This is a genomic window from Nostoc sp. DedQUE02 (genome assembly GCF_034531035.1).
Lineage (GTDB): Bacteria > Cyanobacteriota > Cyanobacteriia > Cyanobacteriales > Nostocaceae > Nostoc.
Genome location: NZ_JAVRBY020000050.1, coordinates 1 through 54,783, shown reverse-complemented (window position 1 = coordinate 54,783; position 54,783 = coordinate 1). Strand labels below are relative to the sequence as shown.

The window sequence follows — 54,783 nt, the reverse complement described above, 5'->3', positions numbered from 1 at the left end:
GAAGGTCGTGTAATCAGCACTTGGGCTGATGTAATCAACCGCGCTAACCTGGGTATGGAAGTAATGCACGAGCGTAACGCTCACAACTTCCCTCTCGATTTGGCTGCTGGCGATTCTGCTCCTGTAGCTCTAACCGCTCCTGCTATCAACGGTTAATTCTGAAGTTTAGCTAAATAAGAAAGCGCCCTCCCGAACAGGAGGGCGCTTTCTTATTTGTATAGGTAAAGGCTATACGTCAAACATTGCGAGTGCCAAAGCATAAAAATTAACTTTTGCACAAACTCTAGGTAAAATACATAAGCCTCATACTTTTTCTTTAAGATCATGGGCAACACTTTTGGTCATCTATTTCGTATAACTACTTTTGGTGAATCTCACGGCGGCGGTGTGGGGGTTGTGATTGATGGTTGTCCTCCACAACTAGAAATTTCGGCAGAAGAAATTCAAGTGGAATTAGATAGAAGGCGTCCGGGACAAAGTAAAATTACGACACCTCGCAAAGAAGCCGATACTTGCGAGATTTTATCAGGTGTGTTTGAAGGCAAAACACTAGGAACGCCTATAGGAATTTTGGTACGGAACAAAGACACTCGATCGCAAGACTACGACGAGATGGCCGAGAAGTATCGCCCTTCTCATGCGGATGCTACTTATGATGCAAAATATGGCATTCGCAATTGGCAAGGCGGGGGTAGGTCGTCAGCGCGTGAGACAATTGGCAGAGTAGCAGCTGGTGCGATCGCAAAAAAAATTCTCCGTCAAGTTGCCAATGTTGAAGTTATTGGTTATGTCAAGCGCATCAAAGACTTGGAAGGTGTAGTCGATCCAAATACTGTCACCTTAGAACAAGTGGAAAGCAACATCGTGCGCTGTCCCGATGCCGAATGTAGCGATCGCATGATTGAATTAATTGAACAAGTTGGAAGACTTGGTGATTCTATCGGCGGTGTTGTAGAATGTGTAGCTCGTAACGTGCCGAAAGGTTTAGGCGAACCAGTATTTGATAAATTGGAAGCTGATATCGCTAAAGGTGTGATGTCTCTCCCGGCTAGCAAAGGCTTTGAAATCGGTTCCGGTTTTGGCGGAACGCTGTTAACGGGAATTGAGCATAACGACGAATATTATATTGATGAAAATGGTGAAATTCGCACTGTAACTAACCGTTCTGGTGGTATTCAGGGGGGAATTTCCAATGGGGAAAATATCATTTTACGAGTTGCATTTAAGCCGACGGCGACAATTAGAAAAGAGCAAAAAACAGTAACTCGTGAAGGTGAAGAAACGCTATTGGCTGCGAAAGGACGACACGATCCTTGTGTATTACCGCGTGCAGTTCCAATGGTTGAGGCGATGGTGGCACTAGTGTTGTGTGACCATTTATTACGGCATCATGGGCAGTGTAAGGTCTTGTAATTAATAGAGCGATCGCTTTTAAAAGATAGTCTCATATTCCTTACTTTTTAAATAAGTCAGGAATATTGTTATTACTAGCTGTAGCGATCGCACAACAATCGCCGAACGGTGTAAGATGTTTAGTACAGCGTTGCATTAAGCAGAGAAGGGCGATCGTTGATGAGTAAGGCAACGAGCTACGACCAAGACTTTCTGTTGTGGACACAACAACAAGCCGAGTATTTGAAGAAAGGACATTGGGCTGAGTTGGACGTTGAACACTTGGTAGAGGAACTAGAGGCTTTGGGTCGCAGTGAACAGAGAGAACTCGGTAGCTATTTGCAGGTGCTGTTAATGCACTTGCTTAAATGCCAGTATCAGCCTGAGCGAAGAACCAAAAGCTGGGATAATACACTGTCAAACTGCCGAGATCAAATTCAAGATTGTTTGGAGGATACTCCCAGTTTGCAGCGTTTTCTTCAAGACCCAGTGTGGATACAAAAATATTATCGACGTGCTTGTAGAGATGCAGCTAAAGAAACTCAAAAATCTGTTGAAAATTTTCCTGCTGAATGTCCATTTATAATTGAGCAGATTCTTAATCCAAGCTTCTTAGCTTGAAATACATTTGAAAATTTGATTTTTCAGGCATCCTATTACAAATTTTTATCCTGTCCTATTTGGCGGCACCAATCTCTATAAGAAATGAACACTCTTTGAAAATCATCTTTAGATGGTAAAATTCCATGATGAGCGACAATATTTCGCAAATCTTCTAATTGTGCAAATCTATTATCAATAAAATGAATATCTCCAATGTAAGATAAGAATAACTTTTCGTTGGGTCTAATCAATTTTGCCAAATCACCCCAATCAATACAATAAAGAGGTGAACTACCTCCTCTTGGAGAAACCCATTTATTTTTATTTCTTTGTTTTTGACTATTTTTACTTTCTTTAACATATCTGTATTTGCAACTTGTTCCCAGCAATTCTCTCCAAATTCCTTTGAGAATATTTTTTCAATAAAGCAACGAACTGAATTTTCGTAACAGTGGAGAATTACATATAAATTAGACATTCTATCGGCACTTAATACATCTTCATGATTAAGATAGGGTGTATTATATATTTCAGTAGTTTCTAGTTTATTAAGAATTCCTATAAGCGTAGCTTTCGCGATTGACATGGCTACCCATAAAGAGCCATCATTTGAATAAATTGTACCGTTTAGTGCTTTGTTCCAACTATTTAATTCATCATTCATGTCAGCACTAGCAAGTATTTGTCTAACACTGTCTATCCAGTTTGAAAAGTGCCGATAAATAACATCTGGAAAGTCATAAAACTCTTCCATGCTAGATCAACCAGACAACAATGCTTCTATAATTTCTCGTTTATGTTTTATCAGTCTTAGAGGTTGTTTGAAAAGTGGTTGACTGTGATTTTAGGCACTTATTGATCCCCCCAACCCCCCGATAAATTGGGGGGCAAAACCTTTCAAAGTCCCCCAATATATCGGGGGATTTAGGGGGATCTAGAACCTTTTGCTACCAAGAAGAGGACTTTTCAAACATCCTCTTAAGCAAATAGGTAATTAATATAATATTACGTATATTATTAATATGTGATTATTTTAACTAATTTAAACAATGTGATGAAGAAAGAAGAAAATTAACATTTTTAATTACTAGAGAATTAAAGTTTCTACCAACCACTATTCACCCGACTTAAATATTTGTTTATTTGTGAAATTTGATTATCTTGATATTTTGGTGATTTATTCATTTAAATAAGTAATTTTCAAGACTCAGATAGAATTTTTATATATTATGGTATTGCAACTTAATATAAATAATTAAACATGGATTTTATAACAATTTTAGGATTATCTGCCGCCACAATAACCACAATCTCTTTTTTGCCACAGATGTTTAAAACATGGCAAACAAAATCAGCCAAAGATGTTTCTTTGGTGACGCTGATTACATTCATAAGTGGTGTTTTTTTGTGGCTAATCTATGGAGTTTATTTACAATCCTTGCCAATTATTCTTGCTAACGCCATAACATTGGTTTTTAACTTAATTATTCTATGGCTTAAAATTAAATATAGATAAACTTGTCTCTAACAAACACCTGTGACATCATCTGTATTTGACTCTGAACGCCTTCTCTTTACCCCTACTACCCCAGACACCAACGCTATCCCCCTAATCTTTGCCTTTCCCAACGAGTACAGCGTAGGTATCACTAGCCTTGGCTATCAGGTGGTGTGGGCAACTTTGGCAATGCGTAATGATGTGCAGGTGAGTCGCCTGTTTACCGATACTCACGAACAACTCCCCAGAACGCCGGAAATTGTGGGATTTTCTATTTCGTGGGAACTGGATTATGTGAATATTTTAAATTTGCTGGAATCTTTAGAAATTCCGATTCGAGGAACCTCTCGTGATGATTCTCATCCGATAATTTTTGGTGGTGGCCCAGTTCTCACTGCTAACCCCGAACCTTTTGCAGATTTTTTTGATGTCGTTTTACTGGGGGATGGCGAAACCCTGTTAGGGAATTTTGTTGAAGCTTACAAAGAAGTCAGAAATGCCTCAAGACAAACTCAACTAAAAAGACTTGCACAAATACCAGGAATTTATGTACCTAGTTTGTATGAGGTGGAATATCACACAAGAGATGGTGAAGTAAAGTCAATTAAACCAATTTCTCCCGAAATTCCCGCAATAGTGCAAAAGCAAACTTATCGGGGAAATACTCTATCGGCTTCTACTGTAGTCACCGAAAAAGCCGCATGGGAAAATATTTACATGGTGGAAGTGGTGAGAAGCTGTCCAGAAATGTGCCGCTTTTGTTTGGCGAGTTATCTCACACTGCCTTTTAGAACAGCCAGTCTAGAAGATTCATTAATTCCAGCGATCGCCAAAGGTTTAGAAGTCACAAATCGGTTAGGATTATTAGGGGCTTCAGTCACTCAACATCCAGAATTTGAGGCTTTGTTAGATTATATTAGTCAGCCAAAGTATGATGATGTCCGTCTCAGTATTGCCTCAGTCAGAACTAATACTGTTACAGTCCAGTTAGCAGAAACTTTGACAAAACGAGACACGCGATCGCTTACTATTGCTGTAGAAAGTGGTTCTGAGAAAATCCGCCAAATCGTCAACAAAAAGCTGCATAACGATGAAATTATTCAAGCAGCCATAAATGCCAAAGCTGGCGGCTTAAAAAGCTTGAAACTCTACGGAATGGCAGGAATTCCTGGTGAAGAAACAGAAGATTTAGAGCAAACCGTGGCGATGATGCGTAATATCAAAAAAGCTGCGCCGGGATTGCGCTTAACATACGGTTGCAGCACCTTTGTACCTAAAGCACACACACCGTTTCAATGGTTTGGAGTGAATCGCCAAGCAGAAAAGCGGTTGCAGTTTTTGCAAAAACAGCTAAAACCACAGGGGATAGAATTTCGCCCAGAAAGCTATAATTGGTCGATTATACAGGCTTTGTTATCGAGAGGCGATCGCAGAGTGTCCCAACTTCTCGAACTTACTCGTGACTTTGGCGATTCCTTGGGTAGCTACAAACGTGCTTTCAAGCAACTCAAAGGACAAATCCCCGATTTAGATTTCTACGTCCACGCCGAATGGTCAACAAAACAAGTATTACCTTGGAGCCACTTGCAAGGGCCTTTGCCACAGTCTACACTACTAAAGCATTTGGCTGATGCTAAAAGTTATATCAATCCATCCCCCAAAGAACTACAGCCAGTACTGGGGACTAGGAACTAGGAACTAGGAACTAGGGACTGGGGACTGGGGACTGGGGATTGGAAATCAAAAGATAATATTCAATATTCAATGCCCAATACTTCGACTAAGCGGTAGTTGAATCTCGACTTCGCTCGATTACCGCCAAGCGATGCACTGAGCGCAGTCGTTGTGTCGAAACTCAGTACAAGTGCCCCATGCCCAATACCATTGAATTTATAGCTGAAAACTTGATGCAAAACACAGCTGAGTATTACTGCGCCTATTGCGGCGAACCGAACTTAACTTTTATTGATTTGAGTGCTGGAGGACAGCAATCTTACGTTGAAGATTGTCAAGTTTGTTGTAACCCAAATATTTTGTATGTGCGGGTTGATGAAGATACCCTAGATATCGAAATTGATACTGAATCCGAAAGTTGAATTTTAGGTTTTTCTTTCCATGCTGCACTTTAAACATTCCTCAATCATTAATGTCCCACCAGAAGTAGTTTGGAAATTTCACGAAAGGGCAGATATTTTGCAACTGCTAAATCCGCCTTGGCAGCCAGTCCAAGTGGTTCGTCGTGAGGGTGGGTTGAAGGTGGGCGCTATTACAGAATTTCGCCTGTTTCTCGGCCCATTACCCTTAACTTGGTTAGCGCGTCATACTGAATGTGAAAGATATCGCCTGTTTACCGACGAACAGATATCTGGTCCCTTTGAATCTTGGGTACATCGACATGAATTTGAACCGGAAGCTGGCAAAACTAGGCTGACTGATGCTATTTCCTTCTCTATGCCTGGTGGAGGTACAGTTGAATTTGTTAGTGGTTGGTTAGTACAAGTGCAACTAGAAGCTATGTTTCGCTATCGCCACTATATAACGAAACGAGAATGTGAGTCACAATAGCAGAATTTGCTGGTAGCAAAAATTAATTATCCTGATTCTTCAACCCTTGCTCCGAAAGCCACTTTATCAAACCACGAAACAAGCGATACAAAGCTTGCGATAAATTCGCCAAAGCAACTATCGCTCCTGTAATCATTACCCTAGAAGTTATACTTTAGAGTTAAAAAGCCTATTTACTGTTTATTAGTTTGGTTAATCACACTCTATAAAGCTTCTAACTTTCGTTAGATTTTGTATCATATCCAAAATAGTTTCTTAATTAAATTACAAGTTTTCATTAGCAGTTGTTTGGTAAAATACCTCTGCTTCATAGACTAATAGAAGCTATTATTGAACTTTTGTTAGATAAATATTTCCCTAAACTCCTTGAAATCTCATTCTTTAGAGTTGCTTCTACTTTGAAACTAGAGACAGATAGCGTCAGATAGAGAAGTTAAGTAATATAAATAATGTAATTAGCTTCTTAAGTTAACTTAATAATGGCACTTTATCTTAGTGATAAAACTGAAATAGCATACAATGGCAAAAACCGCAATGCTGCTGAACTCGTGGTGACTCCTCAGCCTGAACTTTAGAGCGATCGCTTGGCTATAATTGGTTTTCTAGCTTACCTACTTTGGGATCTTAATGGTTATAACATCGGGAATTTAAAGTTATAGTATATACTCACTCATGCTAAGTGTATTTACTAGCCATTAAACCTTCTAACCAAAAACAGTTTTTAGAATAGTAGTTGCTTGTGTAATACTATTTAAAGTATCTTAATATTTATACATATTTTTGGGCATTGGCATTGTCCAGGGTAAAAGATTGCTCACTAACAGATTTTATTGGTTAGTTTTTTTTGTCATAACTATATTTTTGGAATCTTCATCTGAATGCTAGGCGGAGTAAAAGCGTGATCCAGTTAGAACAACCACCCAGTCATCAAACAAAACCGACTCCAGCAGTGAGAAGTAAATCTCAGTTTAAGGGACTTTTGATTGCTATTGTCATTGTTAGCCTATGGGTGATTAGCGTGAGTTTATTACTTTCTCTTGATATCTCCAAGCTAAAATTTGGGATATTATTGCCTCTTATATTATGGCAAACATTTTTATATACGGGATTATTTATTACATCTCATGATGCTATGCATGGGGTAGTATTTCCCCAGAACCCCAAGATTAATCATTTAATTGGAACATTGACCCTATCCCTTTATGGTCTTTTACCCTATCAAAAATTATTGCAAAAACATTGGGTACATCACCACAATCCAGCAAGTCAAATAGACCCAGATTTTCATAATGGTAAACACAAAAATTTCTTTGGTTGGTATTTTCATTTTATGAAGGGTTACTGGAGTTGGGGACAAGTTATTGCTCTAACTTTTATATATCACTTTGCTAATCACATTTTTCATATACCCCATGCTAATCTAATAATCTTTTGGGTGATTCCCTCGCTTTTAAGTTCATTCCAATTATTTTATTTTGGTACTTTTCTACCCCATAGCGAACCCATAGGAGGTTATATTCAGCCTCATTGTTCCCAAACAATTAGCCGTCCAGTTTGGTGGTCATTTATCACGTGTTATCATTTTGGCTATCACGAGGAACATCACGAGTATCCTCATGTTGCTTGGTGGCAGTTACCAGAAATTTACAAAGCAAAATAGTTCTTGTTTATTTACAGCAGAATTCAGAATGGGCTAAACCTTAGCTATCCGCTAACAGGAGTCAGAATTCAGAAGTAAAACAGGCTTTATATCTGCCTTTGGGACTTAGTTTGTGTACTTCACTAACTTGAAATCTGCTGTAAATATTATGGCAACAAAAGTCACACGGTAATGTATATAGTTTGAGCAAGGCATTTTTTTAGATGATCCTGCTTATGCCAATTAATGATTCTCATCTTGTCACCTATAGCCCTGCTTATACAATAGTTCCCACTTACGAGTGCTTTAATCGGTGTAGTTACTGCAACTTTCGCAGTGAACCGGGTAAAAGCCCCTGGATGAGTCTTTCAGATGCAGCCAGTATTTTAAAACCACTTCAAAGCAAAAAAGTCTGTGAAATCCTTATACTTAGCGGTGAAGTACATCCCCATTCGCCAAAGCGTCAGGCATGGTTTAGGCGGATTTATGATTTGTGTGAATTAGCGCTTTCAATGGGATTTTTACCACACACAAACGCGGGGCCGCTAAGTTTTGAGGAAATGCAAAAGCTCAAGTGTGTGAATGTTTCAATGGGGCTAATGTTGGAACAGTTAACGCCAAAATTATTAAATAGTGTACATCGGCACGCACCAAGTAAATTACCAGAAGTTCGTTTACAACAATTGCAATGGGCGGGAGAGTTGCAGATTCCCTTTACAACTGGGTTGCTGTTGGGAATTGGGGAAACTATAGATGATTGGTGGGAAACGTTAACAGCCATATCTCAACTACATCAACGTTATCACCATATTCAAGAAGTTATCCTCCAACCTCATAGTCCTGGACATCAGCAAACTTTTGATGCACCACCTTTTGACCCTCATCATTTACCAGAAGTAATTGCTAAAGCACGTCAGATTTTACCGCCAGATATTACGATTCAAATTCCGCCGAATTTAGTTAAAGATGACCAATGGTTACTCGCTTGTATCGAAGCTGGTGCGAGAGACTTGGGGGGAATTGGGCCAAAAGATGAAGTGAATCCCGATTATCCTCATGTTCAGGAACAGACATTAAGAGAAATTTTACAGCCTGCGGGGTGGGAATTGATGCCGCGATCGCCAGTTTATCCGCAATTTGATAGCTGGTTGTCGACAGAATTGCAAAAACTGGTGAAACGCTGGCGCAAGGCTCTAACCCCAATTTCTCTTTTGTAAGAACAGGGAAGTAAAGCTTTTCTCATCTCGTAGTATTTTTTTTGGCTGATAAGTATTGAGCAGTAAACCAAAACAGGACTTACGCAAAATACCTCTCAAACTCTTATTCCTCCGTGTTCTCTGTGCCTCTGTGGTTCGATTTTCCGTTACCTGTGCGTAAGTCCTACAAAAAAGTTTTTCTCGAAGAGCGATTGGCAATCCGATCAATCAGAATAACTGTGTAGCAGGTTGACAAAGAGCAACAAGGGTATCATCCTAGAGTGTTGAGAAGGTAAACCAGATGAATAACTACATTAAGAGTCTATGCTAACAGCACAACCTATCACTATTGATTTGTTTGCTGGGGCTGGCGGCTTTGGTTTAGGTTTCGAGATGGCAGGTTTCTCTGTTCCTTTATCCGTTGAGATTGATGCCTGGGCTTGTGATACACTGCGCCATAACCGCCCTAAGATGACAGTTATTCAACAGGATATCCGTGATTTAAACACTGCAAGTAGCGTTAAGGATATCTGTCACTTCAAGCCGGATATTGTTATTGGTGGGCCTCCATGTCAAGGTTTTAGTATTGCCGGGCCAGCACAAAAAGACCCTAAAGACCCTAGAAATAGTCTATTCATTAGCTTTGCTCAGTGGATATGTTTTATCGAACCTCAAGCTTTTGTAATGGAGAATGTTAAAGGTTTACTTTCGCGCCAAAATATTGAAGGTAGAAAAGTAACAGATATTATTAAAGAAACTTTTGAAAATCTAGGATATTTTGTAGAAATGTGGTCATTAAATGCTGCTGAATATGGTGTACCACAAATTAGGGAACGTATTTTTATTGTTGGAAATAAAACAGGCAAAGAATTAGGTATTCCTCCAAAAACACACTCCTTAGATTTATTGCATATCAATAGCTCTCAATTATCAATACTTGCCTGTATGGATTTACTTCCTGCCATAAGCTTGTGGGATGCTATATCAGACTTACCACCACTGAATGCACGTGAAGGTGAAGAGGAACAACCCTATATTTCAGAACCTCTCAATAACTATCAAAGCTGGATTAGGAATGGTAGTCAAACACTTTACAATCATGTTGCAATGGATCATTCCCAGAGACTTATAGAACGCTTCAAACATATTAAATGGGGTGAATCAAGTTCAGACGCACCAAAGGAACATGGGGCTAGACGGCGTAGTGGAAATGGTGAGTTATCTCAGATAAGTTATGACCAAAATAACCGACGTTTAAATCCATATAAACCATCACATACAATAGCCGCTTCATTTTACGCTAATTTTCTTCATCCTTTCCAGCATCGCAATTTGACAGCCCGTGAAGGCGCACGTGTTCAATCTTTTCCTGACACTTATCGTTTTTTAGGGAAAAAGACTGTTGTATCTCACAAGTTATTACATCGAGAAGAGAGATTCGACGAGAAATTTCTTTGCCAGTACAATCAGGTAGGTAATGCTGTACCACCTATTCTAGCTAAAGCGATCGCACTTCATCTTCAAGAGAAATTAGAGCTATGCCCAAAAGCGATAGGAACCCTTTAGTTCACGGCTCTAATCTTGAACAAAAGGAGAATCACCGCACAAAATATAGAGATGTTAATAGTAAAAAATATCTCACTGAAATTAGAACTGAGTATGATAAGTGGCGTTCTGCTAATCTCGAATTAGTTGGGCCGACATCAACACCTACTGCTCAAGATGACGCAATTATTGCTACTAGGGTAGAACTTCTATCAAAATATAAGGATTTTTTAGATCAGCAGCACTATGCTGAAAAGTTTGATTCTCGATCGAACCTTCACTCTAGCGTGTTAGAGGAATTTCTCTATTATCTGTTTAAAGATTTAGTAAGAGACTTTGGAGAAAATGCTCTCATCGGCAAATCACATACGTTCAAAGATATTTTCTTTGTGCCGCCAAAATACTCTCAGATGCTTAAGCGACGTATGCACGTATTGAAAAGAAAGATCATGACTTTGTAATTGGAGCCACTATTCAAGTATCATTTGAAGCAGCAATCCCACCGGAGAAAGATGAAAATCCTGGTGAAATACTTCCACTTATTAAAGAGGAACCGGAAAACTACTCTGAAGTTACAGTTACAGGAAACACAGAAACGCACATTTTCGATATTCCAGTTGTTGTAATTGAATGTAAAACATATCTCGATAAAACTATGCTCGAAGGTTCATCACGAGCAGCACAGGACTTAAAGGCGAGAAATCCGAATAGTTTATATGTTGTACTTATGGAGTGGATCAAGCTGACCAGCGATGTCAATCTTCGCAAGTACAAGGTTGACCAAATTTACGTACTACGTCAGCAAAAAAACACTGACCGAGAGTTTCGGTATGAAGAAAAATATGTTAAAAATTCAATTAATCCAGTTGTAGTTCAACATCTAGTCTATAAAGTCCGGAAGCATCTGAAAATGGATTGGACTGGCGGAATTGAACACGGCATAGAGCGTGGGTGGCTAATTGACGAAGAGTAGCTACCGACCTTAGTATCTGAAAAAACTGTATTTAGACCCCGCCAAAAGCCTTGATACTTTTACTAGCTATCTTGAATTAAACCCACAGAATTAGTTAAAAAATTAAAAATTATGCCTAAATCCGTGGCCATCTAAATGTCTATGAAAATATACTTTTTTTGAATTCAAAAGCTGCTTGAAAGTTAGGAATTTCCCTAGCTAAGAGTTCAATAAATTGCTCAGGTGAAATATAAGGATTTTGAGCTAATATTTCTTCTATAATCAGATTTGCCATTGGGCCAATATGGTAAGCTAACTCTTGCTGACAATGTTTGATAAATGCTGGTTGGAGTGAAGATTGTTGTTGTTCACTTCGTCCAGTATGTGGAGTAGTAGGTGAACTAAAAATTGGTTCTTCAGGTTGGTTATATGACTGCGATATGGCCGACATAGCCTGAAATTCAGGGTTAAATAGCGTGGCAGGCAAATCATCAAGCATGATTGCAGGAGAAATTGCCACTTCTGGTTCTTCAATACGCTGTAAATCTGTAAGAACTTCTCTAGCTGTTTGATATCGCTTATTAGGTCTATCTGCCAACATACAATCAAGTACTTGAGCGAACTCATCACTAACATAAGTGTAATGATGCCAGTTCCATTCTAAGGAGTATTGATCCATCAGTAAGGATGGATCTCTACCTGTGAGTAGTACAATAGCGGTTACACCTAATGCATAAAGGTCACTAGAGGGGGAACATAAACCCAAGCTAATCTGTTCGCGGGGAGCATATCCCACTTTGCCTACTAGGGACATTTTGCCAACAAATGTTACCTGCTGGTTTGAACTTCTCCCTTCATTCATATCAGCAATTTGCTTGCCCACACCGAAATCAATCAGCACTGGCAAATCCTTGCCATCAGGTAACATGATGTTGTCAGGAGAAATATCTCGATGAATAATATTGTGCTGGTGGACATATTCCAAAACAGGCAGCAGATTCTTTAGCCACTGTATAACTTCGTCTTCAGAGAAATTTCTTCCTTGACGTTGAAGTTCTCCTAGTAGTCTAGAATATGTTTTACCGTCAACATACTCTTGTACTAGGAATAGCCGACCATCTCCTTCAAAGCAAGCCAAAAACTTGGGAATTTGAGGATGTTGCAATTGATGAAGAATTTTTGCCTCTCTTTTAAACAAGTTGCGATATTGTTCCAGTCCACTTTCCCCTGTGCCAATGGGTGCAAATTCTTTGAGAACACAAGCTTCATTAAACCGGCGAGTGTCAAAGGCCAAGTAAGTGCGTCCCAATCCTCCTTGTCCTAGAAGTTTTTGGATAATATAGCGGTTATCGATTAGAGTTCCAGCAGCTATTTCTGGCCTTGTCATAGGGGACTGTGACATCATCATCGCACTCCTCGCGATTTTATTGTTGATAAATTATCTAGTTTGCTGAAAGTCAGAAACTCTAGCAGATAAAGGCTGATAACATCCTTCAGATTGAGGTTAGCACCACTGTCGAGCCAAGGAAATACACTTTTCTACAATTTTCTAATGGTCTTACGTTACCAAATAGACAATTTTTAGCTGGGTAGTTTGATCATACTACTCATACTTAAGTATTTTAGCCGCCGCAACATAATCAGTGTCTGCGGTGATATCTGCGAATATCGCTTTTTGGATTCGCTACTGAACTTTATCTTACCCCTAATAACCCAACTGGCACTGAGCTTGGCAACAGTAAGGATATAGCGTGACATCATGGTTTTCAGAAAAAATGAAGTTGCTATAGACTTGCTGAAAAAAATATTATATGTATTTCAAGTGCTAAATATGCGATCGCTCTCAAAAATTAATCTTTTTGAGAGCTAACTGAGAGCTAACTGAGAGCTAATATCATTATCAGATAGCTGCTTCGGCATCGGCTATCAAAATTTTTAGCGGAGGTAATTTCTTAAAAGCATAAAATTATACTGTGTATCAGAAAAGACTAGTGAAACTACAATAATTCATCTAGTTCATCAGGATTCACGCCCAACTGACGCAAACGTTCTGCTAATTGTTCTGCTTTTCGTTTAGCTTGAGCAGTTTCTTGTTTAGCTTGAGCAGCTTCTTGTTCAGCAATCATAGCTCGTTCAGTTGCAGCAGCAGCTTCCTCTGTGGGTGCGGGAATTAATTCTCCCGCCAAAGTGAACCACCTTAACCACAATTTTTCAATATCTCGAAATGAACCTTGCCATAAGCCTAAACTTAAATCTATCTCTGGCATTAATAAGTATCCATTAGTCAAGTTCATCGGTTCATAATGACCACCAACTAAGTGAAAAGCCTGTAGTTCATTAGTGTAGCGACTAAAAACAACATAGTAAGGAATCCGTAAAATTCGCTCATAAACTTCCCACTTGCTAGGAGGTTTATCTGCTGCACTTTCCTTTCTGCCTAAATCTTCGTCTTCCGTACCTGGAGATAATAACTCAACAACCACGAAGGGATTTGCTGGTTCTTGCCAAGTTACATAACTTAACCGTAAATCTTGCCCTTTGTATAACTTTTCTACACCTACTACACCAAACCAATCTGGGCGCTTATACCACAAAGGATGCTGTAAATCATAGTAGAGATTAAGGTCAGCCGCACTGTAAACTAATTCTGAATTCCAGTTAATGGGCTGAAAAGTTAAGTATAAAAGTAAGGGTTGTAAAAAGTGAAAATCGTCTGGCAAGCCTGGTTCCTCTGGGTTATCACTTGGTAAATCATACATCGTTGGTAGCGTTTCCCAAGGAGGAAGCGGCGGGTCAGATTGAGGGATGTAATGGGGAGAAGAAGTCATATTAACAATTCAAAATTCAAAATTCAAAATTCAAAATTAAAGGCTAAATATTACAGCTTCCAAAAGGGAATAGGGAATAGGTAACAAAAGCGAATAGATGTGTACTGAGTTTTTTCACGCAATCAAATAGGATTCCTATAGAAGTAGTAATGTTATTCCACAACTAGCTGCAAAGTGTTCGCACACCGCTTTGCTAACGCCAAATTTTGAGATTACCTTTGCTACTATTATCTCTAAATGTTCGGCTTCCTTGGGTCAAATGCCACTGGACTCTAATCGTGAAATTTGCTCAAGGTTGGTAATTAGCGAGACAATACTTGTCGGTTAAGGGGGAAAGGGAAAGGGGAAAAGGGAAATAAAAAACCTTTAACCCAAACCCAGTAACCTTTTCCCCAAACCAAATTCTGAGTTGAAAATGCAAAACCCGAGTAGTATTGATTAGCGAGATATCACTTATTGAAAGGTATAAAAATTTTTTCTTAATTGCTTATAAATAACTATTACTGCCTAAAGAACTTGGGGAATACTGAAATTTAGTACCATTAAAGGTGTATGAAAAATGGCAGATAATAAAGTCAGTGCAAAACTTTCCTCCGCAGACAGGGAAGCCGTGATGCAAGCTATTACTACTATCCGCGAAAAGTTACCGTTCTTGATTGATTTGACAACCGAGGAACGTAAAGCTTTACCCAAGTTGGGGGATAAGAGTCGGGCGTTTGTGAGTAAGGCGTTGGAAATCGGCACACAAAACCCTGACTTCTTACCTCGTTCTTTTGACTTGAATGAAATGCGCCAGGATATCGAATTATTTGAAGCCCTGTATCCCATTTTGCTGTCGTTGACGCAACTGCAAGGACTGGTGGATGATACATCTGTGGCTGTTGGTAGCGAAGCTTATGCGGCGGGTTTGATGGTATATAACTATGCCAAAGTTAGTGGTAAAGGCGCGGGTTTAGAGTCAATGGTTGATGATTTAGGGCGGAGATTTGCCCGGAAAGCTAAAAAAGTGCAACCACAAAGTTGATAAGTCGAGAAATTAACTCGACGCTTCTAGATAAAAACATAAAACTTTTTGCTCTGAGCTTGGGTGTTTTTGTTTAAAGTGAGACACTCCGAGTTCAGAGCATTAATATTTTAGTTTGAAGTGAGAACGTTTTCGTTGGAAACGAGAACATTGTGGTTTGAAGTGAGAATGTTTTGGGTTGAAACGAGAACATTGTGGTTTGAAGTGAGAAAGTTCTGGTTTAAAAGGAGAACATTTCGGTTTGAAGTGAGAAGATTTTCGTTTGAAGTTAAAATTTTTGCGTTTAGAACTAAACAGTAGTAGATTCAAGAGCAATACGCTTTAGTTAAAGAGAATTATAGCGACTAGCTTTTTTGGGGATCATCACTAGGAGGATGCAGCCCGGCTTGAAACCAAAAAGCCCGCGCACTCCGAATTGAGTCATCTTCTGGATAGCGTTCATCGTTAATATCAAGTCGCTTGCAGGTTGCTCTACCAGTGGGTGTAATTCCGATAATTGTCCCACCATCTGCTGACCAGAGAAAATGCTCTGACCAAATTTGTTGACGAGGATTAAAGAGGGGTACTATTACTTGAGTTTCTGAGTCATATCCGGCGACAAAGTTGTAGCGGCGTTCGTTACAACGACGACAAGCCAAGGCTAAATTATTAATTTCATCACCACCACCAATAGATTTTGGTATCAAATGGTCTACTGTAAATCTGGTTGTAGAAATGCGTTCTGGAGAATGGCAATACTCGCACAAATAATTTGCGCGTTTTCGGACAATTTCTTTAGTAGCATCATCAATCATCTTTTTGAGCTACTAACATTGCATTGATATGGGTGAAAATTCTATCTAGTTCGCCAATTTCTTCAAGTTCGATAACTTCTTCTGGAGTTAGTAAATCAGCTTTTTTGCGTTCTAACAGTTCTTCCATACGTGCTTGCAGTTCATCATTAAATTTGAATAGGTGAAACCGCTCCAACTTTTCTATTCTGATACTGCCAATCAAGGATGAAGGTCTAGCAATTACGGTTGTCATAGTTAGAGCGATATAATTTACAGATATGTGCTTTTATTTTAGTGGTTTAATAGCTTGCTTCGTAGGAAGTTAGGCTACGATGTCCTAACTGGCGCAGTTCTCTGACTATATCCATTGGAAAATTCTCATTAGAGTAAAGCTTAACCATCATCATTACCAGTGAACGTGATGATTGCTCGGTCTAATTGTTCGCGGTGCTGTTCATAATAAATCCAGGCAGCTTTTAGATCGTCATGGGTTAGGGTAGGGTAGTTTCGCAGTAACTCTTCCTCATTTGCTCCCTGTTGGCGAAAAGCCACCAGCGTCCACACAGGGATGCGCGTGTTGCGAATGCGTGGCTGTCCCCCACATACACCGACTGTCACTTGAATTGGTTGGCTGGTTAGTCGCTGTTGCAAAAAAATGCGTTCTTCTGGGGTGAGGGATTCAATTATCTGTACAAGTTAATCGACCAATCGCGTGTTCATGGACTACTTTATTTCCGCCGATAACCCAAGGATATCAAAGCTAATTGAGTAGCGATCGCATCGCACCCAAGCTGGTAATTACTGAAGTATCACTTAATTGATGGTGGTTGGCAGTTGAGATTTTCAGAGTAAAACCCAACAAAACCCACGACTAGCTACGTCGCCAAATCTTGATATTTCCCCTATCATCTCCCGCAGCCAGCCAATTTCCATCGGGGCTAAAGGCGATGGAATGAACCTGGGCAAAATGACTGAGGGTGCAAATTTCTTTTCCTGTTGCGACCTCCCACAATTTGATAGTTTTGTCATAACTACCACTAGCTAGCATTCGACCATCATTACTAAAAGCTACGGAATTAACAATAAACTTTATCTGTTTAAAATTACAGATGAAATGTCAGATCGGATGCAAGAACTTGTCGATCAAAAAACTGCTGATTCTCAAACACCAGAAGAAGCGGCTGAACTGGAAGCAATTGGAGAATTAGCGATAATTGTTAGCTACATCAATGGCATGATTGCTAATGAAGCACAAAAATCTAACGAAACAGGGAACCAGGAAGAAGGATTGGACAGGAACTAATCAGAATTCAGAATTCAGAATTCAGAAAATGTAGAGACGTTGCAATGCAACGTCTCTACATTTGGGTTATTGGATCAGAATTTGCCGGATTAAAATACTCATTACTTCATGTGGGTTGCCAGTTGGTACTAGCGGACTCCAATCTCCTACGCTGGCGTAGCCAATTACCTGCAAATGATGAATGGTACTGGTAACGGTTTCAAGAGAACCTATCAATATATGCTTGATAGGTTTTCTTTTGGGAAGTGGGCTTTGAGTAGATTTTTTGACAGTAGGTGTATCTAAATATTCACCTAAGAACTGCTCTAACTTTGACTGGGCGGAATCTTTTTCTTGTGCCATGATTGTATTTATCTCCTGATAAGGGCGATCGCATTCATCTTTTGCGGGATTGGGCGATCGCCTTTATCATGGCTTTAGTTTAATGTATAAAATTATACTTGTTAACCACGAATTCAAAAATTTCTATCAATAATTCCGAAATTTTAATGTCAATAAATTAGGTCTAATTCGAGTTATTTAAGATTTTATTGCTATAAAAAAATGCTAGATTTAGCAAATTTTTAACTAAACCTAGCAATCCTAAATTATTTACAAGAAGTCTAATCTTCTGGTTTAATTCCTGCCGCTCGCAATTGTGCTGCTAGTCGTTCGGCGCGTTGTCGTTCTTGTTCGGCGCGTTGGCGTTCCTGTTGGGCTAACTCAGAACCCCAAGGTAAAAGGTTTCCTTGTTCATCCCACCACCGTAACCAATTTCCTGGGCGATTTTCACGAGTACCTTGCCACACCCCAAGGTAAAGATTCATTTCTGCTATCCAGTAGCGTTGATTTTCATCAGGCTCTTGCAAAATGTATTGTTCTGCGTTCTGCAAGCGATACATCTCAAAACTGCCGCTGTCTGGCTCAAAAATAATGTAGTTTGGTACTTTTAAGATGCGCTCGTAGAAAAACCATTTTCCTGGGGGATATGTCGCTTTGATAGAATATTCTGTTTCCTGTGTATCGGAAACAAATTCCATCACAATTACGGGAATGTCACCCTGTAATTGAGGTGTGTAACTGCGTATTACTTCTTCTCTACTAACACTAATTTTGGCAATGAAAGCCCAATCAGGAGCTTTAATGACCATTTTGTTGTTTAGAGTGGCACAAATGCCGTAATTAGTTGTTGTTAGGGCGTTAGCTGAAATTTTTCCGGCTAATTGTAGGCTTTCTGTAAGTGCAGCAGCTAAGGCTGGTTGGTTGATGTTATCCACTGGATCGTCGGGGAGTTTGTAATCATCGGGTAGTTTTTCCCAAGTGATTTGGTAGTCTTGAGTGAGGGTTGTCATGGTGGATTGTCCTTTAGAATTGGGCATTGGGCATGGGGCATGGGGCATGGGGCATTGGGCATTTGTCATTTGTCATTTGTCATTGGAAAAGAGGAGGGAGGAGGCAGAAGTTCTAAAATGTTTGAATTTTGAATTTTGAATTTTGAATTTTGAATTTTGAATTGATTTCTCCCCTGCTCCCTGCTCCCTCATCTCCCCAGTCCCCAGTCCCCAGTACCCAGTAGTTACTCATCTTCATCGGGTTCTAAATCGTCGGCTGTCAATTCTTGATGCGGGATGGCGGCGATAATCGCATCTATTACTTTGGCAACGGGTAAAATCTCGATATCAAGATCGGGGAATTTTTGTCCTTTAGGGACGATCGCTCTTTTAAATCCCAACTTAGCAGCTTCTTTTAACCGTAGTTCCATTTGGGAAACCGATCGCACTTGTCCACCTAGCCCAACTTCACCGATTAATACTGTGCCGGGATCGACGATGCGATCGCGGAAACTAGCTACAATTGCGATCGCAATTCCTAAATCTACTGCTGGTTCTTCCACATTCAACCCACCCGCAGAAGCAACGTAAGAATCTAACTTTGACATGGGAATTCCCACCCGTTTTTCTAAGACGGCAAGAATTTGCACCAAGCGGTTGTAGTCTACGCCAGTTCCAGCACGACGGGGTGAGGGATAGCTGGTGGGACTCACCAAAGCTTGCAATTCCACAACAATCGGGCGAGTGCCTTCGCAAGCAACGACAATGGCTGTACCTGGTGCGGGATCATCACGGTTGCCTAAAAATAGCTCTGAGGGATTGGAGACTTCTCGCAATCCATCTGTCACCATTTCAAAGATGCCGATTTCGTGAGTTGCGCCGAAGCGGTTTTTGACTGTCCGTAATAACCGATGAGAAGCAAAGCGATCGCCTTCAAAATACAACACCGTATCGACTAAATGCTCTAAAACTTTTGGCCCGGCGATCGCTCCTTCTTTGGTAACGTGTCCCACAATCAGCATGGTGACATCTTCGTGCTTCGCCACCTTCATTAAGGCTGCGGTACATTCCCGTACCTGAGCTACCGAACCAGGGGCAGAAGTCAGCGCTGGAAAAAACACCGTTTGGATACTATCAATCACCGCCACATTTGGCTTGAGAGAGTCTATTTCTCGTAAAATTTCTTCTAAATCTGTTTCTGGCAGTACATATAAATCTGCACCTATACTGTCAGGGTCTATGGGTAGTGTAGGATCTAACACTACTTCAATATTCTCTTCATTGACCACACTGAGGGGTTTTGATACTCCCAAACGGGAAGCTCGTAATTTTACCTGCTGTCCCGATTCTTCACCCGTTACGTAAAGGATGCGATATTTCTGTGCTAATTGATTTGATACTTGCAACAATAAAGTCGATTTACCAATACCTGGATCGCCACCAATCAGCACCATAGAACCAGGAACAACCCCGCCCCCAAGCACCCGATCTAATTCTCCATAACCAGACTCCCAACGGGCGATTTGGCGATCGGTAATTTGGTTAAATGTTAAGGAAGCTCGCGCTTTAGCTGGTTTAGCGTGAGATTTGCCATTAGTTTGAGTTGATTGCCAACCACTCACTCCTCCCCGACTGGGTACATCTACTGAGGATTGAATCGAAATTTGTTCTTCTAGAGAGTTGTAAGTGCCGCAAGCTGGACACTTACCAAACCATTGGGGCGATTCTGCTCCACATTCATTACAAACAAAAAAGGTTTTTGGCTTTGCCATTCTTAAATCTTATTAAATAATCTTAATATTTACTTAATTCTTGAAAAAACTAAAAACTAATAATAGTGGTATTTAGAGCTTTTTCCAAATCAATTCATGGAATGATATCTTAATATTATGGTATTAAAAATTAATCATGTAAATTTTTAGTCAAGGAGCCTAGAGAAACTTGGAAAGCCATAAAGAAAAAATCTTGGTGGTAGACGACGAAGCCAGCATTCGCCGGATTTTGGAAACACGCCTTTCCATGATTGGCTACGATGTAGTGACGGCTGGCGACGGCGAAGAAGCTTTGGAAACTTTTCGCAAAACTGAGCCTGACCTGGTAGTTTTAGATGTAATGATGCCAAAGCTAGATGGCTATGGTGTATGTCAAGAATTACGAAAAGAATCAGATGTCCCCATTATTATGCTAACAGCCTTGGGTGATGTTGCTGATCGCATCACCGGATTAGAACTGGGTGCTGATGACTATGTAGTTAAACCATTTTCTCCCAAGGAGCTAGAAGCGCGGATTCGCTCGGTGCTACGGCGGGTAGATAAAAACGGTGCTTCTGGCATTCCCAGTTCTGGGGTAATCCATGTCGCTAATATTAAAATCGATACGAATAAGCGACAAGTCTACAAAGGCGATGAGCGCATTCGATTGACAGGTATGGAGTTCAGCTTGTTAGAGTTGCTAGTCAGTCGCTCTGGAGAAGCTTTTTCTCGTTCGGAAATTTTGCAGGAAGTTTGGGGTTATACACCAGAACGTCATGTAGATACCCGCGTAGTAGATGTGCATATATCACGTTTGCGGGCAAAATTAGAAGATGATCCTAGCAACCCAGAATTGATTCTCACCGCGCGAGGTACTGGTTATCTTTTCCAACGGATTATTGAACCAGGGGAAGAGTGAGGAGATGAGGCAGGGGAGTAGGGGAGCAGCACTTCGGCTACGCTCAGTGACCGAGGGGCAGGGGGGCAGGGAGCAGGGGGCAGGTAGCAGAGGAAGAAGAACTATTAATTATTATCTAATGCCCAATTCTCACTTGCCCTGAGCGTATCGCTAAAGCGAAAGCTCCCCTAACGCGTAGCGTCTTCAAGAGTTGCCGTACCCCTCAGGGGAAGCAAGCTACGCGTAGGTCTCGCAGAGAAGGCATGCCCAATGCCCAATTCCCAATTCCCAATTCCTATGACTAAACCTGATCCTAATCGAGTTTTGCGGCGTCTACCCATTGTCGTGGGTGGGGTAGGCGCTGTGCTTTTACTGATTAACCGTTTATTGACACCGGAGTTAACCCAGTCTCAATCGCGTGGTGATGTGGTGGGCGTAATTTTGAGCGCGGTGTTAATTTTGACGGGTTTAATTTGGCAGCAAGTTCAACCGCGATCGCCTGATACTGTAGAACTAATTGGAGAAGAAGGTTTTGTACTCGCCTCAGATTTACCTGAAACCGTAAAAACAGAGCTAGCCTGGGCATCTCATTTATTGTTGACTAACACAGTAACGCGATCGCTTGTAGTTTTTTATGAAGGTAAAGTTTTGTTGCGTCGCGGTATTCTGGGTACTAAATCTGAAGTTGTACCAGGAGTAATCTTAAAACAGGTACTTGAAAAACAAAAACCGATTTATCTAGTTGCTCTCAAAATATATCCAGGTAGGCTTGAATTTGATTATTTACCCGAAAATACTCAAGGTGTAATTTGTCAACCTATTGGCAATCAAGGCGCGTTAATTTTGGGAGCGAATGCTCCTCGCAGTTACACCAAACAAGATGAAAACTGGATTGCAGGAATTGCTGATAAATTAGCCGTTACTCTTGGCTCGATTTGATCCAATCAAGTAACCTAACCTAGAATTGAGCTGATCGTCTGTCAGAATAACTCGTAATTTGTAATTATTAACTCAAATTAACTTACTCCTATCTATAGTTAATTACGAATTACGAATTATTAACTTACCAAGAAGTCAAAAAATTCCACCCTTCTTTTTCCTCTGATGTCTTTTCTTCTTTTTCTTCTGCTTCTTCCGGTGTCTTTAAATTTGTCTGTTGAATTAAATTATCATAAGCTCCTGAATCAACCCATTTTAATAGCTCTCCAGCCCGCATAACTACCCAAGAAAGCCCGGACTCTGTATAGCTTAATATTTTGGTGACTTTATCCACACTATCAAAGTTATTGGATGCAAACTCACGAGCTTGGACTAGGAAATCTTCAATTACAGCAGTAGTCAAATATTCATCTGGTAAACCCGCGAGTTTCATCAGTGTAGTAGTTGCGACATCAATATCCTGACAAGCCAGTAAACCAGCCCGATCGGCAGTGAACCTAGCCATCATTCGCCAATTATACAAACCTAGTTCCATTCCACCAGCTACCAAGCCACCGACTCCTAATGTAGTACTGCTCAACAAATTTTTCAAAGTTGGCATAACAATTGCCATTTGGTGATACACCATGTGCTGACTCTTGATGCGAGCGACTTCGTGTCCGAAAATGTAAAGCAACTCATCTGCGTCAAGCCACTCCATTGCATCTAAATTGATACTGACAAGGGGTTTTTCCACGCCAACAATATAGGTTTGAATGTGACCTGTGCCTCGAAATAGATACAATTCAGGAAGTGGAGCAACATCAAGAATTTGGCAGGTTTCTACAAATGCTTGATGTAATTCGGGAAAATTACGGGGCGAAATTCTGATTTCACTACCAAGGCTTTGCAGTCTGAGTAAGCGATCAATGCCGTATTCGTTAACTTTTTTGAGTAGCAAGGAGACACCGGGCATATTTTGCAAAGAAGCCAAGGCTTTGCGATCAAAGGGGTGTTCGTAAGCTTCAGAGCTTAGTCCAGTTAATATTTTTCTCGTCATCGGTTTTGAGCTTTTAAATAGCAGTTTAGAAACATTAGGCAAACTTACACCACAGTGTACTAGGTACTTTTCGCTATTTTACCCAGATAGAATATACAGTAGGGGCGCACAGATGTGCGTCCTTATGAGAAAATTTGGAAATTTACAATTAATCTATGCAAATTATTTATTGGCTATTAGTTGCCGTAATGGTTGTGGGTATTATTGGTGCTGTAGTTCCAGCCATTCCTGGTAGCAGCTTAATTTTAATTGCAATTATCGTTTGGGGAATCGTTAGTAGTTCCTTTGCAGCTATCAAGATTCCCTTAATTGTGACAATTATAGTTTTACTGCTCAGTGTCGGAGTAGATTTTTTAGCTAGCTATGTGGGAGCAAAACAAGCAGGAGCTAGCAAGTGGGGACAAATTGGTGCAATTGTCGGCTTGGTGGTGGGATTTTTGGGATTATTGCCAACGTTACCTTTTGGGGGGCCACTATTAGGAATTTTGCTAGGCCCGCTTTTGGGAGCAATTATTGGTGAATACCTTTACCGACGTGAATTTGGGTTGGCGGTTAAAGCAGGTATAGGAATTGTAGTCGGATCTTTGGTTGGAAATTTGATTCAAGGGTTGTTAGCGATCGCAGCAGTTGTAGTTTTCGTTGTGACAACTTGGCCACAGGTATTTGGTAGTTAATATTTGAAAAGTTTGACAGATTTTAGAACTCCTCTCATAACTAGCATTTAGCTATACAAGTGTTCAATTTGATCGCAAAAACTATCCGTAGGAAATAAATACAACGGTTAATACTTTTCGGATAAGCCTAACAATCTCTCTTTTGGTCTGGGTAAAGGTTAAAGGGTAAGGGGGAAAGGTGAATTAAAACCTTTCCCTTTCCCCTTTCCCCCAAAACCCGAAAAGTATTGATACAACGGTTTCCTCCATTTACTCTACGAGAGGAACCGTTTTAATCAAAATTAGTAACTAGAGAGATGATAGATACACTGCATACTCCATTTTTCTAAAAAATGGCTGAGTAATATTAAGTATTAACAGCTACTTTTATATTTATCATACCTAACTACCCTTTTTTACAGTCAGAGCTATTGCGAACAATTTAAACTTTATGCAATGAAAGATATACAAAGCGCAGATATGTAAGTAATAAAAATTTCATGAAGGATAGTAATGGATTGAAGATGTGATGAAGACCACTCAGTAATTATTGCAGGCTCTAAATCTATGTGATTTTATGGAGATAAGAAATATATCACGCAAATTTCGCTTTCACTGACAGTATTTTCCCCAAATTACTGAAATTAAAAGTAAAGCAGTTGCTCTGATTTAAAGTTATTATTAGGAGCCTCAAACGATAATGATTGGTTTTAAATGTAGATTACTAAATGCAACTTTAGCTTTTACTGCTGCAATCCCTTTAGCTACTGCTGGGTTGTTTACTTCTGCTGGATCTGCACAAGCTGCTGCACTTAGTGGTGAAATTCAATTTAACGGTGGCTTTACTGTTCCCTCTGGTAGTAGCCAAATCACATTTTCTCAAGATGCATTAACTTTTACTCCTCAGCCAATCACTCCAATTGCAATTGTTTCTTCAACAGGAACCTTTTCAGCGTTTAACTCAGGCAACATAGGTAACATCATCTCCTTTTCATCAAAAGTTGCAGAAAATCCCTTTATTGACTTTGGCTCTCTTACTTATCCTGGTTTTATTTTGCCTGGAGAAAATACTACTTCTCTAACAGATAAATTGAATACTTTTACTTTGACATCTTCTAGCTACAAGCTAAATCAAGACGGTCTTAACGTTGGTATAGGTGTTGCACTTTTTGGATATTTTACCAGTGCCACTGGAGAAATATCTAATGGAGGAGGAAACTTAACATTCCAAGTTAACAATGCGAGTGTTGCTAGCGTCAATTCAATTCTTTCTAAGGGTGGTTCAATTAGTAATTTAAGCTTTTCTGGTGGTACATTCGCCACTGTTCCCGAACCAGCTACTTTACTAGGCTTAGGAATAGTTGGTGCAGGAATGGCTATGTCTCGCCGCCGTAAAACTGTAGCTTAGTCAACCTTTCTTTAAGAGAAAGAATTGACTTTGAAGAACTGGAAATAATATTATGTCTGTTCAAAGAACTGTCATTGCAATCGTAGCAAACCAATCGCAAGCTCGTTGGGATTGAATCATTTCACTGTACATCATAGTAACTTAATTGTGTCTTCAACCTGTCTGGAATATAAAATTTTTCCAGGCAGGTTGAATTTTGTTTTTAATTAATTATCTGTCACATCCCAAATTTAGGCTGATTGCAAAAATTGTTTCGCTTCATTGGCGATCGCATCGACTTCATCATTAGCCAGAGTTTCTAATAGGGATTTGGCTTCTGGATTACTCAAACGAGCCAAGGCTTGTACAAGTCTGTAACGAATTTGCCAATCTGGATTACTAGCATAGGGAGCCAACAGAGGAACTGCTTGTACATCTCCCAAATCACCCAAAGAACTAATAGCAGCAGTTTGGACTAACTCGTTTTCTGATGAAAGTGCCTCTTTGAGTAGTTCAAAGGCTCGTGGATCGCCTAACTCTCCTAATGTCGCAATAATACTGAATTGGATTAACCATTCACCGGTTGTATGATAAAGTTGCTGCAAATCTTCAAAAGCTTCACGTAACTTCAGAGCGCCCAAACAGTCTGCTGCTGCTGCTTGTACATCTACTTCGGAGTCATGAAGCAAGCGATCGCGCAAAATATCCAAGGATAACTGTAAATCTTGCGTTCCAAGCGTATCCATTTGACTCACGGCTGAGTAACGGACACGAGAATTGCGATCGCCAATAGCACTTTGAATTAATTCAAAGCCAATCGTAGGTTCCAATTCGCGGATTTGATTTACTGCACGTAAGCGATCGCCTAAATCCTCAGAACTAAGCAACTGCTTAACAGACTCCGGAGTAATACTCATTTAGTTATCCTTGATTTTCAAATGTATAAAAAAGACAGACGCGATTAATCGCGTCTCTACTTTTGACTAATCTTGACTAGCAGCCATAGCCCGAATAATATCACCACGAGTGAGAATACCAATTACTTGACCCGTGCTATCAAGTACTGGTAGGCGGTGAACGCTGCGATCGTGCATGATTGTAGCTGCTTCTTTTAAAGTTTTATCAGGAGAAATCGCGATCGGGTTTTTACTCATCACCTCCCCAACGGTTTGCCCTAGAGCCTTGTGCAAATCACGTTCATAAGTAGCAGGATTTTTTAAATAGATAACACTATCAAGAAACATGATGTACGCAGGTGGAGTAACACCAGTTTCTTGCCACATCAAATCGGTTTCCGAGATAATGCCCACCAATTTACCGAGATCATCCACAACAGGTAGTCCACTGATGTGGCGTTCTGCGAGAATTTGGATAGCTTCGTTGAGTGGAGTTTCCTCCCGAACGACAATAGGATCGCGGCTCATCACATCGGCAACGGTTTTAGGCATTTATTTGCTGACACCTTAAATCAAAGTCCCTGCGCCTATTGTAGAAAATTGCGGGACTCAACCTAATGCAATTAATAGATTGTTACGGGTTTAGTCATTTGTCATTTGTCATTTGTCATTCGGCGTTAGGAGTGCTGAGTGCTGTTAGCGTCAGCGGGGCGTTGAGCCAGTGCTGAGTACTGAGTTAGGAGTTAAGAGTTAGGAGTTTTGTTTATCTCTTTGTCCCCTTGTCCCTTCATCTCTCTCATCTCCCCTGCCCCCTTGCCCCTCTGCTCCCCTGCTCCCCTGCTCCCTCTGCTTCTTTTCTAGCCCTCACTCCCTTTTAATGCACCAATAATTTGATTATTAGCTTTCGGAAAATTAAACTGCTCCAGTTCTGCCAAAGTTACCCAGCGAATTTCATCAGATTCCAAAGGTTGGGGAACACCTGTAAGATGGCGGCAGTGATGTACTATGAGGGTAACGCGCAAGTTTATATAGCTGTGGTCAATAGTAATAAGATGCTCTCCCACTTCAATCACTATTCCCAGTTCTTCGGAAATTTCCCGTCTAATACACTCTTGGATAGTTTCACCAGGCTCAATTTTACCACCAGGAAATTCCCATAAGCCACCCATCGCTCCTTCTGGACGACGGCGATCGATTAAAATTTGCTTTTGTTCATTCCAAATTACTGCAACACCAATGATTTTATGGGGTGGGAAAGAACTGGTTTCACTCATGGTTAATTGGGAAGATACTCTAAAACTGTTAACACTGGATGACGAGGAAACTAACTTCTAATAACAAAACTCGGCAGACTAGTTTTAACTCTGCCGAGTTTAGATTTATTGCAAAGATCGTCTACCGCTATTACTTTATTCACAAATGTGTATTAATCATTTAGCAATACGCCTCTAGTTGAACTAATTACCAAATTACAGGAGGTTTACAGATAAGCAAATCCAAAAACTTTGCGCTACTCTGCGCCAACCTCCGCGTTCCTTTGCGTTTAAATTTCAACCTTCAAATTTAAACCTTAATTCATCACTACTTTGGATATTTTAAAAAAACTTAGCTGATGCATGATTAAGAATTAGCGGCGAAGATTTCGCACAGACTTATTTTGAGTTAGTATCATCGTGACTGTGACTAGCTATCAGCCCAACAATATCGAATTTCCTACCTAAATTTTACATTTCTAGTCAATTTCGCTGTTGTTGGTTTCAGATCCTTGTAATGCAATTTCAAAATTCATTCTCTGTTCAGCGTTACGCAAGAAATAACCACTAATCATCGCAGAAGCCAGAAGCCGACCCAGATTTTCTCGATTTGTGGTTACAGTAACACCAAAGTGTTCTGAAGGTAAATTACCTAATAATCCTGTAATATTCCGTTCCATCACCTGAAAGACTTCGGCAGACGTGGGTTTGGATAGCTGGGTAACTGTCTCTGGACTCAAGGATTTAACGTACTGCCATAGTAAATCGCTAGTTTCTGATTCGCTATTAAAAAATTCTGAGACGCGATTGGATGGGTTACTCATTTTTTAGCTCCTTAACTACCACTATTGGCTGCGGTGCTTGTGATTTGAATATTAAATGCCTGTTTTGGATTTGACTTAGTTATTTTGTCTTCCTGTCAACTAATGTAACAGCCTATGTTAAGAGTGGAAGTAGGTGTAACCGTACAAAAGTCAGCGTATTTTCTCACCCTAATAAATAAAGTGAGGAGTGATGAGCTTTTAATTAACTCATCACTCCTAACTCTTAACTCCTAGCTTTCCCCTAACTTGCCAAATATTCATCCATATTGGCTTTAGACTTGCGAAGTTTAGTCAAAGCTTCCCGCTCAATTTGCCGAACTCGTTCTCGGCTGATGTTCAGTATTTCGCCAATTCTAGCTAGAGTCAGCGCTTGCCCATCAGTTAACCCAAAGCGCAGTGTAATCACTTCCCTCTGTTGTGGCGTGAGATCACCCATTAGGCGATCTAAGTCATAAGATAGGGAAGATTGCATGACAAACTCTTCAGGAGATGCTCCTGGATCTTCCAGCATTTCTCCAAGTTCAGTGTCGTAATTATCACCCAATCGCAAATCTAAGGAAAGAGGCAAACGCGCCTTTTCTAGATACTCTCGTACTTGTTTGGGTGTTAATTCTAATTCTTGAGCTAGCTCACCAGCTGTCGGAGCGCGTCCCAATTTTTGAGACAATTGACGCTGTGCTTTTTTAATCTTATTTAATTTTTCGGTTATATGAATAGGCAGCCGAATGGTGCGAGCTTTTTCGGCTATAGCACGAGTAATCGCTTGCCGAATCCACCAATAAGCATAAGTAGAAAATCTGTAACCTTTGGTGGGGTCAAACTTTTCTACGCCCCGTTGCATACCAATACTACCTTCTTGGATCAAATCCAGTAAATCGACGTTGCGCTTGATGTATTTTTTGGCAACGGACACTACCAGCCGCAAATTGGCTTCTACCATCTTGCGCTTGGCAATTTCGCCATCTGCGATCGCTTCGTTCAATTCTGCTGGTTCTAGGTTTGTCGTTTTGGCCCACTCTTCTAAAGTTGGTTGACGACCTAACTGGGTGGTAAGATTTTCTCTTGATTCGTGCAAAGCGCAGGAACGTTGCACCTGTTTACCATAGAAAATCTCTTCCTCGTGGGTTAAGAGTGGCACACGGCCAATCTCACGCAGGTAAGTCCGCACGAGGTCTGTGGCTGTCTGAGCGGTCTTCATGGCGCTACTCTTTGGTAATGATGGGGTTGGCGGTAGGGTCATTAAGGGATAGATGCTTTATTTATTAGGGTGCTACCCAGTCAGACTGGGAACCCATGCTATGGTTTGCAACTTACGCGCCCGATCAACTCGGCTGCTCATAATAATCAAATTTAGGCTTCTTAACTGCTAAAACTACAGTTATTTCCTACTTTGCACAAGTATCTACAGTTAGATAAAAGGTCGCTTTTTAAACATTTTTTTATGGGATTCTTATTAATAATTGTAACATTTATGAGAATGTTTTGGCTAGATGGCGACATTAAATTTCCTGGTTATTCCAGTTCATCCAATGTCGCCTTTACTTTCCAGGCTGGCTAGAAGTCAATTTAAGAAATTATCTGGTTCAAACAATTTTCCTCATATTTGTTAAAGTATCTCAATGAGAACTATATTCATTCTCTTATAACAATTACTTAATTTTCTTCATTGGGGATTGGGGAAGGTGGGCCCCAAGAAGGGGATAAGGGGTAATGGGGATTGGACAATAATTAGTAGTTCTTCTCCCCCTGCTTCCCCTGCTCCCCCTGCCTCCCTTAGTTTCTAAACCCTCACACAGTACTCTTGAATGGTTTTTACGTCCAAAGTCGTATTTTGTAAAGAACGGATAGCGGCGACGGTAGCTTTTGCACCGGCAATGGTAGTTATGATGGGAATTTTGTAAGCTAAGGCTGTGCGGCGGATTAACCTTGCGTCAGTCTGGGCTTCTTCCCCTGAAGGTGTGTTGATGATAAGTTGGATTTTCTGGTTTTTGATCGCATCTAGGACGTGAGGACGACCTTCATGGAGTTTTAACACTAATTCAATATTTAACCCCTGTTCAATAAGAACTCGGCGTGTACCAAGGGTAGCCATCACTCTAAAGCCCAAATCGATAAATTCCTTCACCACACCACTTGCAGCAGCTTTATCGCGATCGCTCATTGATACAAATACAGTTCCACTTAGCGGTAAACGCTCCCCAGCACCCATTTCCGCTTTGGCAAAGGCACGGCCAAAGTCGCTGTCAATCCCCATCACCTCACCAGTGGATCTCATTTCTGGGCCCAATATTGTATCAGTTCCTGGGAATTTATTAAAGGGTAATACTGCTTCTTTTACAGCAATATGTGTGGGAATGACTTCCTCGGTGAAGCCTAGCTCTTCTAAGGTTTTGCCTGACATAATTAGGGATGCTAATTTCGCTAACTGTATGCCTGTTGCTTTAGATACAAATGGCACTGTACGCGAAGCGCGGGGGTTGGCTTCCAGAATGTAGACTTGGGGAGAATAACTGCTTGCACCGACAACAGCAAATTGAATATTCATCAATCCCACGACTGATAGCGCTTGCGCTAGCTGCACCGTCCAAGTGCGAATTTGATTGAGAACTGCTGGTGATAAGGAAATGGAGGGCAAGGAACAAGCGGAATCTCCTGAGTGAATCCCCGCTTGTTCGATGTGTTCCATAATACCACCAATCACCACCCGTCCGGTATGATCGGCGATCGCATCGACATCGACTTCAATCGCGTTTTCTAAAAACTTATCAATCAAAATCGGATGTTCTGGTTCCACTAGTACCGCAAAGGTCATGTAGCGTTCCAACTCCGCATCGGAATAAACGATTTCCATTGCCCGTCCCCCCAATACATAGCTGGGACGCACCACCACCGGATAGCCTATGCGTTTGGCGACAATCAGCGCATCTTCGTAACTACGGGCAATACCATTAGGTGGTTGGGCAATATTCAACTGTTGGAGAATCTTTTCAAACCGTTCCCGGTTTTCTGCCATGTCGATGGAATCTGGCGATGTACCCCAAATTTTAGTGAGGAGTCCAGAAGTGTTATTGTTTAGAAACTCTTGTAATGGGATAGCTAACTTCAATGGTGTTTGTCCGCCAAATTGAATTATCACCCCAACTGGATTTTCAGTCTCGATGATGTTAAGAACATCTTCTTTTGTTAAAGGCTCAAAGTAAAGGCGATCGCTGGTATCGTAATCTGTCGAAACTGTCTCTGGATTAGAGTTGACCATAATCGTCTCATATCCCGCTTTCTTCAAAGCATAAGCGGCGTGACAACAACAATAATCGAACTCAATTCCCTGTCCAATGCGGTTGGGGCCACCACCCAAAATCAACACTTTTGGTTTGGTTGTAGGCAAAACCTCTGTTTCTTCTTCGTAGGTAGAATAGTAGTAAGGGGTAAAGGCTTCAAACTCAGCAGCGCAGGTATCTACGGTTTTATAAACTGGGATAATTCCTAATGACTTGCGGTAAGCACGAACTTCATCTTCGGTGGTTTTGGTGGCATAAGCAATCTGGCGATCACTATATCCGTCCCGCTTCACTTCATAAAGTTGCTCTTTTGTCAATTGCTGCAAAGGTGTCCGCTTCAGGAATTTTTCGATATCTAGCAGTTGCTGAAATTTATCTAGGAACCACGGGTCAATACCAGTCAGTTCGTAGATTTCCTCAGCACTAATTCCTAGTTGCAAGGCATGGCGCACAGAGAAAATGCGATCGGGGTTAGGTGTCCGTAGTTGGGCGCGAATTTGTTCGCCACTGGGTAATTTTTCGGCTTTGTCGCAACCCCAACCAGCGCGTCCAGTTTCGAGCGATCGCAGCGCCTTTTGGAAGGATTCGTTAAACGTCCGCCCAATTGCCATTGCTTCCCCGACAGATTTCATTTGGGTTGTCAGCACTGGATCGGAACCGGGGAACTTTTCAAAGGCGAAGCGGGGGATTTTTGTCACCACATAGTCAATTGTCGGCTCAAAGGACGCGGGAGTTTTCTTGGTGATGTCATTTTTTATTTCATCCAAGGTGTAGCCTACAGCCAATTTTGCAGCCATTTTGGCGATGGGGAAACCCGTGGCTTTGGAAGATAAAGCCGAACTGCGGGAAACACGCGGGTTCATCTCAATTACAACCACATCTCCTGTAACTGGATTGACGGCAAACTGGATATTAGAACCGCCAGTTTCCACACCGATCTCGCGGATGATTTTAATTGCCATATCCCGCAGCCTTTGATATTCTTTATCAGTGAGGGTTTGCGCGGGAGCGACGGTAATTGAGTCTCCAGTGTGGATGCCCATCGGGTCAAGGTTTTCGATGGAACAGATAATCACCACGTTATCTGCCAAATCACGCATCACTTCGAGTTCATATTCTTTCCAGCCGAGTAAAGACTGGTCAATGAGAATTTGCGAAACGGGGCTGGCATCTATACCTACCTGTGCCATTTCTTCAAATTCTTCCTGGTTGTAAGCAATACCACCGCCACTTCCACCCATTGTGAAGGCAGGACGAATAATCAGGGGATAAGTACCAATTTGGCGGGCAACAGCTTTGGCTTCTTCCAAAGATTCGGCTGTATCGCTGGGACACACGGCTACCCCAATCCTTGCCATTGCCTCACCAAAAAGTTTTCGATCTTCGGCTTTTTCGATCGCTGGGAGTTTAGCGCCAATTAATTCAACGCCGTACTTTTCCAACACCCCATTTTTGGCTAAAGCAACCGCGAGGTTGAGGGCAGTTTGTCCTCCCATTGTTGGTAGGAGAGCATCGGGGCGTTCTTTTTCAATGACTTTTTCGACCAATTCTGGTGTCAACGGCTCAATGTAAGTGCGATCGGCCGTTTCCGGGTCGGTCATAATCGTTGCAGGGTTGGAGTTGACCAAAACCACTTCATAGCCTTCTTCTCGCAGCGCTTTGCAGGCTTGAGTGCCAGAGTAGTCAAACTCACAGGCTTGTCCAATCACAATTGGGCCAGAGCCTAACAGTAGAATCTTCCGGAGGTCGTCACGGCGGGGCATAGTAGTTGCCTTGGAATACGAGAATACAAATCCTGATCATTTTAAGGGTCTTTACCCCCTGTCGTGCTTTTTATTATTAACTTTTCTAAATTTGATGACAGAGAGGGGACAAGAGGACAAGGAGATTAACCATGCTCAATGCCCACTTGCCCTGAGCGGTATCGCTAAAGCGAAAGCTCCGCTAACGCGTAGCGTCTCGCAGAGAAGGGATGCCCAACAATTATTTTGTATTTCTAATTTTATTTAATTGCGATGCTCAAATTTCTAAAGTTTTTGCGAATCTTTATTATTTAATTGGATGACAGTTCACAACAAACGATCATTTACATTGGCATATATGTGTCTGCTTTTTTAGCACAAGTAAATTGCTTAGATAAAAATTTATCTTAATTAACTAATTGCTAAATATTTTCAACGTTAAATGTTATGTCAATATATTTATTTTGATTAAAAATGGCAGAGAGATGAGGATGCCATCTTCTGCCATTTTTTATAATATTTTAAGAGTTACTGCCGCTAACTTTTCTTCCAGTCTAGTAGACAAATCTAGATGATGAGAGTTTTAGCTTTGAGCAGCTTGGACAAACCCTAAAGTTAAGCTGTCTTTGGCGAGGAAGTGAGACAAATGATATGCACGTTCCTCAGTTTTCAACAAAATCTTTTCGTATAGATAGCGTGTACCGCGATCGCCTAAACTCTCTGCCTGAGCAGCTTGGCGGCGAATTACGCCAATGATTGCTTGTTCGGCAGCTAGATCATTTTCTACCATTTGGCGAGAAGAATATACGCCTTCAGATTCTTGCTCAAAACAAGTTAATTCTGCTAATTTGCTGAAGGTCGCTACTGGCACACCACCTAGCCCATCCAAGCGTTCTCCAATTTCATGGATGTGGTCTTGTACCTGGTTGTAGCTTTCGTTAAAAAACTCATGCAGAGAATAAAATTCTGAGCCTTCAACTACAAAATGATGCTTTTGGTACTGCAAGTATAATGCCTGGAAACTAGCTAATACAACATTAAATCCTTCTGTAACTGGAGCAGTTACGCTGTGATCCAGCAACACAGGATTGTCATATACATGACCAAAATTTCGTAACAAAGTTTGCGTTTCAGACATTGTTCTCCTCCCTATTTAGCAATTATATATTTTAACTGCTTATTCTTTACATATTAACATTTTACCAATAATTGCAAACCAATTCGCCATCACAAGATTTTGTATTTTTGCTTACTAAAAGTCTCAAGTTTATTATTTGCTGAATGCATGGTATGCCCATCAAGTTGCGTGTATTTATCATTATTATTGACATTAAAATTTAAGTGTGCATACCTTTCCAATGGAAGGGGGGACGGAAAGATGGGGGATACAGGGAAGAGAGGGGGAAGAGTAAATACATCCTCATCCCCCTTAAGGAAGGACTGCAAGAATTTTATTTTTTTTCCAAAATTAATGAGAATTGTTTGCACTTAAGGTATGCTGGTTTTAACACACTAAATTCCTAAGACTTTCAAAAAGTCGGGAGTTAAATCGCGGTAGTTACTGCAAGTTTGTTGCACTTTGAGGGCAATTCTCTTGAAATCGTTTAGTTCAGAAATAGAAATAAAGCACCTTGTAGAGGTGAATTGGGCAGATCGCTGGCAAGTCTATCAACGCCTAAAGGAGTTAGACATTCCCTGTAGTTGTACGACTAACCAGCCATTGAAAGTTGAAATTGGCAATCCTACTACGGCTATTCAACTTTGGAGTGTGATACGGCGATTTACCGCTTCCCGTCAAGACCAGATTTGGACTCTTGAGTGCTGCTGGCAGAGTCCCTACCAACAGTTCTAATCTGCTGAAAATATCTCACTTGATAGTTTGTACTAGTTAAAAATAGGTGAAAAAAAATGAGTGCATCCCAGGCTATAGAAGTATCAGAATTTTGTCTTGAAGGCAGGTTTATAAATTTTGTTATTAAAGATGGCTATAAGCTTAAAGGTTTACTGCTGGCGACTCCTGAGGGTGAGTCTTACATTAAACTAGCTAAACATTTACGGACTGCTTTTGATTTGCGCTTACCGCCAGGGACTTGGCTGCAAGTTGTTGGTTACAAAAAACATGATTTGAAGAACGGCACAGTTACTCTGAAGGCTGAACGTGTAATGGCAGCGCGTTCTGATATAGGGAGAGGGGAAACGATCGCTCCTGTACAAGAACCGCCCTCTGTTGATAATGTCAAGGTAAAACCAGCTAAGACTAAGACCACGATTTTGGTGTGTCAAAAGTCTGATTGTATGAAACGCGGTGGTAAAGCAGTTTGTCAGGCGTTGGAGGCGGCTTTAAGCGATCGCGGTTTAGAAGACCAAGTTACAATCAAGGGCACTGGTTGCATGAAAAATTGTAAAGCTGGGCCAAACTTAGTTATGCCCGACAAAACACGCCATAGCCGAATTCAAGCTGCACAGGTTCCCGCATTGATGAATCAGCATTTTGGTGACAAGAGTTTGTCAGTACAGCCTGAGAATTTAAGGGAAGCGGCGATATCTAATGGTAAATTTTACGGAAATTAGTAGATAAATCTTGACATTTTAATGAGAAAGATTAATAATATCTTCTCAAGTGTGTTCCGTTAATACTCGGCCGTAAGCTTTGCTAAAAGTTAGCAATAAAATCAAAAAACTGGCTTTAACTAAGGCCAGTTTTTTGAATGCATAGGGTTTCTATTGAACAATTTTTAATCGGTATTTTCCGATCATTTGGAAAAATTCAAGAGAATGTAGTTGATTGGTGAGTGTGTAGACGCACAGAGGCTTGTCATTAGACTTCTTGCAGAAGTCGGGAAAAGGGAAAAGGGGAAAGGGAAAGATTCTGTATTTTGCCTTTCCCCCGGTTGGTGAGCTTGCCGAACCATAACCTTTACCCTTTTCCCACCTCTTGCAAAAAGCACTTTTGCAAGAGGTCTATTAGACATCGCTTACAGTAGAAGCGTCAATCATCAATGACTTAAAAACAAATGCCACATACGCCTCAGTGGATATACACCATTTTTTTTCCACTTTCCACGATAGTCATGATTTTTTTATTGCGTCATGACTGGAATCGCCTTGCTAAACTCTACCGCACTCAAGAAGCGCCGCCACAAAACTTTTCGCGAATGAACAGTGGTTCTGTGGGTTTAGTGTACTACAAAGGAACTTTAAATGTTGGTATAACTCCTCAAGGGATTTATCTGAGTATTTTCCCCTTGTTTAGCTTGGGACTTATGCCGTTGTTGATTCCCTGGACTGCCATTAAGAAAATTGAACCTGCAAACCAACTATTTATTAAGCGTTTTCGTTTGTATCTTAGTTCCCCAGAAGTCACGCTAGTTTTAAGCAAAGATATTTTGGAACCAGCTAAAGAATTTTTAGCTACACAGGGATTTGAGTGGATTTAGACCTTAACAAATTGGTTAACCAAAGGGTGAATTTGTGACAGTGTGTAGATACTCCGCTACGCTGCCTATTTGTTAAGAGTTGTTTGAGTTGTGGTAGTTGTAGTGTATATAAGCGCAAAATAAAATTATGTTATCAAGTTATCTAAAAGTATAACTTGCAAAACTCCTGATATAAGCTAGTTTCAGCCACAAGCTAAGTGTGTCTCCTCAAAGTGAAACGTTCCCTAAAAAGCTCATTTATGGGCAAGTGTAAAGAAATATTGGGTTGAAAGCTTGCTTTTTGTGTAAAAATTTTGAGTTTTAAAACACCATTCTTGGTGAAGTTAGTAAATCAAGAAAGCATTCTCTGCAATATTTCTTGACAACATATCCCTGCTGATATCTCGGCGAACACCCTTCTTCACAAGTTCCTGATATTTATACCATATAAAATCAAGTTTCAAGGGTGCATAAAGTTAAAAAAAGCCTCTAATTAGCATTTCGACTCAATGGCTAATTCAGAAAATTCAAAAGTTGACTCATGAGAGCGTCTTAACTACAGAGCTGGCTTGAAAAGCTCAAATGTTAAAGGAATAGTTGTGAAAAAACTTAAATAACTGCTACTAGTAAGCCGATTCACGGACAATACTGCTCGGGTTTTGGATTTTAAACTGGAATTTGGTTTTGGGAAAAGGTTAAAGGTTTTTTCTTTCCCCTTTCCCATTCCCCTTTTTCCGTTAACCGACAAGTATTGGATTCATAGAGTCATTTTTCATGAATAACTAGTGCTGCATCAGAGCGACATAAAATATGCCGATAGTGTCAACTTTCGGTGAATTATTAGTGCGTCATAACAGCACTAAATGCCAATTAAAAACTTAACAAGTGTAGAAAATATTGCTTGAAAGGAGTCAAAATTTATGGCACTTATCAATGGTACAAATCAAAATGATTATCTTTACGGTACTGATAATAATGATGTTATCAAAGGGCTGGCGGGAGACGACAACCTTTATGGATACTCAGGTGATGACAACCTCTATGGTGGTGAAGGTAATGACAAGCTCTATGGAGGTAAAGGCAATGACAACCTTTATGGAGATTTGGGTGATGACTATTTAAACGGAGAAGAGGGTAATAATAATTTATACGGAGGAGCAGGTAATGATTCCTTCTATGCTGCCAACTCTTCGGGAAACAACCTTTTAGATGGAGGCGATGGAAATGATGAGCTTTACGTTTATAGTTCGACTGGAAATAATACTCTCAAGGGTGGAAGTGGAAACGATATTTTAGATATTCGCTATTCTTATGGAAAGAATATTTTAGATGGTGGTTCTGGGGATGATAAACTTTATGCTCGCTACTCTGTAGGAAACAATACCCTTCAGGGTGGATATGGAAATGATTATCTAGGAGTTGATTTGTCTGCTGGTAATAATGTCCTGAATGGGGGTGATGGAAATGACACCCTGGATGTTAGTTATCAATGGAAAGGCAAGAATATAGTTTCAGGTGGAAACGGGGGAGACATTTTTGATGCTCGTGGAGTTCAGGGTACTAACACTCTCAATGGTGATAGTGGTGACGACTCTTTTTATATCAGTAGCCCAAGTGCAGATACTGTAGTGCATCCTTTAGTAACTCAAACAGTTGATGGAGGGGCAGATAATGATTACTTGTTAGTTGACTATAGTACTGCGATCGCAGGCATCACTTCAAGTTTCAACACTAGTACTAACGAAGGTTTAATTACTGCCGACACAAATCAAGTTAGTTACAAGAATATCGAACGGTTGGAGATCAAAGGTACGGGCTATAACGACAATATTGTAGGGGGCAATGGTAACAATAAACTCTATGGTGGTGCAGGTAATGATACCTTAACTCTTAACCGTTACGCATCTGGTAATAACATCCTCAATGGTGGCGCGGGTGACGATTTTGTGTCTGTAGATTACAACTATGGCACTAACCTATTAGAAGGTGGCGATGGTAATGATTATCTATCTGCTGTTTTGAACTATTCTTACGCCTACGGCGGAAGTAACACCCTGAATGGTGGTGCAGGTAACGACATTTTGGATGTTAGAAATTCCTATGGTAATAACATCCTGAATGGTGGCACAGGTAACGATACCTTATACGCAGATAGTACATCTGGTAGAAACATACTAGACGGTGGCGATGGTGATGATTATCTATCCGCTACTGGCTCTAACTTCTACGCCGAAAGCAGCATTCATATTCTGAATGGCGGTGCAGGTAACGATACCTTAGATGCTAGTGGTGGACGTGGTAAAAATACCCTCATCGGTGGCACAGGTAATGATGCCCTGACTGGTGGTTCAAATGAAGATACCTTTGTTTTCAATAATTATCATGAAGGGCTTGATAGTATCTACAATTTCGGTAATATTGACCGCATTCAAATATCTGCTGTAGGTTTTGGTGGCGGTTTATCACCAGGTTTGCTCTCTGTTAGTCAGTTTGTTTTGGGCACAACTGCAACAACAAGTACTCAACGATTTATTTACGACACAAGCACAGGGGGGCTTTACTTCGACCAAGATGGTAGCAATGGCGGATTTGGTCAGGTAAAATTTGCACAATTCGCACAACTAGATGGTATATCTTCACTTAGCGCCAGCAACTTTATAGTGGTTTAATCATTGTATAAATTGCGAATTGGGCATGGGTAATCGATCAATTTTCACGCCGTGTGCAATTTTCTCTCAAATCTAACCCCTTACCTACAAGGCTACGGTGTACATACAAGTCTGAAATAGCTGAAAAACCCAAGGTTTTACCCCACCCTAACCCTCCCCGTATGTATTGGGGAGGGAACTAGATTTCTTGTTTTCCCCCAATATATCCTACGGTGTACACACATCTTTGTACAAACCCAAAATCGTTGGAGATCCCCCTAAATCCCCCTTAAAAAGGGGGACTTTAAGAGACTTTTGCCCCCCTTTTTAAGGGGGGTTGGGGGGATCAAAAGGCTCTGGAGAAACTCTAGAAGACTTGTGTGTACACCGTAGCCAATATATTGGGGGGATTAAGAGGAGTAATTCGACTTGGGTGTACACCGTAACTTTATAAGCAAGAAACAAGGGGGAGAACCGGAATCTTAGAATACAGCTTAACAAGGCGGTGCAAGGGTCTTCACTTTCTTTTACTAGGGGTAATAATACTATTTGTTGTTTACTCTCTTACGGTGGTTACTTGATGGACTTGTGTTAACTTTCATCTTTATAAATATAGACTGTCACGCTCAGGCTCATGGTGCAAGTTTACTCAAATAGACTTGCGCTATGAGAAAGAGAATTGATTAGCAGTTTGTTGTTGGGACTTGTGGGTTTGACTTTGTTAGAGAAGACTGCAACAACTGTCGGATGAATGTAGCTTGCACATGATTAGGCAAGACAGTTAAAAAGTCATTTAGATGTTGGATAGCTTCACTAATAGATTCTAAGGAAGCACCCTTTAATAAGGCATAGCGATATAAGTGGTCTGCTTGTTGAGTATATTGAGCAGCCAAGTAGTAAAGAGCTAAATTAAAGGTATTATGCCAGTCTTGAGCATCTTTTTGACAATGCTCTGTGGCAAGCTTGATGGCAGGCACTAGGCAAGTTCGTGCTTTGTCTGGTTGTTTAAGAGCTAAGTAGATTAAAGCGCGATTATACACAGCATCTTCATAGCGTTTTTCCTCATAGGCTTTTAACACATTTGCTAATTGCTTACCCCAATACTTAACTTCCGCAGAATCCACATCTTTACCAGCCTGAAGCATTGTTTTTGCATATTGCTGGGCAAAAGTGGGTTGATTTTTGAGTAGAGCAAGAAATTCATTCAGAGTTGTAAACAAATTTCTTTGGGGTGACTGACATAATTTATGGTACAAAACGTTTAATGTGTGACTTTGCCAGCTAGGATCGCGCTGTTTGTTATCTTCCTCTAATTGCAAATCGTTCCGTAGGCTGTCATAATATTCTGCCAACTTTCCATGTATATCAGCCCAACCTTGGGGCGATGAATGGCGTTTGTGGCATAACATTTGGGTTTTGACGACATCATGATAAACCCAGCCGTTGCTATGTTCTTTGAGAAAAGATGTTTCTTTTAGCCAAGTAAATAGCTCATCAGCTTCTTCTTCCGATCTTAACTTGGCTATAACATCCCGGTTCAAACACCGAGGAATGGCAGCATCAAGCGCCACTTGTCGCCGTTTGGGGTCATCAATCCATTTTAAAAAGCGTTCTACAGCATTGCTGCTAGGCTCAATTACCTGGTTAGGGTCATTAGGATGAGTATCTGCTAGCATTTCCATTAGCAGAGGTAAGTTTCCAGAAAGGTTTACAATCACTTCAATAATGCGATTGTCCGTGATGCCTTTGTGGATTAGATATTGTCTAGCTTCTTCTTCTGTAAACGGTTCTAGAGGCAAACGAGCTATTAATCCTTCGTAGGATGCCCAGTTATTTTTATCTAATTCTTGCCTACTGGCAACGATCATTAATATATTGGCAGATACTTTACCGTGCTGGTTCTCAAAAATTTCCCGTAGCCAGTTTTCTAGGAATTCTCCGGTGCGTTCTGAGGTATCGAAAAACAGGATAACGGGAGTTTTATCAGCAATTTTAGAAATATCTTGCAAAAATAACGGGGTCAGAACTTCTTTAGGTTCTTTAACTAAATGTACCTCATCTTTATTTGTGATTTTCTTAGCAACATAAGATGCCCATTCGCCGGCTTGGGTAGCCAAAGCATCCTCATCTACAAAGTCAAATACAGCACCGCCAACGGGAACTCGACGCGCCAGATGCACACCAGTTTTTACCATAGTTTTCCCGACAAAAGCGGAAAAACCTTGAGGAGCATCTGGATCTGTTTCTAATTCTTGGCACTTTTGGCAGTAAGCTTTATAGCGATCGCTAAACTGCGTTAGTTTGTAACCTTGCTGTTCTAACTCCTCAGCTATACGACCCATGACCTCTGGTATAGTTTTTTCAACTTCATCAATGTAAGCCGAAATCATTTTTGCTTCGTCAGCAATTTTCCGAAACTGCCGCAGCAAGGTAGTTTTACCAACTCCGCCTTGACCAGAAACGTTAAACAGAAAACAATGGCGATTATCTTCTACTGGTAATGCTAAATTTTGGCGAAATCGGTTTATTTGGTCTTCACGACCGATAAAATTTGATTGTTGACGTTGCTTAACAATATCTTGTAAACTCTTGGGCTTGTCTTGGATATTCATAACAAGATTTAATTTTGAGGCGTTAATGTCTATAAACAGAACTACCAAATATACAAAATGTATTTCGGAATTTACTAAACTTTTTCGAGATAGTTTTTATGCGTTGACCTTCTGAGGCTCAACGTTGACCTTCTGAGGTTCAACGTTGACCTTCTGAGGCTCGATGTTGACCTTCTGAGGCTCGATGTTGACCTTCTGAGGCTCAACTTTGACCTTTTGAGGCTCAACTTTGACCTTTTGAGGCTCAACTTTGACCTTCTAAGGCTCAACTTTGACCTTCTGAGGTTCAAAAATGCCCTGGCGACTTAGCGCTTATCGGTGGAGTCTAATATAGACCTAACCCCCAGCCCCTTCCCTACTAGCGTTGGGGAGTAAAATTCAAAGCCTCTCCCCTTGTAGGCTACGGTGTACACACATCTTTCTAGAAAACCAAAATCATCGTAGATCCCCCTAAATCCCCCTTTTTAAGGGGGACTTTGAGAGCTTTTTGCCCCCCAATTTATCGGGGGGTTGGGGGGATCAAAAGGCTGTGGCGCAACTCTAGAAGACTTGTGTGTACACCGTAGCCCCTTGTAGGGGAGAGGTTTGGAGAGAGGTTAAAGTGTATTTGAGATTAACGAGATGCACTATAGAAATCGCGGCTACACAGACGAAACCCGCACTTCGGCACCTTTCGGCTTCTCTACGAGACGCTACGCGATCGCTCAAGGCAAGAAGCTCAGTGACCACCTGCACGGGTTTCAAGAATCTTTGGATACAAAATGCAAAAACATACTAATGCTCTTGATTTTAAAAGCATTGAGCAGTTTGGGATAACAATATTGACACCTGCGGAGTTTTTGCAATCTATTGGAGCATTGTCATGAGCAACCTCAGCGTCCAACTTCCTGATTCTTTGTACAAAAGTTTGCAGGAACTTGCCAAACAAGACGGCATTTCTATCGATCAGTTTGTGGCGACAGCAGTTGCAGAGAAAGTCGCTGCACTAACAACTGAAATTTATCTAGGGGAGTTAGCAAAGCGAGGCAGTCGAGAAAAATACGACGCAGTTTTAGCGAAAGTACCAGATATTGAACCGGAATCTTATGATCGCTTACCTACAGGCTAACAATGCAATGCAGGGGATGTGTAGAGTACTCAACCTCAGTGTTAAGTTCATTTGATTATTCAGGTTTAATCAAAGTCAGAAAATCTCTAGCACTAACAATTGCAATACCTTGATAACTGCCCAGAGGTAACAAATGCCGCTTGTCGCCCGTAACAATATGAGTTGCATTCCCAACAACAGCGCATTCTAGTACCATGTTATCGTTTGGGTCAGTAGTGAGAAAATTTAAAGTGTTGGCAATTGTGATTAATCGTAGAAAAGTAAGCAAATCAGCTATTGTCTCAATTACTTGAATAGGCGTAAATTTCAACTTCTGTTCTAACTTTTCGGTTAGTTCATCAAGTATTTCTGGACAAATTAAACCTTTTACCCGGCCTTGGCGTGCCAAATCAATACAGTGATAAGGACTACCTTTCCAGCCAATAGCAGATAGCAAAACATTTGTATCAAACACTACTATTGGTCGCACTCTCTGTCCTCATGCACTAAGTCATCTATAAATGACTCACGTTGATCTTCTGACATACTATCCCAATCTAAACCACGTTCAGCACACAAGTTCCGTAATTGGGTTTGGGCATACTCCATACGAGAATTTCGCTCTTGCTCACTTTCCTGTGCTAGGGCTAATAATACTACTCGTTTACTTTCTGGAGGTAGCTGCTTGAATAATTCAATTACTTGTTCATCGCTCAGTGTCAGCTTTGGCATGGTTGTTACCGGAAAACTGGATTAGTTTTTCTCAATTCTTATTTCAGCGTATCAAGAGATTTGACTTGCGATCGCCTATAGTTTCTCATGAGAAGATCAAAGTAGTGAAAGCGATCGCTTAATATTTGTGTGCAATTGAGTTGAGAGATCGCAATACACTTTGTCATGAGAAGGCAAAATCTCTATTTGTTGCAATTGAGTTGAGGGCTGCTTTAGTAAGGTGCGTTAGCAGCAGCGTAACGCATCCAAAGTATTTAGAATGATGCATTAAGAAGAATATAATCAACTCTAAAAATTCTTAATGTTTGTAAGTCAGTCATTAGAATCTGAACCCTAATTCAAATCTGCTACATTTTCACTCTCAAAATTTGTCCGTTTAAGTCTTGGCCATTCAAGATTTGCCCCTACAAGATTTGCCCCTACAAGATTCGCGCCTTCAAGATTCGACCCTACAAGATTCACGCCTTCAAGATTTGCGCCTACAAGATTTGCGCCTACAAGATTTGCGCCTACAAGATTTGCGCCTTCAAGATTCGCCCTTTCAAGATTTGCGCCTACAAGATTTGCACCTTCAAGATTCGCCCTTTCAAGATTTGCGCCTACAAGATTTGCACCTTCAAGATTCGCCCTTTCAAGATTCGCTACTACAAGCCATGCTGCTTGAATATTTACACCTTTCAAGTTAGCTGCAAAGAAATGAGCAAAAGCAAGACGTGTATTAGACAAATTTGCTCCTTCAAGATTGGCATTATGAAAGTCTCTGTGATGCAGAATACATTCTGATACATTCAACAAGCTAAGACACTCCGATGCAAGTACATTATTACCGTCTTTTCTTTGTCCTTGAATTTTTGAAATCCATGTACCGAAAGCTTCAGGAGTATGCCATTGAATGTTTGAAACTATCTTTGTCACTCTAGCGCAAGCATTTAACACAGCCAACAACGCTTCTTCTGCATTTCGTGCTTGTCTATTTTCTTCTTGAAAATCAGGTCTGGGAGTCAAGCGATCCATCGGCATACCATGACGCGACATAAAACCAATCAGATGGCATAATGTCTGCTGCCAATTGCTAACATCTGATGCATTCTGTAAACGCATTTCATCCGCAACAAACTTAAAAAGGTATTCATCCATCGGGGATGCACCGCAGAGAATTGCCCATCTTTTTAAAGCCTCGCGCTCATCCCATCCTTCATCTGGATCATCCAGGCGATCCTTTAACTTTTTATGAATGAGTTTAACTTCTCTTACAATGCGTTTTGCTGTTAAATATTCACCAAAACTTTTGTGAGTAAATTCAAAAGTTTTTTCCTGTTCTTTAACTCCACTCTCACGAAAATAAAAGGCAGTCAAAAGACGAGTTACGCCTAATTTAGCACTTTCCTGAAACTTGTTTAGAAGACTCTTTAAACTACTGTGTTCACAATGGGCTTCAATCTCTCTGACTGTTGTTGTTCGTCCATCTCCATGCCAGGAAGCTAAAGCAATTTCTTCAAGGATGCGAACAAAGTCTTTTTCCTCAATTCCACGAATAGCCGGATGTTGATAGCCAGCCCAACCGCGCTGATAAACTGCTGTGAGCAAATTTGCATAAATTGCATTCAGGTTGCCGTCTGTAGGAAATTTATTTTGCTGGTCAAAACTCAATGCTACCAAGTAATTCAGCAAGGGTTGGGCAGTAATTTCTGTCAGGTTATCTTGGTTTAACTCTTCTGGTAAGCAATCATAAGCCCGTCCCCTAGCATTGCCGTATTTCTGCCACCAAATCTGACGTTGATCTTGGTGCAACAAGTTTTGATTGTCAATGTAATTCTTTCTCTCATATTCAATAACAAAATAAGGCAAAATATGCAATATTTGCTGTGGTTGGCGAAAGTCGCTACTATTTGCTTGCACTACCAGTTCTCGTCCGCCAATTAATACTTGTAAGCAAGTTTCACGCCCATTAAATCGCTCTACTTTTCTTTGCACTTCACGCACAAATTGTTGAGCAGTTTCAGTGGCAATTTTACCCTGCATGGCAAGCTCATCTAAACCATCGAAGATAATCAGTAAGCGTGAATCAGCTTTATCTTTATCTAGGGGATTATGTTTGAGAAAGCCATCGTCTCGCACAAACTTACCAACTGCCTCAACTAAATCATCCGAGGGTTCAAAATGGTGCAAAGGAATAAATAAAACCGGAATTTTCCCTTTTTCTGCTTGGTTAGCTGCAAAGATTTTGGCAAAGGAAGATTTACCACTTCCTGGGCCACCACTAATCACTCTAATGGCATCATTGCGATCGCCTTTTTCTAACCAAGCTTCTAGTTCAGTTTCTAAATCAAGAACAATTCGCTGATATTTCTCATCTTCTCTCACCCGGCGTTTAAATTCTTCTTCTTTTTCATCGGCAATTTTCTGCTTATAGTAGGCGTGTAAAGGAACATAAACCTGTTTTAAACCAAAAGCTTCTAAAAGCATCGGTTCTTCAACCTGTTTTTGTAGCCAAGCTAAATAACGCTGCCATGACTGCTCCCGTTCATTGGCTTGAGTAAAGGGGGTATCAAGTTCTTCTTTTAAACAAGCATATTTTTCTGGATGTTTTGCCCACTCTTCATGTAAAGCAAACACAAAATAGGTAGGAAGACGATGACTAATTGTTAGTGCCTGGGCTTGATTGACGCTAAAATATTTTAACCAGTCGGCAAAAGCAGTTTTAACCGCTTCCAGAATCGGCAAATCTTTGGGACGGCTAAAAAAATCTTGGTCAATACGCAATTCTATACTTTCTAGGGAATCGTTGAGGCGATCGCACAATAGCTCAAGATCGCTTTCGTTTGGTTTTTCAAACAGTAACTCTTGATTTCCTTTTACCAAACTCACTATTGCTTCTACCAAAGAACGGTAAATTAGTAGCCAAGCAACTTCCTCTGGTGCCGATCCTAAACCTAGTGCTGCTGTAGCATCTAAAGCACCTTTGGCTACCTCTTCCCACTTACCCAAGGCCCCATCTATCGCAACTTTCCCTAGTGATTTAAATAGTTCTTTAAAGTCAGCCTTAATGGGTTTATTCCATAATGCAATAGGTTTGCTAACTAAAAATCCAGAGGTATTGCTCATAACTCTTGTATGACGCTGGTAGATGTACTGAGTTAATATATTTCAACAAGGTTTGATCGGATTGTTACTGAAAACCAGCAGTAAATTTAATAATTTATCTGGATATTTTTATGCATTGACCTTCTGAGGCTCGACGTTGACCTTCTGAGGCTCAACTTTGACCTTCTGAGGCTCAACTTTGACCTTCTGAGGCTCAACTTTGACCTTCTGAGGCTCAACTTTGACTTTCTGAGGCTCAACTTTGACCTTCTGAGGCTCGATGTTGACCTTCTGAGGCTCGATGTTGACCTTCTGAGGCTCGATGTTGACCTTCTGAGGCTCAAAAATGCCTTGGCGAATTAGTGCTTATCGCTGGAGTCTAATATAGACCTAACCCCCAGCCCCTTCCCTACTAGCGTTGGGGAGTAAGATTTAAAGCCTCTCCCCTTGTAGGGGAGAGGTTTGGAGAAAGGTCAAAGTGTATTTTAGATTAACGAGATGCACTATAGAAATCGCGGCTACACGAGACTTTACCCACCTGCGTGGGTTTCAAGAATCTTTGGATACAAAACGCAAAAAGGGCATAACAATGTTATACCCCTACAAATTATGTGTATTCTAGTAAGTTTACAACTGGTATGATTACCTGTTTTAAGCTTTAGCTGACTGGAACTTCAGGTTGCTTTTTCTTAGAACGGCGGTTAAACCTGCGTCCCATCTCATCAATTACTGCATCTAAACCTGTGACATCACCACTAGCTTTAGCATAGCTATAAACTGCTAATGCTGAGGCATACGCTTCACTAGCAGCAGCTATACAGGTATCATCTACCAATTCTTGCAGTTGTGTCAAAGATAACAGCACTGGATACAAGTCCTCATATATTTCTAAGTCCCGGCGCATCTCTTCTAAATCAAAAGAACGGGGCAAAAAGTTAGGGTTTTGTGTCGCCACTTCTAAGGCTTTGCTGACAAAAGCCCGACTTTTATCTCCCATCTTCAACATTGTTCGCCTGTCTTCGGGGGTCAAATCTACCAAAAACGGTAACTTTTCTCTAATTGTAGCGATCGCCTGCATGACTGCTTCTTTGTCTGCTGGGGTTAAGCTGGCACTGACGCGATTTTCTGCCATTTTTAATACTCCTTTAGGGTACTTAATTTCAGTATTCCCAAAGTTGTAGAGGCGATCGCATTCATCAGAGGGGAACACTCAAAAATACTTACAATTGTTAATTACCAATTCTGCCCTTAAATTTATAATTTTTTAAAACAGTGTCTAAAAATATTCGCTCACCCGTCATGTGTTAATTTCCGGCTGACGTTTTGGTGTGCTATACAAGTAATCGTCATGTTGACTTGCCCAATCTTCGGGTGCATCAACTGTCCCCGTTAAATCTTCTAATACATCCCACACATCAGTTATTTTAATTTGAGATGAGCTAATATCTTCAGAAACAATGGTAATCACATAGCGTTTGTTCGGTTCTAAATCAGGTGGAATATCTGGGCGCAAAACAGAACCATCAAATGTAACTGTTAAAATTTTGCTCATTGTTCTATTTCTCTTAACCGCCAATCACAGCGATCGCATCAATTTCTACCAACACATCTTTAGGTAAGCGCGATACCTGCACACAAGCCCGCGCCGGGGCTGTATCTTCCGGGAAATATTTAGCATAAACGGCATTCACCGCCGTGAAATCATTCATATCAGCTAAAAATACAGTTGTCTTTACGACATCTTGAAAAGTCGCCCCGGCTGCTGTGAGGATGGCTTCAAGATTAGCTAGTACCTGCTCAGTTTGCTTTTTGACATCATCAGTATAGACGACATCACCAAGGCGGGGATCGATGGCAATTTGTCCTGCGACGAATACAAATTGACCGGAAGCTGCGATCGCTTGATTATAAGGGCCGACTGGTGCGGGTGCGTTATCAGTATTAATTACTTTACGAGTCATAGATATTACTTTCTCTAATGATGTTTCCTGTTTACCGATTTCTACCTGAGGAGCGATCGGTCTGTAGATTTCTCCATCTGGCATTATCGCACCAGTTAGGTCTGCATCTTTAAAAGTTGCCCCATAGATATCTGCCCCAGTTAAATCAGCCCTTCTCAAATTTGCTCCATCTAAATTTGCTTTGATTAAATTTGCCCATCGCAGATTGGCTTTTTCTAAATTCGCTCCTTGGAGAAATGCTTTTTTAAGGTTTGTACTTTGAAGAGATGCTGCTGTAAAGTCTATATCAGCCAAATTCATGCCTGAGAGATCAACTTGGTACAGATTAGCTCTATGAAATATATTTCCTTGGAGTTTGGCACTTTGCAATATTGCCTCAGTTAAGTTTGCCAGAGTTAAGTTTGCTCCAATCAAGTACGCCTGACCCAAATCTGCCTTAGTTAGATTAGCTTTACTAAGATTAGCTTTAGTTAAAGAAGCAGCAGTCAGATCTGCACTACTAAGATTTGCTCCAGTTAAATTCGCTGTATCTAGATTTGCATAGATTAATTTTGAAATACTTAGGTCTACACCTGTTAAATTTGTCTGTTCTAAGTTTGCATAATTCAAATTTGCGCTATTGAGATTTGACCCACTTAAGTCAGCACCACTGAGGTCTGCCCAACTCAGATTTATTGACCCACCTTTTATCTGTATCAAATTTGTAGATATTAGGGATGCTCTAGAGAGGCTTGTTTCCCAAAGATTAGCTTTGGTCAAAGTTGCTTCACTCAAGTCCGCTCCATTTAAATTTCCTTTGTATAAATCTATTTCACTCAAATCTTTACTTGTGAGGTCTACTCCTTGAAGATTCACTGAATGAAATTTCCGCCCCCCTGCGGCGTACTTCTCTAAAAGTTCCTCAGCATCCATAATGCACCTTTAAATACCACTGACACAGTATAATCACAAAAACTTTGTGTCACAGATATTCCTCTCTTCTCGTTCCTTTGCGCCCTTCTCTACGAGACGCGAAGCGCGAACGCGGTTCGTTCCTCTTACCCCAATCTCGGACGTATCCCATAATGCCGATATCGCCAATAATCACGCAAAATGCGATCATGGTCAAAACATAAATTACCAGGCACACGCCAGTACTCAAAAACTCCTACACCCTTAGCATCATCCCCAGCCAGAGGTTCCCCCGTAGCTGTCGCCAAAAACACAATGCTAATGGTATGCTGACGCGGATCGCGATCGGGGTCAGAATACACCAGTAATTGTTCAACCAACTCCACCTGTAAACCCGTCTCCTCTTGCGCTTCTCGCCGCGCCGCCACTTCCACCGCTTCTCCATAATCTACAAAACCACCAGGAATAGCCCAACCTAAAGGTAGATTATGTCTTTCAATTAACACTATTGGCCGATGAGGTCGATCTACTAGTTCAATGATGATATCAACTGTCGGTGCAGGATTTCGGTAAGTCATAGTTAATTAGTCACTGGTCATTGGTCATTAGTCATTAGTCATTAGCCAAGGACAAAGGACAAATGACAAAGGACAAACAAAATGAGTTTACTTGATTTACCTTGCAAATACTGTTTCGTGATAAATTCGATGCGATCGCGTTGCGTGTGCATCAGATAATTGCTCCCTCTCATAATTCAGATTAAATATGCCTTTTCCTAGATCCAGTGGTATTTTGCTGCATCCTACCTCCTTTCCCAGCCGATTTGGCGTTGGAGATTTAGGCTTAGAAGCCTATCGCTTCGTCGATTTTCTTAAAGATACCCATCAACAATATTGGCAAGTTTTACCCTTGGGGCCCACTGGATACGGTAACTCCCCCTATATGTGCTACTCGGCAATGGCGGGAAATCCCTTGCTGGTTAGCCCAGAAAAACTGCGAGATGAAGGTTTGCTAACCGAAGAAGACTTTGCTAACTTACCAGGATTTCCGGTAGAAAAGGTAGACTTCGAACAGGTTGTGCCGATTAAGATTGCACTGCTGAAAAAAGCCTGTGAAAACTTTAGAACAAATGCTACGGACATCCAAAAAAACGAGTTTGCAGGTTTTTGTGATAGCAAAGCCTATTGGCTAGATAATTACGCCTTATTTATGGCGCTGAAAGATGCCCACGAAAATGCCAGTTGGCATAAATGGGAGCCACAATTTGTCAAGCGCGATCCACAAGCATTAGAGGAAGTACAGCATCGGCTGAATGGGGAGATTTTTTATTACAAGTTCGTCCAATTTGAGTTTTTCCGGCAGTGGTCAGAGCTGAAAAGCTACGCCAACATGCGCGGTATAGACATTATTGGCGATATCCCCATCTACGTATCTCACGATAGTGCCGACGTGTGGGCGCATCCCAACATCTTTTGCTTAGATGAAGAAACAGGAGCTGCTGCCCAAATGGCAGGAGTCCCACCAGATTACTTTAGCGCCACCGGTCAATTGTGGGGCAACCCAGTTTATAACTGGGAGGAATTACAAAAACAAGACTTTAAATGGTGGGTACAGCGCTTTGAGGCCATGCTGGATTATGTTGATATTATTCGCATTGACCACTTCCGGGGCTTCGAGGCTTATTGGGCTGTGCCGCAAGGTGAACAAACTGCCATCAATGGTAAATGGGTGGAAGCGCCTGGAGATGCTTTTTTTGAAGTGATTAGGGAAAAGTTAGGCAAGCTACCCGTCTTAGCAGAAGATTTGGGAGTAATTACCCCAGGAGTTGAAGCTCTACGAGACAAGTATGAATTTCCGGGGATGAACATTTTGCAATTTGCCTTTAGTGCTGATTCTGCTAATCCATTTTTACCATTCAATTATCGGCACAATGCTGTAGTTTATACCGGCACTCACGATAATGATACAACTATAGGCTGGTTCAATTCAGCCACCGACTACGAAAAGGAAAACCTGTTGCTTTATTTAGGTTGTATTAGTCCTGAAGGCATCCACTGGGATTTAATTCGCCTAGCTTTGAGTTCCATAGCCAACCAAGCGATTATTCCATTACAAGATGTTTTGGGATTAGGAAACGAAGCGCGGATGAATTTTCCTAGTACTGCTGAGGGTAACTGGGAATGGCGCTATCAAGCAGGAGCGCTCAGAGAAGAATTGGGCGATCGCTTGAAAGTTCTTACCAAACTCAATGGACGCGCCCCAGAAGAGCAGTGAGGTAGGAGGTAGGGGGAGCAGGGGAGAAATCAATTCAAAATTCAAAATTCAAAATTCAAAATTGGAAGATTCAATCCCCATGCCCAATGCCCCATACCCTATATTTCAAAACTTAGGCTTGGCGGCAATCCTAACTTCTTCTTCTTTCCCTGGCTCTCCCATTTCTTTGGCTTTCTCTTGATTGACGCTCACCAAAACACCACCAGCATTATCAGTTTTTACTGTCAGTTGCTCTTGGGCTTTCCAAATTCGGTGAGTTCCCTCTGGCAGAATACCCTCAAACTCGGTTTTGCCATCGGCTATTACACGAATCCAAGATGAGGCTTTCAAAGTGATACCAATCTGTACAGCCTGTCCCTTTTGAACGCTACCAAGGTTATTGCTGACAGGTTGTACCTCCATTGACTCTTTTAGTTGAGCTAGTTCTGGTTTGACAACGGACTTTTGTATTGGATATGGCTGGTTTTGATTATTACTTGCTTGCAGTATCGCGTTATTTAATAACTGAGATAAGCCATTTACAGAGCATAGGATTAGGAGTATGTAAAGAAAGTAAAGATGAATCGGACGTAGTTGAGCAAGGGGTGAATTATTCCCCAGGCTCAGGGGATTTACTTGTGCAGAACTGACCGGAAAAGTGCCAGAAAATTCTACTCCATTCAAGCCTAGTGCATCAGCAAATTGCCGAATCAAACCTTGAATATAGATTGGCTCTGGCAGATCGTTTAAATTACCTTCTTCGATCGCCTGCAATAATCGCCGGGGAATCCTGGTTAATACAACCACTTGCTCTAGAGATAGGCCCTGTTCTTGCCGTAATGCCCAAAGTTGAGCGCCTAATTCTGCCAACTTTTCGGCTCGTTGTTCCTCTAAAGAAAGTGATGGCTGGTGATTATTTTTCTTTCTTAGCCATTTCATGCCTACTGACACTCCTTAATTCCACTGAATCAATAATTAGGTTGCGTTATCTGATCTTGCAAAAAGCGAATTTCACGATCTTTGAGGAAACGATATTTCCCCTCTGATAAATAGGGTTCTTTTAGAGTTTGTAATTGAATTGGGCCGATAGCAGTCCGATGCAGCTTAATTACTGGGTATCCTAACTGTTGAGCTATCCGGCGAATTTGGCGATTTCTTCCCTCCTGCAACACTACTTCTAAAAAGCTTTGCTCGGCACGACGTTCTATTAGGTGTACCTTAGCATCCCTGGTTTTTCTACCCTCCAACATCACACCTTGACGCCACATTTGCAGTACTGTTTCTGGAGGATGCCCTTTGACCAAAACACGATATGTCTTGGAAATACTGTGACGTGGATGTGTTAGTCCAAATGTCAGTTCTCCGTCATTAGTCAGGATTAATGCTCCTGTAGAGTCTGCATCTAGACGGCCAACTGGGTGAATACCTGAACCCTCCCGTAATTCTTTCGGTAGTAAATCCAGGACTGTTAGTCTTTGGTGAGGGTCGTAGCAAGTCGAAACCACTCCTGCTGGTTTGTGCAGCAATAGATATATTAAAGCCGGACGCTGCTTTTCGGATACAGGCTTACCATCAATTGCGATCGCATCTTTTTCGGGATCAACTTTTTGACCTAAATGTGCTATTACCCCATTAATCCGCACCCGTGAGTGCCTAATCATTTCTTCGGCTTCACGACGTGAGGCGATACCCCATTGAGCGATAATTTTTTGTAACCGTGCCTCCATGTGGAAATTGCTTATTTACTGTTAACAATTAAATGATATTTGCATTTTGTAACGAGTAGGCATAAATGTTACATTTAAGACTTATTTAATTTATGTTCGCTTGTTGAATAAATACTCATAAACAAATTGGTTAGATGCCAGAGCAAAATTCCCAAACAACAAATGCAAATAAAATCCGCATAATTACGCAGGTACTTACAACAGCAGTCAAGCTGTGGTTAAGAGCGCAAGTCAGCCAAATATCGGAACTACAAGTGGAGATCAAAGCGAGCGATCGCCAACTTTTCTCTGGGCGCATTCCTTCGGTATCTATTTTTGCGAGTCATGCAGTTTATCAAGGTCTCCTGATTACACAAATTCAATTAATAGCAGAAAATATTCGGATAAATCTCGGTTCCGTACTCAAGGGTAAACCTTTGCGCCTGCTAGAAACAGTACCAGTGGTTGGTGATTTAATCGTAGACGAGAAGGATCTTAATGCTTCTCTCGCATCTGATTTATTATCAACTGCTTTGAGTGATTTATTGGTTAAGGTTTTACCAACACATTACCAACAGTTACAACCAATTAATTGGCAAGAAATTATCCTTGGGAACAACCAAATTATACTGCGAGGCTTGAGAGTAACCAACAGTGAAACAACGCCTCTAGAAATTTGTCTGGGTCTACAGTTACTCAGTGGTCATGAGTTGCAAGTTGTACATATCTCAATCAAACCAGACCAGGGAGATATATTAGAAGAAAACCATGAGTACAATCTCGATCTTGGCTCAGATGTCGATATCCAAGAACTAACGCTGATCCCAGGTAAGCTGGTGTGTCGTGGGCGGATTAACGTTAATCCTTGATGATAAGGGATTAAAAAAATATTAATACTCTATCTTAAATGATATTGCCCCTATTAGGGACTGCAAAGTGGGAGGATAAGGGAGACAACGGGAAAGGGACAAGAAGAATAACCCAATGCGGGAGCAATACGATGAGAGTGAGGTGGGCAAGCTCTTGAGGCTCTTGAGGCAGGGGAGGAGAAATAAATTAAGTGTATTTTGAAGTATTTATAGTCGCGCATGTTACTAAATTCTCT

Annotated in this window: 53 protein-coding genes and 1 pseudogene; 26 read left to right on the top strand and 28 right to left on the bottom strand. The window is 41.0% G+C overall.

Annotated features, from left to right (window positions below; all coding sequences use genetic code 11):
• The 3 genes and pseudogenes from RMX98_RS27685 to RMX98_RS27675 all read left to right on the top strand — a co-directional run.
• A pseudogene (locus RMX98_RS27685) lies at positions 1 to 156 on the top strand (photosystem II q(b) protein); the annotation flags it as partial.
• Between the two features lie 168 nt (positions 157 to 324).
• Positions 325 to 1,413 (top strand): chorismate synthase, encoded by a 1,089-nt coding sequence (gene aroC / locus RMX98_RS27680; protein WP_322676009.1) that lies wholly within the window; start codon positions 325 to 327, stop codon positions 1,411 to 1,413.
• A gap of 159 nt (positions 1,414 to 1,572) precedes the next feature.
• Entirely contained in the window at positions 1,573 to 2,013 is a 441-nt protein-coding gene (locus tag RMX98_RS27675) for a DUF29 domain-containing protein (RefSeq protein ID WP_322676010.1), read from the top strand.
• A gap of 229 nt (positions 2,014 to 2,242) precedes the next feature.
• On the opposite strand, the gene RMX98_RS27670 is transcribed toward RMX98_RS27675, so the two are convergent.
• The gene (locus RMX98_RS27670) at positions 2,243 to 2,749 is read right to left on the bottom strand and encodes a hypothetical protein (protein ID WP_322676011.1); all 507 of its coding nucleotides are present in this window, start codon (positions 2,747 to 2,749) and stop codon (positions 2,243 to 2,245) included.
• Positions 2,750 to 3,256: 507 nt separating this feature from the next.
• Between RMX98_RS27670 and RMX98_RS27665 the strand changes: the two genes are divergently transcribed.
• The 9 genes from RMX98_RS27665 to RMX98_RS27625 all read left to right on the top strand — a co-directional run bounded on the left by RMX98_RS27665 (position 3,257) and on the right by RMX98_RS27625 (position 11,411).
• On the top strand, positions 3,257 to 3,511 hold the full coding sequence (locus tag RMX98_RS27665; RefSeq protein ID WP_322676012.1) for a SemiSWEET transporter: 255 nt from the start codon (positions 3,257 to 3,259) through the stop codon (positions 3,509 to 3,511).
• Between the two features lie 21 nt (positions 3,512 to 3,532).
• Positions 3,533 to 5,188 carry a radical SAM protein gene (locus RMX98_RS27660; protein ID WP_322676013.1) on the top strand — a complete coding sequence of 552 codons (1,656 nt, stop codon included), beginning with the start codon at positions 3,533 to 3,535 and terminating at the stop codon, positions 5,186 to 5,188.
• A 212-nt stretch (positions 5,189 to 5,400) separates the two neighbouring features.
• Complete coding sequence (locus RMX98_RS27655) at positions 5,401 to 5,589, top strand: CPXCG motif-containing cysteine-rich protein (RefSeq protein WP_012411100.1); 189 nt, start codon at positions 5,401 to 5,403, stop codon at positions 5,587 to 5,589.
• A gap of 19 nt (positions 5,590 to 5,608) precedes the next feature.
• Positions 5,609 to 6,058 (top strand): SRPBCC family protein, encoded by a 450-nt coding sequence (locus RMX98_RS27650; RefSeq protein ID WP_322676014.1) that lies wholly within the window; start codon positions 5,609 to 5,611, stop codon positions 6,056 to 6,058.
• Positions 6,059 to 6,956: 898 nt separating this feature from the next.
• A complete protein-coding gene (gene crtW / locus RMX98_RS27645; RefSeq protein ID WP_322676015.1) occupies positions 6,957 to 7,718 on the top strand; it encodes a beta-carotene ketolase CrtW in 762 nt (253 codons plus the stop codon).
• Between the two features lie 215 nt (positions 7,719 to 7,933).
• Positions 7,934 to 8,914 carry a 7,8-didemethyl-8-hydroxy-5-deazariboflavin synthase subunit CofG gene (gene cofG, locus RMX98_RS27640; protein ID WP_322676016.1) on the top strand — a complete coding sequence of 327 codons (981 nt, stop codon included), beginning with the start codon at positions 7,934 to 7,936 and terminating at the stop codon, positions 8,912 to 8,914.
• A gap of 303 nt (positions 8,915 to 9,217) precedes the next feature.
• Positions 9,218 to 10,459 carry a DNA cytosine methyltransferase gene (locus tag RMX98_RS27635; protein ID WP_322676017.1) on the top strand — a complete coding sequence of 414 codons (1,242 nt, stop codon included), beginning with the start codon at positions 9,218 to 9,220 and terminating at the stop codon, positions 10,457 to 10,459.
• Positions 10,432 to 10,899: a Bpu10I family restriction endonuclease gene (locus RMX98_RS27630; protein WP_322676018.1), complete on the top strand. Its 468-nt coding sequence runs from the start codon at positions 10,432 to 10,434 to the stop codon at positions 10,897 to 10,899. The genes RMX98_RS27635 and RMX98_RS27630 overlap by 28 nt, the downstream gene beginning before the upstream one ends.
• 194 nt (positions 10,900 to 11,093) lie before the next feature.
• The gene (locus RMX98_RS27625; protein ID WP_409881707.1) at positions 11,094 to 11,411 is read left to right on the top strand and encodes a Bpu10I family restriction endonuclease; all 318 of its coding nucleotides are present in this window, start codon (positions 11,094 to 11,096) and stop codon (positions 11,409 to 11,411) included.
• A 139-nt stretch (positions 11,412 to 11,550) separates the two neighbouring features.
• Here RMX98_RS27625 and RMX98_RS27620 read toward each other — a convergent pair whose 3' ends face one another.
• Together RMX98_RS27620 and RMX98_RS27615 are read right to left on the bottom strand one after the other, a co-directional pair.
• Positions 11,551 to 12,792, bottom strand: a complete 1,242-nt coding sequence (locus tag RMX98_RS27620; protein WP_322676044.1) for a serine/threonine-protein kinase — start codon at positions 12,790 to 12,792, stop codon at positions 11,551 to 11,553.
• A 595-nt stretch (positions 12,793 to 13,387) separates the two neighbouring features.
• Entirely contained in the window at positions 13,388 to 14,218 is an 831-nt protein-coding gene (locus RMX98_RS27615; protein WP_322676019.1) for a Uma2 family endonuclease, read from the bottom strand.
• Positions 14,219 to 14,777: 559 nt separating this feature from the next.
• On the opposite strand from RMX98_RS27615, the gene RMX98_RS27610 reads away from it, so the two are divergent.
• Complete coding sequence (locus RMX98_RS27610; RefSeq protein WP_322676020.1) at positions 14,778 to 15,242, top strand: hypothetical protein; 465 nt, start codon at positions 14,778 to 14,780, stop codon at positions 15,240 to 15,242.
• 344 nt (positions 15,243 to 15,586) lie between these two features.
• On the opposite strand, the gene RMX98_RS27605 is transcribed toward RMX98_RS27610, so the two are convergent.
• From RMX98_RS27605 to RMX98_RS27590, 4 genes are all read right to left on the bottom strand, one after another.
• Positions 15,587 to 16,036 carry an HNH endonuclease signature motif containing protein gene (locus RMX98_RS27605; protein WP_322676021.1) on the bottom strand — a complete coding sequence of 150 codons (450 nt, stop codon included), beginning with the start codon at positions 16,034 to 16,036 and terminating at the stop codon, positions 15,587 to 15,589.
• Positions 16,029 to 16,268 (bottom strand): hypothetical protein, encoded by a 240-nt coding sequence (locus tag RMX98_RS27600; protein ID WP_322676022.1) that lies wholly within the window; start codon positions 16,266 to 16,268, stop codon positions 16,029 to 16,031. The genes RMX98_RS27605 and RMX98_RS27600 overlap by 8 nt, the downstream gene beginning before the upstream one ends.
• Before the next feature lie 140 nt (positions 16,269 to 16,408).
• Positions 16,409 to 16,666 (bottom strand): DUF433 domain-containing protein, encoded by a 258-nt coding sequence (locus RMX98_RS27595; RefSeq protein ID WP_322676023.1) that lies wholly within the window; start codon positions 16,664 to 16,666, stop codon positions 16,409 to 16,411.
• 220 nt (positions 16,667 to 16,886) lie between these two features.
• The gene (locus RMX98_RS27590) at positions 16,887 to 17,099 is read right to left on the bottom strand and encodes a WD40 repeat domain-containing protein (RefSeq protein WP_409881710.1); all 213 of its coding nucleotides are present in this window, start codon (positions 17,097 to 17,099) and stop codon (positions 16,887 to 16,889) included.
• 30 nt (positions 17,100 to 17,129) lie between these two features.
• On the opposite strand from RMX98_RS27590, the gene RMX98_RS27585 reads away from it, so the two are divergent.
• On the top strand, positions 17,130 to 17,318 hold the full coding sequence (locus RMX98_RS27585; RefSeq protein WP_322676024.1) for a hypothetical protein: 189 nt from the start codon (positions 17,130 to 17,132) through the stop codon (positions 17,316 to 17,318).
• A gap of 66 nt (positions 17,319 to 17,384) precedes the next feature.
• Here RMX98_RS27585 and RMX98_RS27580 read toward each other — a convergent pair whose 3' ends face one another.
• From RMX98_RS27580 to radA, 3 genes are all read right to left on the bottom strand, one after another.
• On the bottom strand, positions 17,385 to 17,660 hold the full coding sequence (locus tag RMX98_RS27580) for a hypothetical protein (RefSeq protein ID WP_322676025.1): 276 nt from the start codon (positions 17,658 to 17,660) through the stop codon (positions 17,385 to 17,387).
• A 260-nt stretch (positions 17,661 to 17,920) separates the two neighbouring features.
• Positions 17,921 to 18,649, bottom strand: a complete 729-nt coding sequence (locus RMX98_RS27575; RefSeq protein WP_322676046.1) for a Uma2 family endonuclease — start codon at positions 18,647 to 18,649, stop codon at positions 17,921 to 17,923.
• A 224-nt stretch (positions 18,650 to 18,873) separates the two neighbouring features.
• The gene (gene radA, locus RMX98_RS27570) at positions 18,874 to 20,400 is read right to left on the bottom strand and encodes a DNA repair protein RadA (protein ID WP_322676026.1); all 1,527 of its coding nucleotides are present in this window, start codon (positions 20,398 to 20,400) and stop codon (positions 18,874 to 18,876) included.
• A 169-nt stretch (positions 20,401 to 20,569) separates the two neighbouring features.
• Between radA and rpaB the strand changes: the two genes are divergently transcribed.
• The gene (rpaB, locus tag RMX98_RS27565) at positions 20,570 to 21,298 is read left to right on the top strand and encodes a response regulator transcription factor RpaB (protein WP_012412029.1); all 729 of its coding nucleotides are present in this window, start codon (positions 20,570 to 20,572) and stop codon (positions 21,296 to 21,298) included.
• A 276-nt stretch (positions 21,299 to 21,574) separates the two neighbouring features.
• Positions 21,575 to 22,216 carry a cofactor assembly of complex C subunit B gene (locus RMX98_RS27560; protein WP_322676027.1) on the top strand — a complete coding sequence of 214 codons (642 nt, stop codon included), beginning with the start codon at positions 21,575 to 21,577 and terminating at the stop codon, positions 22,214 to 22,216.
• A gap of 124 nt (positions 22,217 to 22,340) precedes the next feature.
• Here RMX98_RS27560 and RMX98_RS27555 read toward each other — a convergent pair whose 3' ends face one another.
• Positions 22,341 to 23,255 carry a M48 family metallopeptidase gene (locus tag RMX98_RS27555; protein ID WP_322676028.1) on the bottom strand — a complete coding sequence of 305 codons (915 nt, stop codon included), beginning with the start codon at positions 23,253 to 23,255 and terminating at the stop codon, positions 22,341 to 22,343.
• 155 nt (positions 23,256 to 23,410) lie between these two features.
• Between RMX98_RS27555 and RMX98_RS27550 the strand changes: the two genes are divergently transcribed.
• A complete protein-coding gene (locus RMX98_RS27550; RefSeq protein ID WP_322676029.1) occupies positions 23,411 to 23,929 on the top strand; it encodes a DUF456 domain-containing protein in 519 nt (172 codons plus the stop codon).
• A 679-nt stretch (positions 23,930 to 24,608) separates the two neighbouring features.
• Entirely contained in the window at positions 24,609 to 25,316 is a 708-nt protein-coding gene (locus RMX98_RS27545) for a PEP-CTERM sorting domain-containing protein (protein ID WP_322676030.1), read from the top strand.
• Positions 25,317 to 25,546: 230 nt separating this feature from the next.
• Here the strand turns inward: RMX98_RS27545 and nblB are convergent, their stop codons facing one another.
• The 7 genes from nblB to RMX98_RS27510 all read right to left on the bottom strand — a co-directional run bounded on the left by nblB (position 25,547) and on the right by RMX98_RS27510 (position 34,426).
• Positions 25,547 to 26,212: a phycobilisome degradation protein NblB gene (nblB, locus tag RMX98_RS27540; RefSeq protein WP_322676031.1), complete on the bottom strand. Its 666-nt coding sequence runs from the start codon at positions 26,210 to 26,212 to the stop codon at positions 25,547 to 25,549.
• Between the two features lie 66 nt (positions 26,213 to 26,278).
• Positions 26,279 to 26,743 (bottom strand): CBS domain-containing protein, encoded by a 465-nt coding sequence (locus RMX98_RS27535; protein WP_322676032.1) that lies wholly within the window; start codon positions 26,741 to 26,743, stop codon positions 26,279 to 26,281.
• Positions 26,744 to 27,048: 305 nt separating this feature from the next.
• A complete protein-coding gene (gene mutT / locus RMX98_RS27530) occupies positions 27,049 to 27,465 on the bottom strand; it encodes an 8-oxo-dGTP diphosphatase MutT (protein ID WP_322676033.1) in 417 nt (138 codons plus the stop codon).
• A 458-nt stretch (positions 27,466 to 27,923) separates the two neighbouring features.
• Positions 27,924 to 28,268 carry a DUF760 domain-containing protein gene (locus RMX98_RS27525; protein ID WP_322676034.1) on the bottom strand — a complete coding sequence of 115 codons (345 nt, stop codon included), beginning with the start codon at positions 28,266 to 28,268 and terminating at the stop codon, positions 27,924 to 27,926.
• A gap of 241 nt (positions 28,269 to 28,509) precedes the next feature.
• Positions 28,510 to 29,466, bottom strand: coding sequence for an RNA polymerase sigma factor, RpoD/SigA family (locus tag RMX98_RS27520; protein ID WP_322676035.1), 957 nt, complete (start codon positions 29,464 to 29,466; stop codon positions 28,510 to 28,512).
• Between the two features lie 582 nt (positions 29,467 to 30,048).
• On the bottom strand, positions 30,049 to 33,309 hold the full coding sequence (gene carB / locus RMX98_RS27515) for a carbamoyl-phosphate synthase large subunit (protein WP_322676036.1): 3,261 nt from the start codon (positions 33,307 to 33,309) through the stop codon (positions 30,049 to 30,051).
• A 562-nt stretch (positions 33,310 to 33,871) separates the two neighbouring features.
• The gene (locus tag RMX98_RS27510) at positions 33,872 to 34,426 is read right to left on the bottom strand and encodes a Dps family protein (RefSeq protein ID WP_322676037.1); all 555 of its coding nucleotides are present in this window, start codon (positions 34,424 to 34,426) and stop codon (positions 33,872 to 33,874) included.
• 456 nt (positions 34,427 to 34,882) lie between these two features.
• Between RMX98_RS27510 and RMX98_RS27505 the strand changes: the two genes are divergently transcribed.
• The 4 genes from RMX98_RS27505 (at position 34,883) to RMX98_RS27490 (ending at position 39,373) form a co-directional block, all read left to right on the top strand.
• The gene (locus tag RMX98_RS27505) at positions 34,883 to 35,140 is read left to right on the top strand and encodes an Asr1405/Asl0597 family protein (RefSeq protein WP_322676038.1); all 258 of its coding nucleotides are present in this window, start codon (positions 34,883 to 34,885) and stop codon (positions 35,138 to 35,140) included.
• A 56-nt stretch (positions 35,141 to 35,196) separates the two neighbouring features.
• The gene (locus tag RMX98_RS27500; RefSeq protein ID WP_322676039.1) at positions 35,197 to 35,859 is read left to right on the top strand and encodes a (2Fe-2S) ferredoxin domain-containing protein; all 663 of its coding nucleotides are present in this window, start codon (positions 35,197 to 35,199) and stop codon (positions 35,857 to 35,859) included.
• A 443-nt stretch (positions 35,860 to 36,302) separates the two neighbouring features.
• Positions 36,303 to 36,725 (top strand): hypothetical protein, encoded by a 423-nt coding sequence (locus RMX98_RS27495; protein WP_409881897.1) that lies wholly within the window; start codon positions 36,303 to 36,305, stop codon positions 36,723 to 36,725.
• Positions 36,726 to 37,624: 899 nt separating this feature from the next.
• Complete coding sequence (locus RMX98_RS27490) at positions 37,625 to 39,373, top strand: calcium-binding protein (protein WP_322676041.1); 1,749 nt, start codon at positions 37,625 to 37,627, stop codon at positions 39,371 to 39,373.
• A 662-nt stretch (positions 39,374 to 40,035) separates the two neighbouring features.
• Here the strand turns inward: RMX98_RS27490 and RMX98_RS27485 are convergent.
• A complete protein-coding gene (locus RMX98_RS27485) occupies positions 40,036 to 41,964 on the bottom strand; it encodes an ATP-binding protein (RefSeq protein ID WP_322676042.1) in 1,929 nt (642 codons plus the stop codon).
• A 621-nt stretch (positions 41,965 to 42,585) separates the two neighbouring features.
• On the opposite strand from RMX98_RS27485, the gene RMX98_RS27480 reads away from it, so the two are divergent.
• Together RMX98_RS27480 and RMX98_RS27475 are read left to right on the top strand one after the other, a co-directional pair.
• Positions 42,586 to 42,780 carry a hypothetical protein gene (locus RMX98_RS27480; RefSeq protein ID WP_409881704.1) on the top strand — a complete coding sequence of 65 codons (195 nt, stop codon included), beginning with the start codon at positions 42,586 to 42,588 and terminating at the stop codon, positions 42,778 to 42,780.
• Between the two features lie 46 nt (positions 42,781 to 42,826).
• On the top strand, positions 42,827 to 43,072 hold the full coding sequence (locus tag RMX98_RS27475) for a toxin-antitoxin system HicB family antitoxin (protein ID WP_409881703.1): 246 nt from the start codon (positions 42,827 to 42,829) through the stop codon (positions 43,070 to 43,072).
• A gap of 55 nt (positions 43,073 to 43,127) precedes the next feature.
• Here RMX98_RS27475 and RMX98_RS27470 read toward each other — a convergent pair whose 3' ends face one another.
• From RMX98_RS27470 to RMX98_RS27440, 7 genes are all read right to left on the bottom strand, one after another.
• Positions 43,128 to 43,541 carry a putative toxin-antitoxin system toxin component, PIN family gene (locus RMX98_RS27470; protein WP_409881702.1) on the bottom strand — a complete coding sequence of 138 codons (414 nt, stop codon included), beginning with the start codon at positions 43,539 to 43,541 and terminating at the stop codon, positions 43,128 to 43,130.
• On the bottom strand, positions 43,529 to 43,783 hold the full coding sequence (locus RMX98_RS27465; RefSeq protein WP_409881701.1) for a hypothetical protein: 255 nt from the start codon (positions 43,781 to 43,783) through the stop codon (positions 43,529 to 43,531). The genes RMX98_RS27470 and RMX98_RS27465 overlap by 13 nt, the downstream gene beginning before the upstream one ends.
• A gap of 333 nt (positions 43,784 to 44,116) precedes the next feature.
• Positions 44,117 to 46,888 (bottom strand): pentapeptide repeat-containing protein, encoded by a 2,772-nt coding sequence (locus RMX98_RS27460; RefSeq protein ID WP_409881893.1) that lies wholly within the window; start codon positions 46,886 to 46,888, stop codon positions 44,117 to 44,119.
• Positions 46,889 to 47,525: 637 nt separating this feature from the next.
• Positions 47,526 to 47,999: a hypothetical protein gene (locus RMX98_RS27455; protein ID WP_322676163.1), complete on the bottom strand. Its 474-nt coding sequence runs from the start codon at positions 47,997 to 47,999 to the stop codon at positions 47,526 to 47,528.
• Between the two features lie 165 nt (positions 48,000 to 48,164).
• Positions 48,165 to 48,419, bottom strand: coding sequence for a hypothetical protein (locus RMX98_RS27450; RefSeq protein WP_322676156.1), 255 nt, complete (start codon positions 48,417 to 48,419; stop codon positions 48,165 to 48,167).
• 13 nt (positions 48,420 to 48,432) lie between these two features.
• On the bottom strand, positions 48,433 to 49,740 hold the full coding sequence (locus RMX98_RS27445) for a Rid family detoxifying hydrolase (RefSeq protein ID WP_322676157.1): 1,308 nt from the start codon (positions 49,738 to 49,740) through the stop codon (positions 48,433 to 48,435).
• Positions 49,741 to 49,865: 125 nt separating this feature from the next.
• Positions 49,866 to 50,297: an NUDIX hydrolase gene (locus RMX98_RS27440; protein ID WP_322676158.1), complete on the bottom strand. Its 432-nt coding sequence runs from the start codon at positions 50,295 to 50,297 to the stop codon at positions 49,866 to 49,868.
• Positions 50,298 to 50,484: 187 nt separating this feature from the next.
• Between RMX98_RS27440 and malQ the strand changes: the two genes are divergently transcribed.
• On the top strand, positions 50,485 to 51,993 hold the full coding sequence (malQ, locus tag RMX98_RS27435; RefSeq protein ID WP_322676159.1) for a 4-alpha-glucanotransferase: 1,509 nt from the start codon (positions 50,485 to 50,487) through the stop codon (positions 51,991 to 51,993).
• 105 nt (positions 51,994 to 52,098) lie between these two features.
• Here malQ and RMX98_RS27430 read toward each other — a convergent pair whose 3' ends face one another.
• Entirely contained in the window at positions 52,099 to 52,911 is an 813-nt protein-coding gene (locus tag RMX98_RS27430; protein WP_322676160.1) for a helix-turn-helix domain-containing protein, read from the bottom strand.
• A gap of 29 nt (positions 52,912 to 52,940) precedes the next feature.
• Entirely contained in the window at positions 52,941 to 53,699 is a 759-nt protein-coding gene (locus RMX98_RS27425) for a pseudouridine synthase (RefSeq protein WP_322676161.1), read from the bottom strand.
• Positions 53,700 to 53,833: 134 nt separating this feature from the next.
• Between RMX98_RS27425 and RMX98_RS27420 the strand changes: the two genes are divergently transcribed.
• The gene (locus RMX98_RS27420; protein ID WP_322676162.1) at positions 53,834 to 54,547 is read left to right on the top strand and encodes a DUF2993 domain-containing protein; all 714 of its coding nucleotides are present in this window, start codon (positions 53,834 to 53,836) and stop codon (positions 54,545 to 54,547) included.
• Positions 54,548 to 54,783: the final 236 nt, after the last annotated feature.

Excerpts from the sequence above, each read along its gene's own strand:
- RMX98_RS27600 (WP_322676022.1), bottom strand. The coding sequence starts at position 16,268 with ATGACAACCGTAATTGCTAGACCTTCATCCTTGATTGGCAGTATCAGA.
- RMX98_RS27450 (WP_322676156.1), bottom strand. The coding sequence starts at position 48,419 with ATGAGCAAAATTTTAACAGTTACATTTGATGGTTCTGTTTTGCGCCCA.
- RMX98_RS27650 (WP_322676014.1), top strand. The coding sequence starts at position 5,609 with ATGCTGCACTTTAAACATTCCTCAATCATTAATGTCCCACCAGAAGTA.
- RMX98_RS27610 (WP_322676020.1), top strand. The coding sequence starts at position 14,778 with ATGGCAGATAATAAAGTCAGTGCAAAACTTTCCTCCGCAGACAGGGAA.
- RMX98_RS27550 (WP_322676029.1), top strand. The coding sequence starts at position 23,411 with ATGCAAATTATTTATTGGCTATTAGTTGCCGTAATGGTTGTGGGTATT.
- RMX98_RS27520 (WP_322676035.1), bottom strand. The coding sequence starts at position 29,466 with ATGAAGACCGCTCAGACAGCCACAGACCTCGTGCGGACTTACCTGCGT.
- RMX98_RS27560 (WP_322676027.1), top strand. The coding sequence starts at position 21,575 with ATGACTAAACCTGATCCTAATCGAGTTTTGCGGCGTCTACCCATTGTC.
- nblB (WP_322676031.1), bottom strand. The coding sequence starts at position 26,212 with ATGAGTATTACTCCGGAGTCTGTTAAGCAGTTGCTTAGTTCTGAGGAT.
- RMX98_RS27500 (WP_322676039.1), top strand. The coding sequence starts at position 35,197 with ATGAGTGCATCCCAGGCTATAGAAGTATCAGAATTTTGTCTTGAAGGC.
- RMX98_RS27460 (WP_409881893.1), bottom strand. The coding sequence starts at position 46,888 with ATGAGCAATACCTCTGGATTTTTAGTTAGCAAACCTATTGCATTATGG.
- RMX98_RS27475 (WP_409881703.1), top strand. The coding sequence starts at position 42,827 with ATGAGCAACCTCAGCGTCCAACTTCCTGATTCTTTGTACAAAAGTTTG.
- RMX98_RS27620 (WP_322676044.1), bottom strand. The coding sequence starts at position 12,792 with ATGTCACAGTCCCCTATGACAAGGCCAGAAATAGCTGCTGGAACTCTA.
- RMX98_RS27605 (WP_322676021.1), bottom strand. The coding sequence starts at position 16,036 with ATGATTGATGATGCTACTAAAGAAATTGTCCGAAAACGCGCAAATTAT.
- RMX98_RS27615 (WP_322676019.1), bottom strand. The coding sequence starts at position 14,218 with ATGACTTCTTCTCCCCATTACATCCCTCAATCTGACCCGCCGCTTCCT.
- RMX98_RS27440 (WP_322676158.1), bottom strand. The coding sequence starts at position 50,297 with ATGACTTACCGAAATCCTGCACCGACAGTTGATATCATCATTGAACTA.
- RMX98_RS27665 (WP_322676012.1), top strand. The coding sequence starts at position 3,257 with ATGGATTTTATAACAATTTTAGGATTATCTGCCGCCACAATAACCACA.
- RMX98_RS27495 (WP_409881897.1), top strand. The coding sequence starts at position 36,303 with ATGCCACATACGCCTCAGTGGATATACACCATTTTTTTTCCACTTTCC.
- RMX98_RS27630 (WP_322676018.1), top strand. The coding sequence starts at position 10,432 with ATGCCCAAAAGCGATAGGAACCCTTTAGTTCACGGCTCTAATCTTGAA.
- RMX98_RS27420 (WP_322676162.1), top strand. The coding sequence starts at position 53,834 with ATGCCAGAGCAAAATTCCCAAACAACAAATGCAAATAAAATCCGCATA.
- RMX98_RS27635 (WP_322676017.1), top strand. The coding sequence starts at position 9,218 with ATGCTAACAGCACAACCTATCACTATTGATTTGTTTGCTGGGGCTGGC.
- RMX98_RS27445 (WP_322676157.1), bottom strand. The coding sequence starts at position 49,740 with ATGGATGCTGAGGAACTTTTAGAGAAGTACGCCGCAGGGGGGCGGAAA.
- RMX98_RS27455 (WP_322676163.1), bottom strand. The coding sequence starts at position 47,999 with ATGGCAGAAAATCGCGTCAGTGCCAGCTTAACCCCAGCAGACAAAGAA.
- aroC (WP_322676009.1), top strand. The coding sequence starts at position 325 with ATGGGCAACACTTTTGGTCATCTATTTCGTATAACTACTTTTGGTGAA.
- RMX98_RS27425 (WP_322676161.1), bottom strand. The coding sequence starts at position 53,699 with ATGGAGGCACGGTTACAAAAAATTATCGCTCAATGGGGTATCGCCTCA.
- RMX98_RS27490 (WP_322676041.1), top strand. The coding sequence starts at position 37,625 with ATGGCACTTATCAATGGTACAAATCAAAATGATTATCTTTACGGTACT.
- mutT (WP_322676033.1), bottom strand. The coding sequence starts at position 27,465 with ATGAGTGAAACCAGTTCTTTCCCACCCCATAAAATCATTGGTGTTGCA.
- RMX98_RS27485 (WP_322676042.1), bottom strand. The coding sequence starts at position 41,964 with ATGAATATCCAAGACAAGCCCAAGAGTTTACAAGATATTGTTAAGCAA.
- RMX98_RS27670 (WP_322676011.1), bottom strand. The coding sequence starts at position 2,749 with ATGGAAGAGTTTTATGACTTTCCAGATGTTATTTATCGGCACTTTTCA.
- carB (WP_322676036.1), bottom strand. The coding sequence starts at position 33,309 with ATGCCCCGCCGTGACGACCTCCGGAAGATTCTACTGTTAGGCTCTGGC.
- RMX98_RS27585 (WP_322676024.1), top strand. The coding sequence starts at position 17,130 with ATGTCAGATCGGATGCAAGAACTTGTCGATCAAAAAACTGCTGATTCT.
- RMX98_RS27525 (WP_322676034.1), bottom strand. The coding sequence starts at position 28,268 with ATGAGTAACCCATCCAATCGCGTCTCAGAATTTTTTAATAGCGAATCA.
- RMX98_RS27555 (WP_322676028.1), bottom strand. The coding sequence starts at position 23,255 with ATGACGAGAAAAATATTAACTGGACTAAGCTCTGAAGCTTACGAACAC.
- cofG (WP_322676016.1), top strand. The coding sequence starts at position 7,934 with ATGCCAATTAATGATTCTCATCTTGTCACCTATAGCCCTGCTTATACA.
- RMX98_RS27535 (WP_322676032.1), bottom strand. The coding sequence starts at position 26,743 with ATGCCTAAAACCGTTGCCGATGTGATGAGCCGCGATCCTATTGTCGTT.
- RMX98_RS27655 (WP_012411100.1), top strand. The coding sequence starts at position 5,401 with ATGCAAAACACAGCTGAGTATTACTGCGCCTATTGCGGCGAACCGAAC.
- RMX98_RS27625 (WP_409881707.1), top strand. The coding sequence starts at position 11,094 with ATGCTCGAAGGTTCATCACGAGCAGCACAGGACTTAAAGGCGAGAAAT.
- RMX98_RS27580 (WP_322676025.1), bottom strand. The coding sequence starts at position 17,660 with ATGGCACAAGAAAAAGATTCCGCCCAGTCAAAGTTAGAGCAGTTCTTA.
- RMX98_RS27575 (WP_322676046.1), bottom strand. The coding sequence starts at position 18,649 with ATGACAACCCTCACTCAAGACTACCAAATCACTTGGGAAAAACTACCC.
- RMX98_RS27480 (WP_409881704.1), top strand. The coding sequence starts at position 42,586 with ATGCACTATAGAAATCGCGGCTACACAGACGAAACCCGCACTTCGGCA.
- malQ (WP_322676159.1), top strand. The coding sequence starts at position 50,485 with ATGCCTTTTCCTAGATCCAGTGGTATTTTGCTGCATCCTACCTCCTTT.
- radA (WP_322676026.1), bottom strand. The coding sequence starts at position 20,400 with ATGGCAAAGCCAAAAACCTTTTTTGTTTGTAATGAATGTGGAGCAGAA.
- RMX98_RS27465 (WP_409881701.1), bottom strand. The coding sequence starts at position 43,783 with ATGCCAAAGCTGACACTGAGCGATGAACAAGTAATTGAATTATTCAAG.
- RMX98_RS27675 (WP_322676010.1), top strand. The coding sequence starts at position 1,573 with ATGAGTAAGGCAACGAGCTACGACCAAGACTTTCTGTTGTGGACACAA.
- RMX98_RS27510 (WP_322676037.1), bottom strand. The coding sequence starts at position 34,426 with ATGTCTGAAACGCAAACTTTGTTACGAAATTTTGGTCATGTATATGAC.
- RMX98_RS27545 (WP_322676030.1), top strand. The coding sequence starts at position 24,609 with ATGATTGGTTTTAAATGTAGATTACTAAATGCAACTTTAGCTTTTACT.
- RMX98_RS27430 (WP_322676160.1), bottom strand. The coding sequence starts at position 52,911 with ATGAAATGGCTAAGAAAGAAAAATAATCACCAGCCATCACTTTCTTTA.